Source organism: Roseibium sp. AWQ4_254, from assembly GCF_056161025.1.
The window spans coordinates 171,230-228,900 of sequence record NZ_JBSWYH010000002.1; the positions used below are offsets into that span (position 1 = coordinate 171,230).

Annotated in this window: 43 protein-coding genes (2 of these 43 running past the window's edge); 17 read left to right on the forward strand and 26 right to left on the reverse strand. The window is 59.7% G+C overall.

The features are described 5' to 3' along the window. The 11 genes from ACXAIC_RS02595 to ACXAIC_RS02645 all read right to left on the reverse strand — a co-directional run. A protein-coding gene (locus ACXAIC_RS02595; protein WP_475173288.1) for a hypothetical protein crosses the window boundary here: on the reverse strand, positions 1 to 273 show its beginning. Its footprint begins 624 nt before the window's first position; 273 of the gene's 897 nt are visible here — the first part of the coding sequence; it begins with the start codon at positions 271 to 273; the stop codon falls past the left edge of the window. A gap of 974 nt (positions 274 to 1,247) precedes the next feature. After that, the gene (locus ACXAIC_RS02600; RefSeq protein WP_475173290.1) at positions 1,248 to 1,670 is read right to left on the reverse strand and encodes a biopolymer transporter ExbD; all 423 of its coding nucleotides are present in this window, start codon (positions 1,668 to 1,670) and stop codon (positions 1,248 to 1,250) included. 36 nt (positions 1,671 to 1,706) lie between these two features. Continuing rightward, positions 1,707 to 3,725, reverse strand: a complete 2,019-nt coding sequence (locus tag ACXAIC_RS02605; RefSeq protein WP_475173293.1) for a serine/threonine protein kinase — start codon at positions 3,723 to 3,725, stop codon at positions 1,707 to 1,709. Further along, on the reverse strand, positions 3,722 to 4,489 hold the full coding sequence (locus ACXAIC_RS02610; RefSeq protein WP_475173294.1) for a PP2C family protein-serine/threonine phosphatase: 768 nt from the start codon (positions 4,487 to 4,489) through the stop codon (positions 3,722 to 3,724). Before ACXAIC_RS02610 ends, ACXAIC_RS02605 begins: the two co-directional genes overlap by 4 nt. After that, positions 4,486 to 5,184, reverse strand: coding sequence for a type VI secretion system-associated protein TagF (gene tagF, locus ACXAIC_RS02615; RefSeq protein ID WP_475173296.1), 699 nt, complete (start codon positions 5,182 to 5,184; stop codon positions 4,486 to 4,488). The genes ACXAIC_RS02610 and tagF overlap by 4 nt, the downstream gene beginning before the upstream one ends. A gap of 11 nt (positions 5,185 to 5,195) precedes the next feature. Then, complete coding sequence (tssM, locus tag ACXAIC_RS02620) at positions 5,196 to 8,849, reverse strand: type VI secretion system membrane subunit TssM (protein ID WP_475173299.1); 3,654 nt, start codon at positions 8,847 to 8,849, stop codon at positions 5,196 to 5,198. Between the two features lie 39 nt (positions 8,850 to 8,888). After that, positions 8,889 to 10,466, reverse strand: a complete 1,578-nt coding sequence (gene icmH / locus ACXAIC_RS02625; protein WP_475173300.1) for a type IVB secretion system protein IcmH/DotU — start codon at positions 10,464 to 10,466, stop codon at positions 8,889 to 8,891. After that, positions 10,466 to 11,800 (reverse strand): type VI secretion system baseplate subunit TssK, encoded by a 1,335-nt coding sequence (tssK, locus tag ACXAIC_RS02630; RefSeq protein ID WP_475173302.1) that lies wholly within the window; start codon positions 11,798 to 11,800, stop codon positions 10,466 to 10,468. The genes icmH and tssK overlap by 1 nt, the downstream gene beginning before the upstream one ends. 75 nt (positions 11,801 to 11,875) lie before the next feature. Then, positions 11,876 to 13,723: a type VI secretion system-associated FHA domain protein TagH gene (gene tagH / locus ACXAIC_RS02635; protein ID WP_475173305.1), complete on the reverse strand. Its 1,848-nt coding sequence runs from the start codon at positions 13,721 to 13,723 to the stop codon at positions 11,876 to 11,878. 22 nt (positions 13,724 to 13,745) lie between these two features. After that, positions 13,746 to 14,336 (reverse strand): DUF6931 family protein, encoded by a 591-nt coding sequence (locus ACXAIC_RS02640; RefSeq protein WP_475173307.1) that lies wholly within the window; start codon positions 14,334 to 14,336, stop codon positions 13,746 to 13,748. A gap of 45 nt (positions 14,337 to 14,381) precedes the next feature. Next, the gene (locus ACXAIC_RS02645) at positions 14,382 to 16,208 is read right to left on the reverse strand and encodes a type VI secretion system Vgr family protein (protein ID WP_475173309.1); all 1,827 of its coding nucleotides are present in this window, start codon (positions 16,206 to 16,208) and stop codon (positions 14,382 to 14,384) included. Between the two features lie 385 nt (positions 16,209 to 16,593). Between ACXAIC_RS02645 and ACXAIC_RS02650 the strand changes: the two genes are divergently transcribed. From ACXAIC_RS02650 to tssH, 9 genes are all read left to right on the forward strand, one after another. Further along, on the forward strand, positions 16,594 to 17,316 hold the full coding sequence (locus ACXAIC_RS02650) for an OmpA family protein (protein ID WP_475173310.1): 723 nt from the start codon (positions 16,594 to 16,596) through the stop codon (positions 17,314 to 17,316). Positions 17,317 to 17,390: 74 nt separating this feature from the next. After that, positions 17,391 to 18,674, forward strand: a complete 1,284-nt coding sequence (locus tag ACXAIC_RS02655) for a type VI secretion system protein TssA (RefSeq protein ID WP_475173312.1) — start codon at positions 17,391 to 17,393, stop codon at positions 18,672 to 18,674. Positions 18,675 to 18,943: 269 nt separating this feature from the next. Then, entirely contained in the window at positions 18,944 to 19,486 is a 543-nt protein-coding gene (gene tssB, locus ACXAIC_RS02660; protein ID WP_475173314.1) for a type VI secretion system contractile sheath small subunit, read from the forward strand. Further along, on the forward strand, positions 19,487 to 21,010 hold the full coding sequence (gene tssC / locus ACXAIC_RS02665) for a type VI secretion system contractile sheath large subunit (RefSeq protein ID WP_475173315.1): 1,524 nt from the start codon (positions 19,487 to 19,489) through the stop codon (positions 21,008 to 21,010). A 201-nt stretch (positions 21,011 to 21,211) separates the two neighbouring features. Next, positions 21,212 to 21,697, forward strand: a complete 486-nt coding sequence (locus ACXAIC_RS02670) for an Hcp family type VI secretion system effector (protein WP_475173316.1) — start codon at positions 21,212 to 21,214, stop codon at positions 21,695 to 21,697. 131 nt (positions 21,698 to 21,828) lie between these two features. Then, positions 21,829 to 22,380 carry a type VI secretion system baseplate subunit TssE gene (gene tssE / locus ACXAIC_RS02675; RefSeq protein WP_475173318.1) on the forward strand — a complete coding sequence of 184 codons (552 nt, stop codon included), beginning with the start codon at positions 21,829 to 21,831 and terminating at the stop codon, positions 22,378 to 22,380. Further along, complete coding sequence (gene tssF / locus ACXAIC_RS02680) at positions 22,377 to 24,374, forward strand: type VI secretion system baseplate subunit TssF (protein WP_475173319.1); 1,998 nt, start codon at positions 22,377 to 22,379, stop codon at positions 24,372 to 24,374. The genes tssE and tssF overlap by 4 nt, the downstream gene beginning before the upstream one ends. Continuing rightward, positions 24,371 to 25,948: a type VI secretion system baseplate subunit TssG gene (gene tssG / locus ACXAIC_RS02685; protein WP_475173322.1), complete on the forward strand. Its 1,578-nt coding sequence runs from the start codon at positions 24,371 to 24,373 to the stop codon at positions 25,946 to 25,948. The genes tssF and tssG overlap by 4 nt, the downstream gene beginning before the upstream one ends. Before the next feature lie 25 nt (positions 25,949 to 25,973). After that, positions 25,974 to 28,790: a type VI secretion system ATPase TssH gene (gene tssH, locus ACXAIC_RS02690; RefSeq protein ID WP_475173324.1), complete on the forward strand. Its 2,817-nt coding sequence runs from the start codon at positions 25,974 to 25,976 to the stop codon at positions 28,788 to 28,790. A 56-nt stretch (positions 28,791 to 28,846) separates the two neighbouring features. Here tssH and ACXAIC_RS02695 read toward each other — a convergent pair whose 3' ends face one another. The 6 genes from ACXAIC_RS02695 to ACXAIC_RS02720 form a co-directional block, all read right to left on the reverse strand. Next, the gene (locus tag ACXAIC_RS02695; protein WP_475173327.1) at positions 28,847 to 30,871 is read right to left on the reverse strand and encodes a peptidoglycan DD-metalloendopeptidase family protein; all 2,025 of its coding nucleotides are present in this window, start codon (positions 30,869 to 30,871) and stop codon (positions 28,847 to 28,849) included. 126 nt (positions 30,872 to 30,997) lie between these two features. Next, entirely contained in the window at positions 30,998 to 32,899 is a 1,902-nt protein-coding gene (locus ACXAIC_RS02700) for an adenylate/guanylate cyclase domain-containing protein (RefSeq protein ID WP_475173330.1), read from the reverse strand. Positions 32,900 to 32,928: 29 nt separating this feature from the next. Next, the gene (locus ACXAIC_RS02705; protein WP_475173332.1) at positions 32,929 to 33,609 is read right to left on the reverse strand and encodes a hypothetical protein; all 681 of its coding nucleotides are present in this window, start codon (positions 33,607 to 33,609) and stop codon (positions 32,929 to 32,931) included. A gap of 413 nt (positions 33,610 to 34,022) precedes the next feature. Beyond that, on the reverse strand, positions 34,023 to 35,657 hold the full coding sequence (locus ACXAIC_RS02710) for a caspase family protein (RefSeq protein ID WP_475173334.1): 1,635 nt from the start codon (positions 35,655 to 35,657) through the stop codon (positions 34,023 to 34,025). Positions 35,658 to 35,681: 24 nt separating this feature from the next. Next, the gene (locus tag ACXAIC_RS02715) at positions 35,682 to 35,903 is read right to left on the reverse strand and encodes a hypothetical protein (RefSeq protein ID WP_475173336.1); all 222 of its coding nucleotides are present in this window, start codon (positions 35,901 to 35,903) and stop codon (positions 35,682 to 35,684) included. Positions 35,904 to 35,924: 21 nt separating this feature from the next. Then, positions 35,925 to 38,534, reverse strand: a complete 2,610-nt coding sequence (locus ACXAIC_RS02720; RefSeq protein ID WP_475173338.1) for a caspase family protein — start codon at positions 38,532 to 38,534, stop codon at positions 35,925 to 35,927. 377 nt (positions 38,535 to 38,911) lie between these two features. Between ACXAIC_RS02720 and ACXAIC_RS02725 the strand changes: the two genes are divergently transcribed. After that, positions 38,912 to 39,763, forward strand: a complete 852-nt coding sequence (locus ACXAIC_RS02725) for a GNAT family N-acetyltransferase (RefSeq protein WP_475173340.1) — start codon at positions 38,912 to 38,914, stop codon at positions 39,761 to 39,763. A gap of 16 nt (positions 39,764 to 39,779) precedes the next feature. On the opposite strand, the gene lhpI is transcribed toward ACXAIC_RS02725, so the two are convergent. The 7 genes from lhpI to ACXAIC_RS02760 form a co-directional block, all read right to left on the reverse strand. After that, complete coding sequence (gene lhpI / locus ACXAIC_RS02730; protein ID WP_475173343.1) at positions 39,780 to 40,724, reverse strand: bifunctional Delta(1)-pyrroline-2-carboxylate/Delta(1)-piperideine-2-carboxylate reductase; 945 nt, start codon at positions 40,722 to 40,724, stop codon at positions 39,780 to 39,782. Positions 40,725 to 40,921: 197 nt separating this feature from the next. Beyond that, positions 40,922 to 42,022 carry a calcium:cation antiporter gene (locus ACXAIC_RS02735; protein ID WP_475173344.1) on the reverse strand — a complete coding sequence of 367 codons (1,101 nt, stop codon included), beginning with the start codon at positions 42,020 to 42,022 and terminating at the stop codon, positions 40,922 to 40,924. A gap of 194 nt (positions 42,023 to 42,216) precedes the next feature. After that, complete coding sequence (locus ACXAIC_RS02740) at positions 42,217 to 42,996, reverse strand: ABC transporter ATP-binding protein (RefSeq protein WP_475173346.1); 780 nt, start codon at positions 42,994 to 42,996, stop codon at positions 42,217 to 42,219. Further along, positions 42,993 to 43,748, reverse strand: coding sequence for an ABC transporter ATP-binding protein (locus ACXAIC_RS02745; protein ID WP_475173348.1), 756 nt, complete (start codon positions 43,746 to 43,748; stop codon positions 42,993 to 42,995). The genes ACXAIC_RS02740 and ACXAIC_RS02745 overlap by 4 nt, the downstream gene beginning before the upstream one ends. Positions 43,749 to 43,759: 11 nt before the next feature. After that, positions 43,760 to 44,965 (reverse strand): branched-chain amino acid ABC transporter permease, encoded by a 1,206-nt coding sequence (locus ACXAIC_RS02750; protein WP_475173350.1) that lies wholly within the window; start codon positions 44,963 to 44,965, stop codon positions 43,760 to 43,762. A gap of 3 nt (positions 44,966 to 44,968) precedes the next feature. After that, positions 44,969 to 46,000: a branched-chain amino acid ABC transporter permease gene (locus ACXAIC_RS02755; protein ID WP_475173352.1), complete on the reverse strand. Its 1,032-nt coding sequence runs from the start codon at positions 45,998 to 46,000 to the stop codon at positions 44,969 to 44,971. A 106-nt stretch (positions 46,001 to 46,106) separates the two neighbouring features. After that, positions 46,107 to 47,504, reverse strand: coding sequence for a substrate-binding protein (locus ACXAIC_RS02760; RefSeq protein WP_475173355.1), 1,398 nt, complete (start codon positions 47,502 to 47,504; stop codon positions 46,107 to 46,109). 485 nt (positions 47,505 to 47,989) lie between these two features. Between ACXAIC_RS02760 and ACXAIC_RS02765 the strand changes: the two genes are divergently transcribed. From ACXAIC_RS02765 to ACXAIC_RS02780, 4 genes are all read left to right on the forward strand, one after another. Further along, the gene (locus tag ACXAIC_RS02765; RefSeq protein ID WP_475173356.1) at positions 47,990 to 48,598 is read left to right on the forward strand and encodes a pyridoxamine 5'-phosphate oxidase family protein; all 609 of its coding nucleotides are present in this window, start codon (positions 47,990 to 47,992) and stop codon (positions 48,596 to 48,598) included. Continuing rightward, entirely contained in the window at positions 48,555 to 48,854 is a 300-nt protein-coding gene (locus ACXAIC_RS02770; RefSeq protein WP_475173358.1) for an AAA family ATPase, read from the forward strand. The genes ACXAIC_RS02765 and ACXAIC_RS02770 overlap by 44 nt, the downstream gene beginning before the upstream one ends. A gap of 443 nt (positions 48,855 to 49,297) precedes the next feature. Further along, positions 49,298 to 51,340 carry a M3 family metallopeptidase gene (locus tag ACXAIC_RS02775; protein WP_475173425.1) on the forward strand — a complete coding sequence of 681 codons (2,043 nt, stop codon included), beginning with the start codon at positions 49,298 to 49,300 and terminating at the stop codon, positions 51,338 to 51,340. 54 nt (positions 51,341 to 51,394) lie between these two features. Then, a complete protein-coding gene (locus ACXAIC_RS02780) occupies positions 51,395 to 51,805 on the forward strand; it encodes a DUF423 domain-containing protein (protein WP_475173360.1) in 411 nt (136 codons plus the stop codon). 98 nt (positions 51,806 to 51,903) lie between these two features. On the opposite strand, the gene fghA is transcribed toward ACXAIC_RS02780, so the two are convergent. Both fghA and ACXAIC_RS02790 read right to left on the reverse strand, forming a co-directional pair. Beyond that, entirely contained in the window at positions 51,904 to 52,731 is an 828-nt protein-coding gene (fghA, locus tag ACXAIC_RS02785) for an S-formylglutathione hydrolase (RefSeq protein WP_475173362.1), read from the reverse strand. Between the two features lie 151 nt (positions 52,732 to 52,882). Beyond that, complete coding sequence (locus ACXAIC_RS02790) at positions 52,883 to 53,995, reverse strand: S-(hydroxymethyl)glutathione dehydrogenase/class III alcohol dehydrogenase (RefSeq protein WP_475173364.1); 1,113 nt, start codon at positions 53,993 to 53,995, stop codon at positions 52,883 to 52,885. Between the two features lie 395 nt (positions 53,996 to 54,390). Here ACXAIC_RS02790 and ACXAIC_RS02795 point away from each other — a divergent pair, with 395 nt between their 5' ends. The 3 genes from ACXAIC_RS02795 to ACXAIC_RS02805 all read left to right on the forward strand — a co-directional run. Further along, positions 54,391 to 55,644 (forward strand): sarcosine oxidase subunit beta family protein, encoded by a 1,254-nt coding sequence (locus ACXAIC_RS02795; protein WP_475173365.1) that lies wholly within the window; start codon positions 54,391 to 54,393, stop codon positions 55,642 to 55,644. Between the two features lie 134 nt (positions 55,645 to 55,778). Then, on the forward strand, positions 55,779 to 56,084 hold the full coding sequence (locus ACXAIC_RS02800; RefSeq protein ID WP_475173368.1) for a sarcosine oxidase subunit delta: 306 nt from the start codon (positions 55,779 to 55,781) through the stop codon (positions 56,082 to 56,084). After that, positions 56,081 to 57,671, forward strand: the 5' portion of a protein-coding gene (locus tag ACXAIC_RS02805) for a sarcosine oxidase subunit alpha family protein (RefSeq protein ID WP_475173369.1). It continues 1,412 nt past the right edge of the window; the window shows 1,591 of its 3,003 coding nt (coding positions 1–1,591); it begins with the start codon at positions 56,081 to 56,083; its stop codon lies beyond the right edge, outside the window. Before ACXAIC_RS02800 ends, ACXAIC_RS02805 begins: the two co-directional genes overlap by 4 nt.

Sequence of the window (57,671 nt, forward strand, 5' to 3'; positions counted from 1 at the left end):
ATCGTGGCTTGCAACATAGCCAGTCACCTTTGCAAGCGGGTCAATGCCCTCCAGATGATCCGGCGCAACCGTTTCAGCCGGCTCCGGTGTGACCGCACTGTCTGGAACCGCCACCAGTTCCGGCGCACTTGGACTGATCACCGTTCCCCCATGTTCAGATGGCTGAAGGGCCGCCAGACGCTCCTCAACGGGCACAACAGGTTTGATGGTGAGACCATTTTCCACCGGTGCAATTGCGGCCGGTGCGGTCCTGCTCACACGTTCAGGGCGCACGGGTTGTGCATCTGCGCCTGCATTCGGACTGCCTGCTCCGCCTGAACTGCCCGTCGAGGCCGTCTCTCTGGCTGACTGGACAGATACAGCCGCAACACTGGTGCTGCTGGTGACCCGTTGCACAGTGTGCACCGGTATCAGAGCGTTCCCGGTTGGTTTAACCTCCGCCTTTGGCGCTGAAGGCGGGCGCGACACACTGCTTACCGGTGTCTGCTGCAGGGGGCTTGTTTTGACCACCGGCATGGATGACAGCCGGCCAGCCTGTAAGGTCCCCGGTGCAACCTTGGCCCTGTCCGCGCGCACCGGCTTGTTTGCAAGGGGTTTGGAGCCGGACACACGGACGGCGGACTTGTTGGGAACCACATTGGAGGGTTTTATTATTTTTTCTGTTTTTGGCTGCTTTTGGGGCCGGACCTTTTCGATCGCCTCCTGAACTCTTTCTATTCCCCCTCCCCCTGTTGGGGCAGTTGCTAGGGCTGGGATAATTGGGCTTGGGGAAGGTCTCTTCGGAGTGATCGGTCCGGCTTCGTTCTGAGAAGGCCGGATGGTTTGAACGATGGTCTTTGGAGGCACAACGGCTGAGGCCACAGCAGCCGGTCGGATCGCCTCCCTTTGCGGGGGTATTTGCGTTTGCGCGGGTGGTCTGTCTGCAGCGGGCCGCGCAACATGGTCGGCCCCGGTCACCGCCGCTTTCGAGGCAGCGCTCTTTGCCACACCAGCGGTGGGCACCTTGTCTGGTTGCACGTATGCTGCTGTCCCTGTCCCCACCAGCTGGGCTTTTTCAAAAACCAGCGTTTCACGCTCCATAATGATCTCTGTCTGAGCGCCCTTTGATGGCTGTGTTTGTGTATGGTGCAAATCTGCAAGGCCAAAAACCACCAAAGCCAGGTGGACCGCGAGGGAGAGCGCCAGCACGAGGGGCCAGACAAAAACCGGGATAGCCGCCTCACGCGGCTCATCATAATAAGCAGAGGTCACGGCCGCTCCGCTTCAACGGTTACGAAGGTTATCTGGGTGACGCCCTCCTGCTTCAAACGGGCGGCAAAGGCCGCAATCGCGCCAACCCTGGCGCCTTTGTCGACCTGAAGCGACAAACGGTCTGTGCGCGCGGCAAGGGCCTGGAGAACACCGTCCAGCTCGCCCTCTTCAACAGGTGCTCCCTGGCTCCAGATCGCGCCAGACCGGGCCAGAACCAGACTGTTGGCAATATCGCCCCGGCCCTCCTTTGACCGTGTGCTGGCCCACTCAAAACGCTCTGGCAAGGGCGGGCGCAAAGTGCCGGAGATTATCAGGAACAGGAGCAGCAGAAACACCACGTTGATCAAAGCCAGAGAGCTGTCGGCGCGCCGGTTGGCGAGCGGCTTCGGCAGATGGATCGGTTTTGTGTAGCGCTTCATGGCCGCTCCGCCCCCTGACCCCAACCGCAGAAAAGATCACGGCACCACTTTGACCGTCGTTGCCGTGGCCCGCAAGACCGGAAGATCCTGCATCAAGGCGTCAAAATAGGCACCTGCTTTCGCTTCTCGGCGTTTTGCGAGGCTGGCAACAAGATCCGGACCCACCAGCGAAATAATCAAACCGGTTTCCTCAGCCGGCGAATTCAGGGTCAAGGGCACAACAAACCCTGCCCCGCCGTCGTCCTGTTTCAGATACGGCGACAGGTTGACCACCTCGCCGCTGCTCGACACAAACAACAGCCCGAGATCGCCGGTTGACGGGTCAAAACCGGAAATGCGCCCGGCCATGTTTTCCCCGTTGGGAATGAGAGTGCGCTGCATGTCCAGCCGCAATTCGGTCTTTTCATTGCCCTGCGGGGTCGCCCGCAAAAAGGCGATCGCTGGACATTGCGCATCGCTGATGAGATTGACCTGGATCTTGGCCTCAAAGCCCTGAGAGCGGGTGAACTCGCTGTCAAACGCAATGAAAGGCGGTGTTCTGGAAGCAAACCCCTCAATCTCGGCGGCGTTGGCCGCAATTTGAACCGGTTGCAGATACATGCAGTCACCGGATTTATACGTCTGGACGAAATTGCGCACGCTCTGTTCCGGCGTCGCTGGCACCACGGGCACGCCTGTCTCTTGCGGACCCGTCTGCGCGTTTGTGTCTGGTCCAGTATTCAAGCCGGTATCGATGTCTTTTGGGTCCGTAAGGTCCGGTGTCAGAACCGCCAGATCGGCTGGATCGCCCGCCCCGCCTCCGTCCCTGCCTCCATCTTGAGACAAGGTTGCCTTTTCCTCCGGCAGAGACGGCAATTCGATCTGATCGGGCAGCGCTGGAAGTCCACTATCACTTGCACTGCTGCCTGCCAAACCGCCACCGCCGGAAGTCCCGCCGTCCTGCGCATCCGGATTCTGATCCTGCATGGGGGACTGGATTGGTGCATCAGGCGCATTTTCGCGCGGCTGGGCCACCAGAACCGGTTTTTGATCCTGATCGGGAACGGTCTGCCCGACCAGAAAAAATACCCCCGCAGCGCCTACGCCCGCAAATCCGAGCAAGGACAGGCCTACCAGTATGCGCCGTCCCCAGCGGACGGGGGCTGCGGGGTGATCTGGCGTTGCTGTCTGGGGCGGCGGGCTGGCAGGCCGGATGATGGTTTGGTCCTGGACCGGCGGCAGCATCGGTGCCCCCAGGGTCCAGCCAGCGATCTCGGCCATGGAGCCGGGCCGGTTTACCGGATCGGGCTGGAGCATTGCCTCAAGCAACGGGCGGAACCGGTTGTCTATCCCCTCCAGAGGCGGCACGACCCGGCGTTTTTCGATCATCTCCACCTGGGTGCCGCCCATGTCGGGCTGTTTGCCGGTCAAGCATTCAGCGATCACGAGCCCAAGGGAATAGATATCACTTCTGGGTGTTACCTTGCCTTCATGCAGACCGACCTGTTCCGGCGACACATAGTTCACCTTGCCTGCAAAGCCGTCGCCTATGATGGTGGGCCCACCGGTATTGGCCCGCGAAATTCCGAAATCGATGATCTTGGCCTGTCCGACATCCCCGTTTTGCAGAATAATATTGTCCGGGGAAAGGTCCCGATGGATGATGTCCCGGTCATGGACTGCTTGCAGGGCAGCCGCCACCCGCACAACAAGGCGGTAGACTGCTTCAGGTTCCAACGGGCCGGATTCGAGCCGCGATTTCAGCGACGGTCCACCGACAAATTCCATTGCCAGGTAATAGACACCCAGCTCCGGTTCCCGGGCGAAGACGAAATACTGCGTCATCGCATCATGTTTCAATTTGCGCAGGATCTTGGCTTCGCGCTTGAACAGGTCCAGGATCAGCGAGTCTTTCGCAAATCTGGCGAGAAGCACCTTAATGGCCACCGGATCGCCGCTCTCCACGTCGCGCGCCCGGTAAACAGTCCCAATCCCACCATCGGCAATATGCTCTTCAATCTCGTAAAGATTGTTGAGCCGCGTTCCGGCGGGCAGCAAATGGTCTTCCGGTTTCATTGACCGGTCTCTCCTTTCCCAAAGGCAGCCTGATCAATATCCACCAGGACAACGGTTACATTGTCGGAACCACCCCGCTCCAGCGCCCCATTCAGAAGGTCCCGGGCCACCGATTGCTGCGCACCGTCCAAAAGCGTATTCGCAATCACAGCGTCTTCGAGATGACCTGTCAGCCCGTCCGAACATAACAGGAAACGGTCCCCGCGCCTCAGGTTTCCGGCCACCATCTCCAGCTCCAGATCCAGTCCAGAACCGATTGCCCGGGTGATCACGTGCCGTCTGGAAAAAGTCCGGGCCTCTTCTAACGTTAGGACATTCTGATCGACCAGTTCCTGGGCCTCCGTGTGATCGGTGGTCAGCTGTTCCAGTTCGCCGTTCCGGAACCGGTACACCCGGCTGTCCCCGGCCCAAAGACAGGCGAAGTCTGCTCCAAAGGTCAAAAGGGCTGCAATGGTGGTGCCCATGGCACCCGAATGCGCATCTGCCGCCGCCTTCTCGATTGCCTTTTTGGCGTCTATGACCCGGCTTTCGAACTGGTCCAGAAGATCTTCCGCACTTTGCGGCCCGGAAATATCCGACAGCGCGTCCTTCACCAGACCGGAGGCCAAAGCGCCAGCACTCAAGCCGCCGGCCCCATCCATGACTGCAAAAATACCCTTGTCCTCGTCACAGAAATACGTGTCCTGATTTTCCTCCCGTACCCGGCCGACATGCGTCAGTCCCGCAGAAAATGCGCGCAATGCCATCGTGTCTGGCTGCGTCATGTTCGATCATCCTCCCGCTGATATCGCCCATGGTCCTGCCCTGCCCTGTCCTCGCCGGTATCCTGCTCCTGGAACGTCTCAGGCAGGATCAGCCAGCGAAAAGATACTGCTGCCGGAAGGCCGGAGCAGCTGAAGTCAAACCCGGAAGCGCCCGCCCGGCACCAGAACCGGGATTTGACAACATGTCTGGTGCGGTCCCCGGCACCATGCAGCGTTTTCGCAGCAACGCCCGGGTGCGCATGAAAGCCCTGGTCCGCCCCTTTCAGCTCTGTGACCGCCTTCTGAAACCCCTCCAGGGTGGAGTCATCCTCCAGCGTGCCCAGAAGAACGGCTTCAACCCCCTCATACCAGTCTTCTTCCGGGACAGAGCCCACCGGCCCTCCCGCAGGAGGGCCCGACATCGACCCGGCCAAGGTCAGCGGAAACAGACGTCCCACCCTGTCAACACTCGGCATAAAGGCACCAGCCACAGGCTTGGAAACCGGGGCATTCCCGCAGACGGGCCAAAGAGCAAATCGCCAGACTGGCATTGTCAGATAGGCCTCGTCCCAGCTGGTGCCCAAATCGTCCCGCGATTGCGCCAGACCCGCCATCAAAAACGGCTCCCAAAGCCGCAGGAACCCGCTTGGGCATTGTCCGGTGATAAAATCTGCCCGGTCGGGCAGTTTTCCGAAATATCCGACCCCTTCCGGCATACCGAGCCCATTCAAAAGCTGGTGGGACAGCTGAAATCGCTGACCGCAGACAGGAAAAACGGGTTCGGTTTGGTGCGCAACGTTACGGTGAAAGCCACCTGACGGCCGCCCAAGGTCTTGCGGATCACGAATTTGTTCTGGCCGGAACTGACCCTGTTGGCCCGGATGAACCGGTAAAAGGCCCAGTCGCCATGCACTTCCTGGCGGGACCTGTATCCGGGCACTTCCGGCTGTATGACCAGCACGACCCGAGGGGTCGCCGTGTTGCTGGGCCAGTCGAAGCTGGCCGGAAGCGGCTCGATATCCGCATTGAACCCGGGGCCGCGCGTGACCAGCACCAGATTGCCATTGACCTCCAGGCTTGCTGCATCCGCCTGCTGGGACAAGGCACGCGGCACCACTTGCAGACCGACGGAAGGAAAGGCATTCCCGGTCGGGAAAAAGGCCTGTTTGATCAGGTCCGCCCGTTCAAACTGGCGCAAGGTTGCGTTGGACAGCCGGTCGGCCTGAGCCACCTCCGGCTTCCAGTTCCAGGGCCTCGAGGACGTATCCACCAGGGCTTTCAGGTTCTGATCGAAAAACTGCTGCATGATCCCGTTAGGGGAAAACAGCTTGGCAAATTCCGTCATCGCCACTTCCGAGCGCCCGTTTGTAAACGGGTAATTTCGGGCGACAATGCGGCGGCACTGGTCCACCACCTGGGATTTGAGCTTCTCGTTCAGCTGTGTGATCGAGGTTTCCTTGAACTCCTCATCAAACTCCTTTGCCGCCTGCTGGATCAACTTGTCGAAGGGTTGCGGAAACCGGGTTGCGTTGCTGCGCAGGAGCGATGCCTGGATCTGCACATTCGAATTGGCGGTTTCGCTCTGCAACGGGTTGTTGGCCACAACAAGAAGGTTGTCGAGGATGTTCTTGAAATTGACCAGCAAGGCATCGATCTTGCGGCTGGTCCCGCCTTCGACCAGGACATGATACGGCCGGAAGTGATCTTCAATCGCCTTTCCGGGTATGCTCACCGGCCCTCCGCTGCCCGTTGCGGCGCCGAGAGCATTGGAAACTCCGCCCGGCGCCAGGGCTTTCAGACCCGCCTCGATGCCGATGCGTTTCAAACCACCTGCCCGGTCCAGCACATATTGCTGAAAGACCTTCTGGACCGCATCCTTGCCCGCTTCCTTCGCATTGCCCCCTTGCAGCGCCCCCGCCAGACTGTCCTCAGCAAGGTCCTGGGTCAGGAGCGTTTCCCGGCGGATGCTTTCCAGCAGCAGGACCACCGGAGAGGTGGGCGCTGAAACCGCCTGCAAGGTCGTGTAAAGCGGCTTGTCATTGCGCATGGACTTGAATTTCAGGTTGCCAAGCGCCTCTTCCCACGCCGCGATGAAATCGCGCGTATAAAGCCCGAGGATCTCTCCAGGCAACGACTGGTATTGATCGGCAAAGGCGTCCGCCTCTCCGATATCGCCAAACACCCATTTGTCCCGCTCCAGCTCTTCCCGGATTCCGGCAAGGTTCGGCAGCACCGACAGATGGAACCCGGGATAGGTGTAGAACCGGTCCACCAGAACCGTGTCGAGCGTGTCACCATTCTCGGTTTCAAAAACGGTTTCCATATCCGGACCGCCGCGCTGTGCCGCAACCCAGTCTTCGGCTGCAATGCCCTTTGACCGGGATTTCAAAAGCGCATAGCCGCGCTCGGCAAGACTGACACGGGCGAGTTCGCGCTGCACTTCAGCCACCAGCACCCCGTCCAGCTGGTCGGTCAGCACGTTGCCGCCAAAGTCGAGATCAAGCATGGCCGCGATATGAGTGTTGAGCTCATTGCGCAGCACCTGCCCCTGAGGGCCCGGGAAACTTTGCAGAAAGTCCGCCCGGAAGGAGTTCTTGATCTGGTCCTTGTCGATTTCCGGCGCATCGCCTGCGACCATCCGGTAGAGCTTGATCAGGTTGTAGAGCTTTTCAATATCCTGCCCGCCCGGACCCGTGCGGTTGTCGAGCACGTCGGTCATCTGCTCTTCAATGCGCAAAAGCAGTCGCGGGCGCAACAGCCGCTCAAGCCCGCTGCGGTATGAGGTGATCCCGGCCGCTTCCAGGCGCTCCCGCTGGCTGAGCCCGAATTTTTCCAGGAAGGGCGTCGGGTCATTGCGGCTGTCATACCCGGCGGGCAAGCTGCGCAGCAGAGACAGGATATAGGCAGAATCGCGCAAGCTGTCATCGCGCACGACCCTTTGCTCAAGAACCCCTTCCCCTTCGGCGCGCACGGCCGCGACTGCCTTGGCTGTGTCCTCGATCAAGGCCCGGTTGTTGAGATAGCTAAGTGTCCAGAGGCTGCCAAGCCCGGCGGTCACCAGCACGATGGCCGCATAGGCGGCGATACGGGCCGCAGTCGCCATGCGTACGGCCTGCCGGTTGTGGGTCACCCAGCCCGCTTCACCGATGATGACCTTGGTCAGCAGATCCCGCAGGAAATAGCTCTTGCCCTGCCCGGACAGGGCCGCCGCCTGATAAGAGGTTCCAAACGCCTGGCTCATGGACCCGATCACCCGGTCAATGGCCGTACCTGTCTGAGTTCCGGAGGTAAAATAAAAGCCGCGCAGAACCGCATTCGGATAGTAACGGCTCGGCTCGAAAATAGCGTTCAGAAAGCCGGTCACCCGGTCGCGCAGGGCCGCCACCTGGGTCGGGAACCCATAAAGCATCAGACGCGCGCGCGGATCCGGTTCTTCCTGCAGCCGGTCCGCCAGTTCCTCATTTAGCCGTTCGATCAGGAGATCGAATTCCGCAGGGGTTTCGGCCACCATGTTCTTGGTTTTCTCACGGGTCTGAAACGTGGCGCCCCACACAAGGTTGCGGCGGCTCTCCGGATAGGAGCCGAAAAACTCCATGAAACCGGCAATTGTGTCGGCCTTGGTGAAGACCACATAGACCGGGAAATCAATTTTCAAGGTCTTGTAGAGCTCGATCAGACGCGCACGGATAGCGTCCGTATGCTGTTTCAGATCCGCATCGGACAGGGTCATCAGATCTTCCAGACTTATGGAGATCATGACGCCATTGACCGGCTGGCGCGGGCGCGCCTTGCGCAGGATGTTCAAAAAGCCGAGCCAGGCCTCGCGGTCATGGTCTTCGTCGGAATCCTGGGTCGTATAGCGCCCGGCCGTATCGATCAGAACGGCATTTTCCGCAAACCACCAGTCGCAATAACGGGTGCCACCGAGGCCTTCGAGTTTCTGCGCCTCGCCCTTGCCCCGCGCGTTTGCGAACTTCAGCCCGGAATGCATGAGCGCCGTGGTCTTGCCCGATCCGGGTGGGCCAATCATCAGATACCAGGGCAGATCATAGAGATAGGTGCGCGCGTTGCCGCTGGAGGATTTCAGCGTCTTCAGTGCATCTTTCATGCGCTCCGACAGGATCTGCAGATCTTCTTCACTTGCCTTGGGCTGCAGGATTTCCTGCTCCAGAGCCCGGTTGGCCTGAATGCGCCTGTAAATCCGGTAAACCGTCCAGCCGCCGATCGACAGGAGCACGAGGCTCGACAGCAGCAGACGCACCCAAAGCGGCTCAAAAGGTCGCACTCCGGCGATGGCCAGAAACGGGCCTCCGAACCAGATAAGCGCAATCAGGGCAAGAATGCCGATCAGAATTGCCGTTGTTCCGAGCCAGAATTTCATAAAATTCGCCTTGTTCTCTCTATGCCCCGGAGGTCACGCTCAATTGTTGATCACCAGCCCTTTTGCGGGCGGTTTCAAAAACACTTCAACCCGGCGGTTCAGCGCCTTCCCTTCCCGGTTGGTGTTTGGGGCAATCGGCTCATCGGCGCCCCGCCCTTCCACCGAAACCCGGTCCGGTTCCTTCAAAAGCCCTTGCATCACGGCGGCAACGGATTTCGCCCGTTCGACAGACAGGTGCCAATTGGTCGGGAACCGGGGATTGTTGCGAATGGGGTCGCTGTCCGTGTGACCGACCACCAGAATGTCCCCGTCCACCTGATCAAGCGTTCGGCTGACCTGTTCGACCAGAAGCTGGAATTCGGGCCGGAGCGTTGCGGCGGCCACATCAAATTGCGCCCGCATGCGCAGCATGATCGCCGGGCCTTCCTGGGAAATCTCCAGCCCGTCGAGACCGGCCAGCTGGTCCGACACCGCTTCAATCGGCGCATTGGCGGGCGGCTCCGGTGCCGGGGGAGGTTTGGGCTGATAGCCTTCCCGTGCCAACTCGATCGGGCCGGTGGGATACAGTGCGGAGGCACGGCTGGCGACAACTTCGCTGCCGCTGGCCAGCAACAGCATCAAGGTGACATAGCCCCCCAGAAGCAAGGCCCCGGCGACTGCGGCCACGGACCAGACCGGAACAGAAAAACGGGTGCGTTTCTGGATCAGGTCCAGCCCGCGCCAATGGGGGGAGAGGTCATCCCCCGGACGCGGCCGGATCCGCCTCAGGATCTCATGAAGATCCCGGCGCTCCCGCTCCAGCCCCTGCTGCCCGCCCTGGATGGCCCGGTATTTTCCATAGAACCCAAGCGACAGGCAGGCATGCATCACTTCAAGCACACCGTAATTGCGGCCCGGGTCCTGCTTGGCTTTTTCCAGAACCTGAAAGAATTCCACACCGCCGGTGGCCTGACCGAAAAATTGGGTCAGCATGGAATATTGGGTCCATTGATGGCGGCCGGACGAGGGCAGGTTCTGAACGATGTCATCGGACGTTGCGCAGAGCGCATAGGCGGCGGATTGGATCTGATCGTCGGTGATCCCGGCGCTCCGCAAGTCCTTTTCGAAGGTCTTGATGGCGTTGTAGACATCGCGCATCAGTGCATCGAACTGCGCATCCGTCATGGCCAGATGCAAACGCCCCAGAAGCAGGAGCAAGGGAGCGGCGGCCCGGGACACCGGATTGCGGTTCGCCACCTTGATCTGGTTGATATCCGGGGTCTGCGCGAGTTGACCGGCGGCTTGGGGCGCAGCCGCGGCCGCTGGAACAGGCGGCGGGGCGCCAGGAGGAGGCGATGCCGGCGGTGGTGTTCTGATATCGGGAGCCTGTTGCTGACCATATTCATAGCCGGCCGGTGTCGGCGCATAGGGGTCCGGTCCGGAGCCTGGCCCGCCCTGCCAAGGATCCGGGGCGCCTGGAGGCTGGGCATGCGGCGGCGGCACCGGATTCCCGGGCGGTTGCTGCGGATGTGGCGGCTGCGGCTGGGCCGTTTCGCTCCATCGTCCGCCCGGATTTGGCCGGACGATGGTTTTACCCTTGCGCTTGGAGACGCCGAAAGGATCGTCGCTGTCGGGCATCAACGGCCCTCCCGAATGGCGTAGAACTCAAGCTGCAGATCCGGCCAGTTGCCGGAGAACTGCAGGCCGACGGCCGAATCCTGACTGAATTCGCGCCAAAGCGGTGTCGTCTTGTCGAGACGGAAATAAACCCTGTCGGTCAGCGCGCGGATCTGTGCCGGTGGCACCGGCATGTGGATCAGTGGAATGCCCGGCAGGTTGGAATAAACGATCTGGCGCATTTGGCCGAAAGGACCAACTTTAAAGAGGCGCGGAAATTCGTTCTGGATTTCGGTAAGCGGACGCCGTGCGGCCACTTCGAGGACGAAGCTCGCCTGGGAAAACAGGTTGCGGTCGACAATCGTTGACTTAAACGCATTCGGTGCCAGTTGTTCCAGGGGCAGACGGATGGCCCGGCGGTCATACCCGGCCGAAAGGAAGGCCTGAATGTCGGCCAGAACCGGTTTGAAGATGTCATGCAGCCGGTCGTGGTCATAGACAGGATAATTTCGCGCCCGGCGCTCCTCGGTCGCAAAGGTGGCCAGTTCTCCGGCAAGCTGCAGAAATTCTGAATAAAGCCGTTCGGGATGCACATAGGCGGATTTGCGCAAATGCATCAGTTGCGGATGCAGACGGTTCAGCATTTGCAAAGTCAGGTAGTCAAAATTCTGCAGCCCGCCCCCGGCCGACGTGTCGGCGGCATAGCGTGCCAGTTCGCTCAGCTTCCGTTCCACCCAGCCGACCACGGAATCGATCCACCCCGTCACCACCGGATGCACATGGCAGGCCAGCACCGGCGGCGCAAATGTGCCATCTGTGATCACGATCCGGTCCTTGATCTCCGTGATCCGCGCCACCGGCAGGCAGACATGGCCCGGATGGGGCGTGGACCGGATGGAGTAGGTCAGCCTCGGATGGGCGACATCGATTTCCTCCTCCTGACGAATGGCGGAGGTGGAATCAATAATCGTTTCACGGCCCTGAATATACCGGGTTGCGGCATCCTCCCGGCCATCGGCCACCTCAACAGCATTGACCGTGGTCTCCGGAAGGCCGAGCCAGACAATTTGCCCAGCGGCATCTTCCGGCACATCTATGGCAGGCGGCGGGGTGCCGTCCGCCGGAAAGTTGAACACTGTTCCGTCAGGGAAAATGCCGCGCCCCGTGCGCAGGGCAAACCGGCACTGCTGGCCGACATCCTGGTCGATTTCAATGTCTGAAAACCCCCAGGGATAGGGAGATGCGAGCCGGACCCGTTCATCCAGCAGATGTTCCGCATAGCGGTCGCTCTGCTGCAAATGGTGCGGCCTCAAAAACAGGCCCTCGGTCCATGCTACCTTGCTATACCACGACATAAAGGCATTGCTCCCTTGCCTGATGCGGCGCCTGCGCGCGTCTGAACCTTCAAAAAATCACTTCAAATACCGAGATCACGCTTCCGGATCTTCGCTCGACAATTCTTCATAACTTTCGGTGAAATACTGGGTGAAAACGCCGACAAGCCCGTCGTCATAGGCTCCGGACAACGCGCTCCAGCGTTCCTGCATCCGCTCCCACAACTTGGCTTTCTGATTGCCAAACGTGCTTTTGGGTGCCTGCGCCTCCGCCTCGATAGCCTTTGGTGACAAGGTGTCGTCAAACCGCCCTGCCGCCTTCTGCATGGCCGCATAGGTCCACACATGGTGCTTTTGAATGTCCTTGAAGGCCGCCGACATGGCCTTGGACATGGTCAGATAACCGTTTTCTTCCACATTGGCGGACAGCATGGTCTGCAGGGCCATTTGCGGGGTCGGAGAAAACTTAAGGGCATTGTTGCCCGACCGCCCGATCAAGGTTCGGTTAGTGTTACGGGTCATAGCCTTGACCTGGCTGCGCGCCTGCAGAAGGCCCATCATGTCCCCAGTCACGCCTTGCAGCAGGGCGCCCAGCTCCCGCGCAAAGTCTTGCGCATCTCGTCCCGCCAGAACGGTATCGGGAATTCCGGCACCTTCGGCAAATGCTTTGAGGAAATCGACTTCCCCGGCCGGCGCTGGTCCCTGGTTCACAGAAGCCTCAGGAACCGGGTCCGCGGCCGTTTGCGCCTGGAGCAAAGATGCGTTTTCGGCTTTGACGTCCGACGGGCTTGCAGGCTCCGCAGCCGCGGTGGTTTCAATGGCTAGAACCGGTGCAGTTGCGTCCTGTTGCGAAGTCGGCTGCGCGTCAGAAGCGGCGTCTTTTTCCTGCTGACCAGTGGACCCCGGCCCGTACGGAAAAGGTGTGTCCTCCGCTTCGAAGGGGGCAGAGGGTGCGGCTACGCTCTCAGGAAACGGACTGGCCTGAGCTCCCAAGGGCACATCGGACGAAGCTGCAGGCAGAGGCGGTTCCGGCTCTTGTGAGGGTTGTGCATCTGCGGCGCGCGCTCCTGCGGAGGCCTCACCTGGTGTGTCCGCAAAATCCGGCATCTGGAACAAAGGCGCTGGCGGTGCCTCCGCGAGGGGTGCCGCTTGCGGCTGGGGTTGAACAGGGTCCTGCGGCGGCGGCGGAAAATCAGACTGCGGGTGCAAATTCGGCTGCGGCGCCAGATGGTCCATCGGATCTGCCTGGGCGGGCCGCACCGGCTCCCGCTCCTGGGGCTGTGCCTGAGGATCATAAAGCGCGGGGTCCGCGCTGCCCCAGCCATGGCTCTTCTGGTTCCAGACATCATCGGCCGGGGTGCCAATACCAGGTGTCTGGGACGGCGGTGCATGGCGGCCTTCCATGCCTGCAGACGGTGTGTCCCAGGGGCTCGGCGCCCCCTGCCCAGGATACGGCGCAGGTGCGGCTGGCTGGCTCGCCGGCCATTGGGAGGGAGGTGCTGGCGGAACAGCTGCAGATGGGTGTGCCACCGGCGCGGGCGCGCTGGACACCGGAGACTGCCATGGTGCAGACGGTGCCGGAGCCGCCGCGCTGGCCGAAGGGACCACCCCGGCGCTTGGCGCTTCCACCGTATCAAGCGTGACCGCGATGATGTAATCGCCAATCATGAGCCGGTCGCCGCTGCGCAAGGCATGCGCCTTATCCATCCGGTTGGGGCTGCCATTCACGAAAGTGCCGTTGGTCGACACGTCATAGAGGACAAACTGGCCTCCTTCATACCGGACTTCGCAGTGTTTTCCTGAGACCACACGCTGAGGGTCCGGCAAGCTCCAGTCCAGATGATCGTGCCTGCCGATGTCAAACCCCCGGTCGGAACAGGAGTAAGACACCTGCCCCCCGCTCTCGAGCCGGTCCACATTCTCAATCTGGAGCGTGATCCGCATTCCAGCTTCTCTCCCGTGTTGGTCAGATCTGGGCCTGAGGCTGAAGGGTGACAACAGGCATGACACCGCCCTCGGCAAAGGAGAGCCCTGCGGTCAGGCAGGCCTCCAAGGCAGCTTGCCGCTCCGGGGGATCATAGGCTGCCACGGTGATCTGAACCGCTGCATTGACTGCCTTTGCGGTCAGGTCCGGCGGCGCATCGACACGGTATTCCGGATTGGGAGACAACGACCCACCGGACCAGCTCGCCGCCCGCCCGATCCACAGTGAAGCACTGTCGCCCATGCTGTCCTCCGCCGCGTGATAGACCGCAAGCCGGGCGTCTTCGTCGCCCTCGCGCACCCAGGCCTCGCTCAGTTTCAGCAGGTCGAGATCCGCCGCGCTTTTGGTCCGGTCGAGCCCTTCGACACATTTCATCCCCCACCAGACGGCTTCCGGTTTGGGCAAAGCGTGGGCGAAGAACGGGATGGCCGTAACCGGATTCTCGCCACGGGCCAGTTCCCGCGTATATTCCTGCGCTGTGACATGACCTGTGGCCGGGCGGACGGTTTCGGCCAACTCCGGAAACGTTTCAAAGACCTGAATTGCCTTGGTAAAGCGGATACGGGATCCCATTCCTCTTGCTCCCTGGTCAGACCGTGTTACGCGACTACCCTTGCGTCAATTAATCAGAACAATTCCGCCTTTCACAATATGCGTGGCTGATCCTTCTACCGTCGTCATAGTACCCTTCGCATTCAAGGTTGCTGAGGCCTTAACGCTAATCATCAGCGATTCTATATCAATTGACGTTGGTGTCATAACGATCTTGCTCTGCCCGCATTTGAATTCGATCTTGGTGCCGGCCTCAACAGTCCACTTAATCCCGATATCTTCTGTCACATTACGGCCAACCTTCTCGGTCCGGTTGACGTCGATCTTGGTGTCCCGGTTGTTTTTGACATGGAGGGACTCATCGTTTTCGATCACGGTCTCCATATCCTTTTGGGCATGCACACCGATTTTCTCCTGGCCCTTGGTATCGTCCAGCACAAATTCGTTGTAGCCGCCGCCGCCTGTTGTCGAATCCGACTTGATACCGGCCTTGTTTTTCTCACCCGGCAAGTCGTAAGGCGGCATATTATCGGCGTTGTAAACTGTGCCGATCACGATCGGCTGGTCCGGGTCGCCCTCAAGAAATTGAATGATGACCTCATGGCCGACCCGGGGAATGTAGATGCCACCCCATTTCTTGCCGGACCACACCTGCGCAACGCGCACACGGCGGGACTGGGTCTTGTCCCGGTCCCAGTGGAACTCGACCATGATCTGCCCGTATTCATCGACATCGATCTCCCCCTGGCCGACGACCTTGGCGGTCTGTGGGCCGGGAATGCGCGGTTTCGGCGTTCTGGCAGGGGTGCGGAAGGGAATATCGGACGACAGCACATCATAGGTGCCGGTATAGGCTTCCCCCTGGCTGCCACTTTCGCCAGACCTGTAGCTTTCGGCGATGATCTGGTGGCTCGCGCGCACAACCAGATATTCCTTGTTCTGCGGTCCGTGCGGATGATCCTTCAGAGTGAACAAGCCGCCCGCAAAAAGCCGCGGCACTTCGCCAGCCGCATCCACGCGGTTGTCGGCCGCCTGCTCCGCCTCCAGGCGGATATTGCTGTATTTTGTGCCCTTGTCCTTTTCCGTGTAGCGGCCCGGATAGTCGTAATGTTCCAGAGAGCCGGCCCGGTAAGAAGATCCAGCATCCTTGTCCGCTTCCAGAGAAGCGCCCGGTTTTTTAAAATCATAGTCGTTGACGGCAAATTTACCGATCCGGAACTTGCGGCCCGGAACCCAGTGATAAAGATGCTCTTCATCCCTCTGGCTATCGCCGCCAAGGGCAATGAAGGGAATATTCGCATCGCCTTCAATCGGGCTGTAGGAGGATTTGGCATCAGCCAGCACCATCTTGTGCTTGCCGTCGGAATGTTCAAAGCAATAGGAGATCCCGAATTCCTCCATCAGCCGGCAGCAAAAGTCATAGTCCGACTCCCGGTACTGCACGCAATAATGGATCGGATCGTAGCTCTCCGTCAGCTTCTGCTGGAAATCGGAAAAATCATGGGCACCCAGCACTTCTGAAATAATGTCCGGTGCCGACTTATCCTTGAAAATCCGGCAATTCGCCGTTTTGGTCAACAGCCAGAACCAGGGGCGCAAGGTGAGACGGTAGCGGTAGTAGCCCCCCGTGTGGCCGATCCATTTGCTGTCTGTTAGCAGCCCGTCAAAATAGCGGTTGTCCCCATTGTTGGTGACCACCTTGACCGTCATGTGGGTTGCAAGCGCCCGGTCGAAATCGAGATCCTCCTGCTGGCTGATAACTTCCAGCCGGATTTCGAACTCGTCACTGACCGCCTCGTCACATTCCAGAGTGACAAGGGAAAGCTCATCTTGCCCGAAGACCGTCTTAAGCTCGGCCATCCGGTCTTTTTGCTTGAGTTGTCCTGTGGCCACGGAAATCTCCTCGGAAAAAATCTGTTCGGCGATGACTGCCAAATGCGGCCGCCTGACAATTACCTATGACGCTTCAGCCAGAAAGGATGTGCTCAGGAACACAAATCATGCAGATAATCTAAACGGCGATTTCAAAAATTACCAAGCGTTATAATTTCGATTGCCCTAGGGTTTTTTCTCTCCAAGCTTTTCACGGCACGCTCTTAACCAACTCACTAAAATCTCACACTCTTCTCCTCTTGCTTATTCGAAGCAATTAGACATACTAACGCTGAAAGCTATTTTAGTGACTTGCACCACATAAAAAATTTTCGGTTCTGGCACGATCCATTTCAACGCTTATTGCGAACACCCCGAAACACCCGCATCCGGGAGGATTGACATCGTGACCCATCATCCCCTTACCCCCAGCCCCGCCCGCGCAGGCTTCAAGGCACCACACCTGAAGTACAGAACCGCTTTGGCTGCGGCTGTTCTGGCTGCGACGCTCGCACTTCCGGCCGCTGGTACCTCCCTTGCCCTGGCACAGGATGCAACCTATTCAGCCGAAGAGGTGAGCCGCCACTTCAAGCAGCTCAAGACCCGTTCGCTGAAACCCACCGGCAAGACCCGGGCCCTGTGTATCGGCACCCGGGATGAGTGCAATCCGGCAGGCGCCAAGGCAGAAGGTGGCCAGGTGGCTGTCACTCCGGAGACCCCGGACGCTGCAGCCGACGGCCAGCAGGCGGCGGAAACGCTTGTTGTCGACCCGGATACAAAGGCGATCAGCGAAGGGTTCAATCTTCTCGTCTCGTTTGAATATGCGTCTGCGCGCCTGAGCCCGACCGCAAGGTCGAATTTGCGGGAGTTTGCCAAGGGCATTGCCGACCCGGATCTGGCGAGCGCCGTCTTCGTGATTGAAGGCCATACCGACGGCATCGGCTCACTGAACTACAATCAGCGCCTCTCCGAGGACCGGGCCCTGGCTGTTTCCGAATATCTGGTGTCGCTGGGCGTCGACAGAAACCGGCTCAAAACCATTGGATATGGCAAGACGCGGCCGAAGGTTGCCGACATCAATGACCCGGTCAACCGCCGCGTCGAAAGCAAGCTGGTCTTTGAACAATAAGACATTTCTGGATGACCCCGTGCCGGGCCCAATGGGTTCGGCACGGGACAATGATGTGGGCAGGAAACAGGCATATGAACCTCGATCCGGACACCTATGGTGTGGAACTTTCGCCTGGAATTGGATGCGGTCCGGATCTTTACGATACGGAGCCGGCCTTTGCCGCCATGATGGATTCATGTGAGGAGCTGCTGCCGGAACGGTTTGGCGACTTTGACCGGTCCGAAATTGATTTCACCGATATTTTCAAGCAAATGGAAGGCTTTCTGAAGCAGTCCCGCGATCTTCGCCTTCTGGTGATGCTCGCGCAATTTGCGCTTTTGAGCGGCCAGGTGGGCCTGTTTGCCAATGTGGTCAGAACCATCCGCAAGCTGGCTGAAAACCATTGGGACGAGGTCCATCCCCAGGACGCGGATTTTGGCTTCATGGAACGGATCGGCGCACTGGAAGCGCTCAACAATCGGCCAACAGTTACCTTGCCTTTGGAAGCTGCCCCGCTCCTGAAAACCCGCAGAAGCGGGCCGATCAGCTACCGGGCCATCCGGATCGCAACCGGCGAGGTTAGCCCGCGCGAGGACGAGCATACGATTTCCCTCGGCGCGATTGAAGCCGCCCTCACTTCCGGCGAACTGGAACAGGACGTCATTGACGAGGTCATGAAGGATCTCTCAGATTTGCCCGGGGAGCTGTCAGCCATCTGCACGATCTGCGCGGAAAAACTGTCCGCAGCCAGTGCCAAAGCGTCGCCACCCAATTATGAGGCGCTGGCCCAGCTTTTGACGGAAATGGGCGCCGAGTTGAAGATCAGGCTTGGCCGCCAGACAACGGACGCGCCGGAAGAGACAGGCGATGAGCCCGGCGAGACAACCACGGCTTCGGCAAACACAGCGCCGTCCAGCCCGCTGGAGATTCAGAATGCCGCGCAGGCCAAGCTGATTCTGGACGCGGTGGAAGAATATTTTGCGTCGCGGGAACCTTCCCACCCGGCCCTCTTTCTGGTGCGCGAAGCACGCGGTCTTGTCGGCAAATCCTATCTCGACGCCCTTAAGATCCTGATGCCGCGCCGATTTGATGAGGTCGCCCTGCTGCTCGGCGCGAGCGGCCTGCAGCTGTCCAATGACAGACTGCTGGAACTCAACGAGGGCGAAGACCGTGATCTGGGCAGCATTGACGATTTTTCCGTCATGGTGATCGAAGAGCGCAACGATGCCATCAAGGGCATTTCCGCCGTCAAAGGCTATTTTTCCGCCAATGAACCGACTAGCCCTATTCCAATGCTTCTGGACGAAGCTCAGAACATGAGTTCAGGATCGTTCACCGGCCTTCTCAATCTCTTCCTGAGACCCGAGGATGAGTAGGACCGTCATTTTCGTCAAAACAAATTACTTTCCCTAGAGTTCTGATTCTCCACCTTGACACGCAGGCCCATAAGGTCCTCAATACTTTGGAGAAAAATTGTAAAGCGCGCATCATGTGACTGCGATCACTTTATGGACAGTGTAACTGGAGTACATAAATCTCAACAAACCGAAGCGCAGATTAAATAAAAACAGTTTTCAAAATGCCTGCGCAAATATTTGACTGAATTTGATACTTTTTTAGATCAAGAATACGAAAGGAAAGTACCATGGCATCAAGTAGCGGGCAGAGCTTTATCAAGCGAAACAGACCGCCTCGGGTCCATATCTTTTATGAAGACCCCTTTGACGCGGAACAGAAGGTCGAGCTGCCCTTTGTGATGGGCATCATGGCCGACCTGTCCGGGGACTCCCCCGGGGTCGAAAAGGCCGATGTGGACGAGCGCAAGTTCCTTGATATCGACATGGACAACTTCTCCAAGCGCATGGAGGCTATCGAGCCTGGCACGTCTTTCACCGTGGAAGACAAATTGTCAGGTGACGAAAACTCCAAGATGAGTGTTCAGCTGCGCTTCAAGAACATGGACGACTTCACCCCTGGCAAGGTCGCCGAGCAAGTACCGGCGCTGAAAAAGCTGCTGGATGCGCGCAACAGCCTTGCCGCCCTCAGAACCATGATGGACGGGCGCGTTCAGGCGATCAGTCAGCTGGAGGAGCTGACCCGTGACCCGGCGCTTATGCAGGCCCTGGCCCAGAAGATGGAAGCAGACGGCGCGGCGTCTTCGGAAGACGGCGATAAAGAGGAGGCGTAAATGAGCAACACCGATACCAGTGCTCAAACGGCCGGTGCAACCGCCGGCGAAGCGGCAGGTGAAAAGAGCCCGGAAGAATTTGCTTCCATTTTGAAGCAGAATTTCCGCATCAAGAGTGAAAACGACACGGCCAATGAACTGGTCGACAACGCCATGACGACGTTCCTGGCCGAGGCCCTGTCCGATCAGGCGCTGATCAAGGATGATGTCTACGACACGATCGACGAAATGATCGCTAAGCTGGACGAAAAACTGTCTGCGCAGGTCAACGAGATCATCCACGCGCCGCAATTCCAGACCCTGGAAAGCGCGTGGCGCGGCATTGACTATCTGGTGCACAACTCGGAAACCGATGCCAGCTTGAAGCTGCAGTTCCTGAATATTTCCAAGAAGGAACTGGCAGGCGTCTTCAAGAGCTACCGGGGTGCCAAGTGGGACCAGAGCCCGCTGTTCAAACAGATCTATGAGGCAGAGTTCGGCCAGTTGGGCGGCCAGCCCTATGGCTGCCTCGTCGGCGACTATGAATTCTCCTACGATCCGCAGGACATCACCGTTTTGCGTGGCATGGCGAAGATCGCATCCGCCGCCCATGCTCCGTTCCTGGCTGCGGCCAACCCGCAGCTCATGCAGATGGAAAGCTGGACAGAACTGCCGTCCAAACGTGATCTGTCCAAGGTGTTCGATACGGAGATCCATGCCCAGTGGCGGACCTTGCGGGAATCTGAAGATGCCCGCTATCTCGGCCTGTCCCTGCCCCGGGTCCTGGCCCGCCAGCCGTATGGTGCCAAGTCCGACCCGGTGGAAGAATTCGCCTTTGAAGAAGAATTCGGCGACGACAGCCACGACAATTATGCCTGGATGAATTCCGCCTATACGATGGCCTCGAATATCAACAAGGCCTACAAGGAATATGGCTGGACCGTTCGCATCCGCGGCGTGGAAAGCGGCGGCCTGGTGGAAGACCTGCCGACCCATGTGTTTGAAACCGATGACGGCGGCGTCGATCAGAAATGCCCGGCGGAAATCGCGATTTCCGACCGCCGCGAACACGAGATCTCGCGCCTCGGCCTGATCCCGCTGATCCACCGCAAGAACACCGATCAGGCCGCCTTCCTTGGGGCCCAGTCGGTTTTCAAACCGCGCCAGTTCTCCGGCCCGGACGGCAAGGACGCAACCGCCTCGGACAATCTGTCCGCCCGGCTGCCCTACATGTTCGCCACCACCCGGTTCGCCCATTACCTGAAAGTGATGGTGCGCAACAAGATTGGCTCCACCAAGGAATCGGCTCAGCTGCAGCGCTGGCTGAACGACTGGATCATGGATTATGTCGACGGCGATCCGGACAATTCGAGCGAAGAGACCAAGGCCCGAAAGCCGCTGCGCGAGGCGAAAGTCACCATCATCGATGACGAGGAAAACCCGGGCTACTACCGGGCCCAGTTCTTCCTGCGCCCGCATTACCAGCTGGAAGGCATGGATATTGGCATGAGCCTCGCCTCTCGCATTCCGCAGGACGGCAACTGATGGTTTTAAAAATTGCCGGGCGGAGGTTTCCCCGCGCGGCAGGCATCCCTCTCAGGATGCAAACCCGGGCTAACCGGGTGGAGGTGCACGTGACGCAGAAGCGTCAAGGGGTTTGGGCTTGCGAGTCCAAGAGATGTCGAAAATTGAAAGCACCATGCCGGACATTTCGGCCGGCCGTGTCTAGCAAGAGGAATTTTTAAAATGGCTGTTGATTTTTTTCTGAAACTTGAAGGTATCAAAGGCGAAAGCCAAGACAAAACCCACAAGGACGAAATTGACGTTCTGTCCTGGTCCTGGGGAGCCTCGCAATCCGGCACCACTCATATGGGTTCCGGATCCGGCTCCGGCAAAGCCCACTTTCAGGACCTCAGCTTCACGATGTATGTGGACAAGTCGACGCCTCCGCTGTTGAACAACCTGGCCACCGGCAAGCACATCAAAAGCGGCTGGTTCTATTGCCGCAAGGCCGCCGGAGACAACCCGCTTGAATATGTAAAGCTCGAGATGAAAGACATCATCGTGACCAGCTATTCCACCGGTGGCAGCGGCTCGGAAGACCGCATCACTGCGAATATCACGCTGAACTTCGGTGAGTACAAGATCATCTACACCGAACAAAAGCCGGACGGTTCCAAGGGCGCTGCACCGGAAAGCGCATTCGATATCGCCGCGAACACGGTGGTCTGATCCAGCCCTTCACCGGCTGCCTCCCCGAAAAGGTGGCAGCCGGTTCATTTTTGAGGAACGGCAGTTGCTCGTGACCCCGCACGCTGCCGTTCTTTTTCACCAACATGCACCGGGTCCGCGTGGGCATTGGGATGGCAAAGTCTGACGCAAAGATGCACTCGCCGCTCATGTGGGCGTTCCGGGCCATGGATGATCCGGACTACAGAGCCGCGCAGGAGCGCCAGAAGCAGGAAGCAGAAGGGAGCGCGCTCAAGTCGGGCCGCCGGCTGTCCCGCTCTTATGGTATTTCCGAGCAGACACTCCTGTCCGAAGTGCGGCGGGACCTGCAGGCGCTCCTGAACACGGTGAATTTGCACTCCACCCAGGACCTTTCCGACTTTCCGGAAGTCCAGACATCAATCCTGAATTTCGGGCTGCCGGACCTCTCCGTTCACGTGGTCGACACGATCCGCATCGAACGGCTCGCCGATGACATCCGGCAGGCTCTGATCCGCTTTGAACCGCGCATGGACCCGCGCACGCTCCAGGTGACCCGGGACGACAGTGTGGAAAGCGACACATTCAAAGTCCGCTTTGTGATCAAGGCGGACATCCGCTGTGATCCGGTACGGATCGGAAGCGAGTTCATTGCCGATGTGGACCCGGCCTTTGGCAGGATCAAGATAATCGGGGCAACCGTATGAACCGGGAATTTCTCGATCTCTACAATCAGGAACTGACCTACCTGCGGGAACAGGGCGCAGCATTTGCGGAAACCTATCCGGCTGTAGCCGAACGGCTCGGCGGACTGCTGGAAGACCGCTCAGACCCGATGCTATCCGGCCTGCTTGAAGGCACCGCATTTCTGGCGGCCCGCGTGCAGCTCAAGATGAAACATGAGTTCTCCGAATTCACCTCCAACCTCTTCGAACAGCTCTACCCTTCTGCCCTTGCGCCGATCCCCTCGATGGTGCTGGCCCAAGTCACCCCGAAATATGGCGACGCCAATCTCAGATCCGGCATCCGTATTGAGCGCCACGCGCCCATGGAAGCTGTGTTCCGGGAACGCCAGGGCGAAGTCCGCTGCCGGTTCACCCTGACGGCGCCGGTCGTGCTGACCCCCTTGCAGATCACCGCAGCGCGGTATTTGAGTTCAGCGGCCCAGGTCTCAGGGCTTGGGGCCGACATGGCCGAAGACCGCCGGGTACGTGCCGGGCTGGCGTTCACCCTCACCCACCGTATGGCCGAGGACCCGGACAATGAAGTCTCTGCGGAGGACGCGCTCAAGAAACCGGAATATCAGGTTGCCGGCTGCAGGATTGACGACCTGCCCGTCCGCCTGACCGGCCCTCTGGATCTGGCGGCAAAGGTCTATGAACAGATCTTTGGCCATACGATCTCTGTCTATTTGAGAACCGAAGACGCGTTCGGCCAGTCCTCCCTTCAGAGGCTTCCCGGCACATGCGTCGAGCAGCTCGGCTTTGATGAAGAAGATGCGCTGCTGCGCAATGACCGGCGGCTCTTTATCGGCTTTGATTATCTGCGCGACTATTTCAATTTCCCGCGCAGTTTTCTCGGCTTCCGCCTGACCGGCCTCAGGCGCTATATCGACCGGGTCAAGGCCAAATCGTTCGAAGTGGTCTTTGTCTTCGATGAAGCGGACCCGCGCCTGCCCTCCCATGTGGACGCCAGCATCTTCTCCTTGCACACGGCCCCGGCCGTCAATCTGTTCGAGCGGGCGACCGACCGGGTGCCGATCAAGAAGGGCCAGCACGAATTCGCCGTCATCACGGACCGCACTCGTCCGCTGGACTATGAGGTCCATTCTGTCACGGAGGTGAACGCGCATTTTTCCGGCGGCGAAAAAAGAGCGGTTGAACCGCTCTACAGCGTTGCACCGGATACGGAAAAGGCTGGTCACGAATGGTTCTACACCATCCGCCGCCTGCCCCGGCGCCAGTCTTCCAGCGAGATGCGGCGGATGCAGCCGAGCTCTTATGTGGGGACAGAAACCTTCATCACCATTTCCAGCGGGGCTCAGGCCGCCGCATTGCTTCAGAGCGGTGACAAGAGGTTGGCGGAACTCTCACTCAAAGTCATGGCGTCCAATCGCGCCCTTGCGGCCGACCTTCCCGTCGGCAGCCATCAGGACAAGGCAGAAATCGGCGACTTCCGCCTTCTGGATGATGTCGGCCTCAAGGTAGACTGCGCAGCAGGACCGACCGCTCCGCGCCCGCCGCTCCTGTCCTACAATGAAAGACTGGGCGAAGAGGGCCATGCCGGCGCCATTGCCTGGCGGCTGATCAACATTCTCGCCCTCAATCACACCGGCTTGGTGCATGATGCCGCCGGGCAGGACGGCCGCTCTTTCCGGGACATTTTGAGCCTGTTTGCGCCCCTATCAGACAATGCCTCCGACCGCCAGGCCCAGTCCGTTCGGGCGGTCTCCACCCGTCCCGTTGTGCGGCGGCTGCAGCAAAAATCGGGAACCGGCGTGGCCCGTGGCCTGGAAGTGACCGTGACCCTCGACGACAAGGCCTTTGAAGGGGCAAGCGCCTTTCTGCTCGGAGCCGTCCTTGACCGGTTCATCGCCGAATACGCGTCAATGAACCATTTCACCCAATGCGTGATTGCCACCACGGAACGCGGAACAATCATGAAATGGCCGCCCAGGATCGGCGCAAAAGGCATCCTATGAGCGAGCACGGCGACAAGGACGGCACGACCGAAGTCATCCTGGACAGACAAGCTGCCCGGGACGACAAGACTGTCATTCAATTTGGCGGCAGGGCTGCCCCCTGGCCTGAAGATCAGGACATGGAATCTGCTGGATCGCCCGATAAGACCGTTGACGATTTCAACGGAAGCGATACGTCTTCAACGCCGCTCCTTGAAGAGCCGGGTACGACTTCATCGCCTGGGCAAAGATCGGATCACACGAAAACCCCGGACACAACGCCACACGATTTTATCGCAAACGATGAGATCGTTGAAGCTTCGCCCGCCAGCGAAGGCACTGCACCGCCCACTGGAGAGAGGAGTGAGAAAAAACAAGACCAGAAGGCGGCTGTCCCAGAAAAAGAGCCCTCTGAAGACCAGGAGCCGCCGCATGCGGCCCGGATCGAGGTTCCGGTCCAGCAGCAATACGCCTCTCTTCTGGCCGCCCTCAGCGAGCAGGTACAAAAACATCCTGGCGGCCACGACCTTCTGGCCGTCCTGCGCATGCTGGAAGGCCAGACGGCTCCGGGCTTTTCCACCCCCGGACTTCATCCGGAGATAGCTGACGAACCGGCGCCGCCCAGGATCGGCAAGAGCCGCCGCCCCATGGAGGACATTGTCCGCTTCGGCCAGGATCCTTCCGGTGAATTTCCCACTTCGACCATTGAACGTGCAACACGCGATGCCGATGACGGGCTTGTGCTGCTGGAGCGCTTTCTCGGGCTCCTGGGCCCCCAAGGGGCGCTGCCCTCTGCCCTCACAGATGAAGCCCTGATGCGCGGATTGCGCGGTGACGACAGCTTTCCCAGATTTCTGGATCTGTTCAACAACCGGTTTGTGCAACTGTTTTTCCGGGCGTGGGCGGATGCCCGGCCGATTGTTCAGCACGACCGGCCGGATGACGACCGCTTCCTGTCCTATCTGGGCTCCTCCATCGGCCTGGGCGGCCCGGCCTACCAGAACCTTGACAGGATCGACGACCGGCTGAAGCTGCTCTACGCCGGTCTGACCTCCCCTAAAACCAAGAGCGCCGCACGCCTGTCTGCGCTGATCACGGGCATTTTCGGCGTCCGGGTAGAGATTGATCAATGCGTTGGCACCTGGCTACACCTGGACCCGGATGATCAGCTCAGCCTCGGCGGCCTGGGCACCGGTGGTGCCGGCCAGCTTGGCCAGGACACAATCGTTGGCTCCAAGGTCTATAGCGTCAGCGACAAGATCCGCATCCGGATCTTTACCAGATCGCTGGAACAGTACCGGACCTTCCTGCCCCCGACCCGGGCCAGACCCAATATTTGGACCGAAAAGCTCTTTGATCTGATCGATTTCTATCTCGGACTTGAGATCGAATACGAAATCGAACTCGCCTTGCCGAAACGCTGCGCGTCTGCGGTTCGGATGGATGCCAAGCAATCCGCAACGCTCGGCCATATCGGCTGGCTCAAGCCCGCCGGTGAACCTGCGGAAACAGATCCGTTGGCCGATGACGACGACGAGATGCTGACAGATACCCGCTTCCGGCCCGTGCGCCGACACACCGCCGTTTTTCAATAGGTCTCAAATTTGAAAGGCCGATGCCATGAGCGACATTCTGGTTGAAACAGTTGCCAACAAGCTTACGACAGTCAGCTATGACTGCCTGGAAAAAGCCATGCGGCTCACAAAGAGCTCTGGCCACCGCCATCTGGAGACCCTCCACTGGCTCTATTATCTCGCCCGCGATGAAAACACTGATTTTGTCCATATTCTGCGCCATTTCGGCATTGATGTCGGTGCTGTTCACGGGGACTTGCAAAAAGCAATCGCGGACCTGAAAATCAATCAGACCGAATTACCCTCCATGGCTGCCCCCTTTCAGGAGGCACTCGAACGGGCCTGGTTCGAGGGCACGCTGCGCTATGGCGACTACAAGATCCGCTCGGCCTATGTGCTGATTGCCGCCATGGGCGACAAAACCGCCTGGCGCCAGTTCCGCAGTTATTCCCCGGCCCTTGAAGGACTAAGCCGCGATATCATCGTGCGCGATCTGGACAAGATCGCCGGGGCGTCCGCAGAAACCGGCGCACGGCCGATTGACGGGTCCGGACCGAAAGCCGCGGCTGGCGCCCCCGGTGCGGAGGCTGCAGAGGCAGGACCTGGAAGCGGGGCCGGCGAAGATGCCCTCAGCCAGTTCACCGTGGATTTCACCGCCCGCGCCCGCGCTGCGGAATTCGACCCCATTGTTGGCCGCGACGAGGAAATCCGGCAGGTGATCGACGTGCTCATGCGCCGCCGCCAGAACAATCCGATCCTGACCGGGGAAGCCGGTGTCGGCAAAACTGCCATTGTGGAGGGCTTTGCCCAGAAGATCGTCGCCGGAGACGTTCCACCCGCCCTTCTCGGCACGCGGCTCTGCGCGCTGGATCTTGGCCTGTTGCAGGCCGGGGCCTCCATGAAGGGGGAATTTGAAAAACGGTTGCGCGCAGTCATCGACGCGGTCCACGCCTCTATCGTGCCGACCATTTTGTTTATTGACGAAGCCCACACATTGGTGGGCGCTGGCGGCGCCGCCGGGACCGGGGATGCGGCCAACCTGCTCAAACCGGCCCTCGCCCGCGGCACCTTGCGCACGGTCGCCGCGACGACCTGGTCGGAATACCGGCAGCATTTTGAAAAAGACCCGGCCCTGACCCGGCGTTTCCAGCCGGTTCAGGTTGACGAGCCGGATGAAGAAAAGTGCTTTGCCATGGTTCGTGGCCTGCTGGGCCCCATGGAAGAGCACCACGAGGTGCGTATTCTCGACAGCGCCGTGAAAGCCGCTGTCTCACTCTCCCACCGCTATATCCCGGCCCGTCAGTTGCCTGACAAGGCGGTTAGCGTGCTCGATACGGCCTCTGCCAGGGTCAATATTTCCCAGGCAGCCCAACCGGCCCGGCTGTCGGATCTGGCCGCCAGAAAAGGCTTTCTGGAAACGGAAAAGCAAGCGCTGACCAATGACAGCGAACTGGGCATGGAACATCAAGAGCAACTCGACGCGTTGAACGCAGCCATCGCCGAGACAGAGGCCAGCATCGGCACCCTGCGCACCGAGTGGGAAAACGAACGCCAGCTCGTTGCCGCTATACGCCGGTTGAACGCCGCGCTTACAAGCCTGAAGGGCGGCGAGCCCGCACCGCATCCCGAAGGTGGTGAGATCGCCGATCCGGACAGTGACGCGCCCGCACTCGTGCCCATTGATGACATCGAGCTGGATCTGGATGTTGATCTGGAAGATGAAGATGCGATCCGCGCCGCGCTGCACGAGAAACGGGCGGAACTGGCCAAGATCCCCGAGGATGACCGTATGGTCTATGCCTATGTGGATGACGAGGCCGTGGCCAGCATCATCTCCGACTGGACCGGCATTCCGGTCGGCCGCATGGTTCAGGATGAAATGGCCACCATTCTCAATCTGACGGAAAGCCTCAACAAGCGGGTGATCGGCCAGGCCCATGGCTTGGCCATGATCGCCAAGCGCATTGAGACCAGCCGTGCGCAGCTCGGCAATCCGGACAAGCCCATCGGCGTCTTCATGTTGTGCGGCCCGTCCGGCGTCGGCAAGACCGAAACGGCACTCGCCCTGGCCGAATCCCTTTATGGGGGCGAGGACAGCCTGATCACCATCAACATGTCCGAATTCCAGGAAGCCCATTCGGTCTCAGGCCTCAAAGGCGCCCCTCCAGGCTATGTTGGCTATGGCGAAGGTGGACGGTTGACGGAAGCAGTGCGGCGCAAACCCTATTCAGTGGTCCTGCTGGATGAAGTGGAAAAGGCCCACCCTGATGTGCATGAAATCTTCTTCCAGGTGTTTGACAAGGGCTGGATGGAAGACGGCATGGGCCGAAAGATCGACTTCCGCAACACGCTGATCCTGCTGACTTCGAATGTGGGCACCGACATCATCATGAAGGCCGCCAGCCATATGCTGGAATCCCCTGTTTCCAGCAATCCGGACCTTGCAGCCACCGACCCGAACGCCCCGGATGCCGAAGCCCTTGCCGAGGCCCTGCGGCCCGCGCTGCTGGATGTGTTCCCACCTGCCCTGCTTGGGCGGATCGTGACGATTCCCTATTATCCGCTGTCACCATCCATGCTCGGATTCATCATCCGCCTTCAGCTTAACCGGATCGTAAAACGGGTGAAGGAAAACCGGAATGCGGAGCTGAGCTTCGGCGACGATGTGATTGCCCATATCGTCTCCCTGTGCCGGGACCCGGACAGCGGCGGCCGGATGATCGATAACATTCTGACCAACGATCTCCTGCCGAAACTGTCGCGGGCCTTCCTGACCGCCCAGATGAACGGGGACGAGATTGCCAAGGTGGCGATCACCGCCGGGGATGACGGTTTGACCATCGCCCCGGAAACGGCAGGCTGACAAATCACCGCACGTCTCTGACCGCCACCGGACACCCGTTGGCGGCCAAAAGCCTGTCAGTGCGTGGTCAGGATTTCGCCAATGGTTGTGCGGTAGGTTTTCAGGTCTTTGCTGGCAACCGATTGCGGGGCAGCCGTGCCGGTTTCCATCTCAAAGGCCAGCGGGTCCGTCGGCTCGCCCCTTTGCCGGATTTCAAAGTGAAGATGCGGCCCGGTGGACAGGCCTGTCGTGCCCACATAACCGATCAGATCCCCCGCCTGGACCACTGACCCCAATTCGATACCGTCCGCATATTCGTGCATATGCGCATAGCGGCTGGTGATGCCGTCCTTGTGGGTGAGCTCAATGAAATTGCCATAGCCGCCGCGCACATCCTTGTAGGTCACCTTGCCGGAAAAGGCCGCCCGGATCGGGGTTCCGGTCGGTGCTGCCCAATCGACACCCGCATGGAGACGCTCGGTTTTCTTGATCGGGTGAAAGCGCATGCCGAATTTGGAGGTGAGAACCCCTTTGACTGGCACCAGCATCGCCCCGGACAGGCTGATCTTGCCGCCTTCACTGACACAGGCAAAGCCCCGGTTGCCGGGTGCTTTGAGCACATAGCAGCGTACCGACCAGTCATCCCCCCGCCGTACACCGGCAAACAACACCCGGCCGCCGCCGCGCTTTTCGTCCCGGGGCTGGTCGGTAAAGACCAGCGTGAAGCGCTCGTCCGGCTTGATAGGCCGTTTCAGATCCGTAGACGGGGCCAGATAGGCAATCGCCTCTCCAACAATTGACGCGGGCACCGCGTTGCGTACGGCGGTCGCATAGAGCCCGTCAATCAGACGATGGCTCCTGCCACCGGATGCGTTATTATCGTCCGCGTCTTTTTCGCCTGCGATGGTCTTTCCGAACCACGGATCAGCCCCATTCACATAAGCCTCCCCGTCACGGCTCACCGAGTAGGCCGCCGTGCCAAGATAGCCGTCAACGCTATAAACCGACATTTGCACCGGTCGGTAATAGTCACCGATTCGCCCGACCCTATTCGCCATTCTGGCACCCCTCAGAGCGATCCTGTCGCCTGCGACAAGATCAGTCTTCTTGAACTCTTCTTTTGCAAAGGCGACGAGTCCCCTGGAGGCCTCCTCATCAAATCCGTTGTCCTTCAAAAAGGCGCTCAGCGTGACCGGGGCTGCAATTTCCTGTGTGAGCTCAATCCGGCTGGGGCCCTGTCCGATGGGCCGTTCAGTCAGAAACAGGTTGAGCGTGTCGGTCGGCGGCTTCAAGAACACGGGCAGATCCGGCTTGCCCGCATCCACCGTACCGGCCCCGTCTTCCACCTCCAGACTGTCCGTCTCTTCGCCGCCGCCAAAATTGCCGAACTGGAAATCCGCCTCGCTCCCAGGCGCCCGGATGACCAGATCGCCATCCGCGTTCAGCATGCGGCTGTCCAGCACATAGGCCGTGAGGGTTGGCAGGGCGGAGACGCCGCTGCTGCTGGCCTTCTCGGGCACAGGCCGTTCGGACAGATCGAGCCTCTGGGCCGCACTGCCGCTCTTCAGCAGAACCGGATCTCCGGCAAGCGGGATCACCGCCGAGAGCGCCATGTCGAAAAAGGGGTCGGCCGGCTCATCCAACTCGTCGAGGGACGCCTGCTGAGCCAGCGGATCCGGCGGATCTGACGGGGCCGTCTGCGCCAAGTCTGCCGCCTCGATATCAGGCTGCTTCTGCGCTCCGTCCTGGCTGGCGGCGGGCTGACCGGCAACAAGCTGGGCGGCTGACGGCTGCTCGCTTCCGTCCGTGTCAGGAGCGGAGAAAGAAATAGCACCGGACGCCACAAGATGGGCAAGGCCGCCAACGCCCGCGCCCACCGCCAGAAACAGCGCGGCGAACCCTGCATAGACAAGAACCGGAGACGACCTCAGCCCGGCGGGATCTTTCCCCGCCGGTGCAGGTTCGGGAGACCCATTGGAAGGACCAGGACCGGTCCCGGCACCGCCACCGGCCCTGGCAGGCTGTGCCGCAGGACGGATCACCGTCCGGTCGAATTCCGGGCGCTGCGCACCGGAGGAGGGATTGTCAGGCCTTTGAACCATCAAGACCCCCGGACGCCATATGAGGGGCGTTGCAGATCATTGTCATAGCTTGGAAATCATGCCGGAGGACGGCCAAAGAAGCAAAACCGGACACGGAAAAAATTCCAGCTTTGTTCATGAGATCTTCTATCCAGGAAATTTTAGCAAACTAGCGCCTTGCTGCTGTCCTTCGCCAGCGGGTCCCAAGGCCTGTGGCTGCATATACATGTCCGGTACATCCAGCGTGAAGACGGCCATTTCCGTGCTCAGCCCCCTGAGATGACCGGCCCAGATTTCTTTCAGCGGATAGGTCTCCGGCAGTTCTTCAGCGACAGAGCGGCTTATGGCCAGACGAACCTTCTTGTCCTTGGCAACGGATTCGATCCGGCTGGCAGTGTTCACGGTGGTGCCCATGACCGTGAAGGAGCGCCGGTGTTCTCCGCCGATGTCCCCGACCAGAACCGGCCCCGCGTTCAGCGCAATGCGCAGGTCCAGTTCACTCTGACCGGTGATGTTGCGGATATGATCGAGCAGGCCGACAATCTCCCTCGACGCATCCACTGCCGCCTGTTCCGGAGCCGCCACCGTGTTCGGCGCGTTCCAGACTGCCATGATGGCATCGCCGATATACTTGTCGATATAGCCCTGATGACGGGTGATGGTCTGGCCGATGGCATCGAAAGAGGCATTGACCACGCGCACCACATCCCGGTCCGCGAGTTTCTCGGACATTTTGGTGAAGCCGACAATGTCGATGAAGGCGACCACTACCTTGCGGGTGTCACCGCCCAGTTCCGGCAATTGCTCTGAAGACGCCATCTGCTTGATGACATCGGGCGCAAGATAATGTCCAAAGAGCCGGACCAGAGACCGCTGGCGCCGCTGCAGCAGGATCACTTTCCCGACCGCTGACGCGACCATGGCGCTGACAAGCCCCACCGGGGCCACGCCCGGAGAGACCAGAAGTCCGGCCTCCAGTCCCAGCAGGCTGAGACCAAAGCCGAGACATGTTCCAAGTACTGCCAGAAACGGAAGAACCATCAATGGAAGCCACAATCCGGCCAGCGCACCGGCAACCGCAAACAGGAGGGACAAGGCTGCAAGGGCTGCCAGCCCGACATCGACCGCATAGCGCCCGGACAGGGCCGCGCCGATAAGATCCGCCAGAATGAACACACCTGCCGTCTGCGGTTGAACCCGTGGCCGTCCGCTGGGTCCGGTCTCGGCCGCCACCGCAGGCACATGGGGCAGAAACCGGTCGGAATAAAGATGCTCGTCTTCAAACGGCAGCAACCCGCCGAGAAGCACAATCCGGCCCTGGGCGAACTCCTTGAGGCGCAGGCGCCCCTCTTCAGTTCCGCTCAAGGCCAGAACGTCAATCAGGGAAAAGTAGGGCAAGGAGGTTGCAAGTCTTGCCGGTGGAATAGCCGTATAGGTTTCTTCCACACCGGACCTTGCCTTGCCGAGCAGGGCATCGACCAGATGCGGCGACGCTTTCAAGGGCAGGTCCGGCACATGCTGGCGCACCACCCCGTCCGTATCGGTCGACACAATGACGGAACGTACACCACCTTCGCCGATGGCGGCGGAAAAGCGGCTGTGCGGAACGCCGATTTCCGTATGGGCGATAAAGACCCTGCCCCGGTTCCTGTAAACAAAACTCTGAAACGGCCGGTCAAAGCCCTTCAGCCGGGCCTCGCCCGTGCTCGGGTCCAAGAAGGAATCGGCGCTGTAGGCAAAAACAAAGTCATATCCAAGGGCAACGGCGCCCGCATCCAGCAAGGCCTGCCCGGCTTCCGCCAGCACCGGCGTCATCAGAACGCGGGGAATACGCGACAGGCGCTCGGAGTCCAACGACACCTGATCCAGACCAACCACCGCCACCGGCTCGGAAGCCGTCTGGCGGCCGGGCTCCAGAAGCGCCCGGACCTGAAACATCCGGTCGATCACCCAGCCTTCCCAAATGGCCTTTTGCGCCGAAAGACCGAGCACAAAACCTGTGCTGACGGCCAGAAGCGCAATCAGCAGGACGAGTTGCTTCCGTCCCAAGCCAGTCTCCTGTAACCGGCCCGCAGAGGTCATTTCACAAGGACGACCGCAGTCTTGCGTCCGACCTGAGCCGGATCAATGGTGATCTTGCGCATTTCAACGCCGAAATCGGGGGCTTTTCCCTGAAGAAACAGCTCAACTTCAATCGCTTCGTCATCGCTGTCGCGCGCAGGCATGTCAGTCACGATATGGTCGAGCACATCAAAGCGCTTGGGTTCACCGCCTGCAAAGGAGACAAAGACCGACCCGTACTCCTCTTTAGCCTTGTCATCGAACCGCAACATAAGCGATGCGGCTTTCTTGTTCTCCAGCGTCAGACCGCGCAAGGTGACCGTCAGCCCCTTGTCGGCGGTTTGCGTGCTCGAACCGCTATCGGCCTGGAGGCAATTGCCAGCACGAAGCACCTTTTCCTTGCCCCCCACCAGCTCAAAGCCTTCGGAGGAGACATTCAGCGTTCCAGAAGTGATGCGAACTTCCTGACAGGCCGAATAATCCAGGAGATCGACATGCCCGGCGCCGCCCAGGTCAACCACGTCCCCCGGCATCAATTCGGAAAAGGCCGCTACATCCACATCTTCGGATTTGTCGAGCACAAGAGCCACCGGATCGGCATAAGCAGATCCCGCAGAGGCAGCGCCCAATAGAAAGGCGGCGAGAAGTCCGGTTTTCCTGAAACTCTGCGGCGCAAAACGTCGAAACAATTCGGTCATGGCGGTCTCCTGCATCACGTGTCTTTGCGCACTTCGCACTCTTCTTTTGAGTCGGGCGCCAAACTTTTGTCTTTCATAGCAGAAAATGGCGATTTGAATGTGGCCATGGTCACATCTGTTAGCTTTTCAGGTCCTTGCAAGACCAACCTCACCCAATGAATGTCGGTTCGACCGTGACATGAGTGCGTTCAGCGCGAAGCATATCATGGGGCAATCTGGGAGATTGTCCGGGACATGCAACGCGGCGGAACGCTCTTATGCCGGGGCCTCTGGTGGCTTTCTCAGGCCCGCCGGACTGTATCACGCCGCCTGCCCGGCCGGGTATCGCGCCAGACATGCAACAGTGTGCGAAGTCCCTCCGCGTGCGGTCAAACAGGTCGCGATCCATCACGCTTTGTATACCCCGTCCGCCGTCATCCGGCAGGCACCGTATAGACGCCGGTGATGCCAACCCCGTCTCCAGCCCGGCCGAGAAGCTCAAGAAGCCTGGGCGCAAGAGCGCCATCAAGCGGCCGGCCATCCATGGCCGACAGGATCCCAATCAGTTGCGGCATGGGCTCCTGCGCGCGCACCAGAACAATATGATCCGCACCGAAGGGCAGCGCGGCGCGCAGATTGAGAACATAAGGGGTATCGGCAGCCATCCGGGTGTCTGTCCCAAGCGGATCTGCCTTCCGGTCCGGCGCCAGCAGGCGCAGCGTCCCGTCCGCTTCCAGCGCGAACGCCGCCATATACCCGCTCCGGTCAGACGTCAGGCCGACTTTCAAGGCGGAGCCTTCTGGTATGTGGCCAACCGAGGGTTTGAGAGTCCCTTCAATAGGCTGGCGGTTGCGCGAGAGCGCATAGAGATCGCTCAAGAAGAGCCATTTGGTCACAACGTCTTCAAACCGGTCGGCGTTTAGAGCCTTTTGCCGCAATACGACATCACCAAATTTGGTGAGCACATCGCCTTCTTCGACATCCCAGTAGAGATCCGCGCTGCCATCCTCCACGGCCTTGAGTTGCCCCGGACGCTTTTGCGTGAGCGCGTCCAGAACAGGCCCCGCAGTCTTTGTGCTGGCCGAGATTGTCAAAGCCGCGCCACTGCGCTCCAGAATATTGTCCTGGACCCTGGGCAGAACGGCGGCCCGGGAGGCGCCGCCGACGGTCAGGCTCGGGGTCTGGCGCCCTTCCGTGGCCACGCGGACCGTCTCCTTCAAGAACCGGGTCAGCTCAAGCATTGAAATCCCGCCATCCCGGTTGAGATCCGCCCGCCCCTCGACGCCGCGTGCAAATGACCAGCTCAGGGCGCCGCGTGGCTCTCCGGCGATCATCAATTCCGGAATGACCTGGCCGTCGACCGTTGCCCCGACATAGATCACATTGGCAAGGTCCTGAAGATCTTCCGCCGCAGCGTCTTTGCCCTTGAGCAGAGGATGCGGCGGCTGGCTGCGCAAAAGATCATTTTCAAAAGGCGGCAAACCAACAAGACGGGTCCCAAGGCGCCGGATACGCGGGTCGATCGACCGGGTCATGGTGCCAGAATGGCAACTGTCGGCCAGCACCAGCACGCTGCGGCCGCCCGCCGCCCGAAGCATGGCGGCCAGATCATCGTCGCGCAACCGTTCCCCATTGCCAGGGGCGGTTGTCGCAAATCCGGCAAGCAGAAAGACTTCGTCCAGCCCGTCAGCTTCAGAGCCTTTCACCCATTCTTGTTCCTGCGCACCGTGCCCGGCATAGGACAGGACCAGAATGTCTTCTTCCGACGAGCGTTCGATCAAGTCCTGCCACGCGCTCAGAATGCGCTCCCGCGAGGCCTCGGCATCAAACAGTGTCTGAAGGTCCGAGACGCCTGCCGCACGCAAGGTCCTGGCAATGTCCCGGGCGTCATTGACCGCCCCTTTGAGGGGCGACACATGCTGATACGCATCAATCCCGATGACAAGCGCCCGCCACTCTGCGGCGGCGGCCGGTCCGCCGGAAAACAGCAACATCGCCAGAAACGGGATCAGGATCAGACCCGGCACACCAGTGCACCGGGCCAGCACGTTTCGGAACAAAGCAATCATCGGATCACCCGCAGTGTTTCAGGCTCAGCCCCAACTGCCACCGCCGCCCCCGCCGGGACCGCCGCCATTGTCATTGTCGCGGAGAGCAGGATCGTTGATCGGATCGATAACTTTCGCCTTGGCGGGCGCAGCCGGTGCCGCTGCGGCGGGCGCCGGCTGAGGAGCCGGTTTGGGCTGCATTGCACAGCCAGCCATCAAAAGCGCCAGAAGGCTTATTCCTGCCGTCGCAGAAGGGTATGTCCGCATAAGTCTTTTCTCCATGGAAGGTTAAAACAAATCATAGCGTGGGCGGCTTTGCTCCCACTGAAACTTGACGAGAGAGATCAACGCTTCATCGCCTTGAACCGGTGGCAGGCCCGCCTTGTCAAAAAACTGGGCCAGCGCCTCGCGCGTCTTGCGGCCGGGCTGTCCGTCCACAGGACCAGGCTCGTAGCCCAGATCGGTCAAGGTCTGCTGCAGAACCTTGGCCTTCAGGGCTTTGTTGGCTGCTTTCAGATCATTGCGCCCCTTTTCGGCCGCCGGAGACGAAGGATCGACTGCCGCCGCCATGGACAGCATTTTCACCCGGTCCCGGCCCGCAGCTTCCCCGGATTGCTGAGACAGCATCCAGGCCGTGTTGTAAGCGCCCCAGGCGTCGCCGCGCTCTGCACTGGCGCGGAACCACCTGGTGGCCTCGCCGGGGTTCTTGTCCACACCCTGGCCATTGAAATACATCAGGCCCAAGGCGGTTCCGGCAGCCGGATGGCCACCCTCATGGGCCTTGGTGAACCAGCCGAGAGCAGCCTTATAGTCCTGTGCGGTGCCCTTCCCGTCCCGGTAAAGAACACCCATGTTGAGATAGCCGTAAATGTCCTCACGCGCGGCGGAGCGGTTGAAATAATAGACCGCCCTGTCGACATTCTCTTGAACATGCTCGCCGCGCAGATAAAAGTCGCCGATGGCGTTGAAGGAAAAGGTGTGTCCCGCCTCCACTGATTGCAGCAGCTTCTTCAGCCCTGCCTCCTTGTCCTGCCTTGTGCCAATGCCTCTGATTTCGGCCATTCCGAGGGAATGCAGCGCATAGGCATCGCCGCGTTCGGCCGCCTTGCGGTAAAGTTCAACCGCCTTGTCCCTGTCCCGGTCGATGCCAGCACCCAGGTAATACATCCGCCCCAGAACCTGACCGGCCCGGACATGGCCCATCTGGTAGGCCTGCGCGAAATAGCCGCCAGCTGCCTTCAGGTCACCGGCCGCAAAGGCACCGCGGCCCCGCTGGAACACAAACCGGCCGATTTCCGGATAACTGGCCATTGCGTCTGCGCAGGCTTTGTCCGTCGCGGCCGGGTCAATTTCATTGGCCAGATGGCCTTCGGTGACCGCCTGAAGATCGAAGGGCTGGGTTGCCAGCCGGTCGCATTGAGTCACGCGCGGCTGCACGATCTGAGTGATGGTCCGGGCCGGTTCACCGGCTTTGACGGGCAGATCCAGCGAAAACCGGCGCGCCTCGCTCTCAGACCCGATTTGCGGGCGCACGGTCAGCGACGCCAGGCTGGATACGGGAAACCGGTCCCCCGGGCGCAGCAACCGGCCATCTGACGACAATTGAAGATCGCTGTCGACGGACACGACTTCCAGCCAGTCATCTGTAGCAGGCAAGCCGGACACCGGCGCTTGCGGATAAACCGGAACCGGACCAACCCCGATATCCGCTTCCGCAGCTTGCCCCTTGGCGGTTTGCGCGACCCAGGCCAGCAGCTCTTCCAGACGTTTGTTGCGCTCTTCTAAGGGCAAAGCGGCCGGTTCGTCCGGTCCGGACTGGGCCACGGTGATCGACGCAATCGCAGAAGCAGACCCGCCCCACTCATCGGCCACGTCATATCCGATCAGCTCTACGTCCCCGGCCGAGGCTCCTGCCGGGACGAATTCGAGACTGGCCAGTTCAACAGCGCTCAGGACATCCCCTTCCTCGACCGCCCGCCCATCGGGCAACCGCAAGGCGCCTTTTTCCGGGGCCAGGGTCAAGGTGGCCGTGATCGAACCGCCTTCCGGCTGCACCGGCTCTGGAATGGCCAGGGCCATCGGCGCATCGCCCATAGGCACGCTCACCCTGTGATGGGCTGTGACGATTGGTTCAGGCTTGGGAGGCACAAAATAGAAGCTGGTGACCAGGGTGGAATCTTCATACGGGATCTGCTGTCCGCCGGTCTTGCGCACGACCTCGTCACGCACCTTGGTCATCAGGTCCTTGATTTCAAGCGACGGATCCAGGGCATTGCCCACCACGGAGGATGTGAACGGGCTCAACGGGCCTGTGCCGTCATAAGCCACCTGCCCCGGGCGGGTCGCGTAAGAGATGAAGCTGCCCAGCTTGTTGGGAATCCGGCGCAGGCCGCGTGTCTTGCCAAGGGCATATTCCTCTTCGCCCCAGAACAGGCTGCCGATTTCAAACGGATTGTCCCGGCAGGCATCCAGCATCACGATCTGAAGGCTGGAAGCCGCCTTCATGTAATCCAGAAGATGGGAGACCTTGAGGCTTTCAAACTCCAGGTCATATTGCGAGGCCAGTTTGGCATCCACGGGCAGAATGAAATTGGCATCGCCAACCTGAAGGGCGTGGCCAGAATAATAAAACAGTGCCACATCGCCATCGTTCAGTTCCCGCAAGAACCTCCGGACGACCTGTTCCAGCTCCTTTTTGGCCAAATTGGTGCCAACGGTGACGTCAAAATCCGCATCCCGCAGCATCTTGGACACTTCGCGTGTGTCATTAAGCGGGTTTTCCAGCGGATCGACATATTGATAGTCCTGATTGCCGATCACCAGCGCCACCCGGCGGCCCACCTCCTCCGGCGCGGCAGCAAAAGCAGGCGCACTCAAAAGGGCCAGGCACACGGGCATGGCGGCGCAACCGCTTCGAAGCGCCCGCCGCAGTCTGGAAACCGGTTGACGGGCCTTCAAAGAGGGAAAGTTTGGTCGTGAAAGCCTGTTTTTTCCTGTTGGCATGTCATCCTCAGCGCGTTTCGGCACCTAAAATACTGCGGCGGAACTCAAATCCAGTGTGTGATGTTATTCACAAAGAGGGCGTTTTTCCGGCTCCCTCCGTCTGTCAATCCATAAAGTAACGTTTCGTAAAGTGTGCATACTTGCGCCTGGTTCGCAAGCGCTCAGACGCATTGCCGGCTCCCTCCACAGGGGAAACAGTGCCGCGGTTTGAATTCGCGGCCAATCTATCTACCATAGGGTGTTCCCGCCTCTAGATGAAGCTGAGCCGCCCAATGTCTTCCGCCCTCTCCTTCCGGACCTTGCAAGAAAATGACCTTTCCATTCTGCTCGAGATGGCTCGGCTCGAAGGCTGGAATCCGGGAGTGGAAGATGGTCCGGCTTTCTTTGCCGCCGATCCGACAGGATTTCTGGCCGGAGAGCTCGACGGAGAGCTTGTGACGGTCATTTCCGCCGTGCGCTATGGTGAGACCTTCGGCTTTATCGGCTTTTACATCTGCAAACCCGAGTTCCGCTCCAAGGGCTTCGGCCACCAGATCTGGCAGCACGCCCTGGCGTATCTCGGACAGCGCACACTGGGTCTGGACGCGGTCAAAGATCAGGTCTCAAGCTATGCCGAACATGGCTTCAAGCCGGTCTACCGCAACATCCGCCAGACCGGCCTGGCCTTGTGCGGCACACCGATGGACCCAAGAATTACGCCCCTCGGCCAGGGTCTGTTCCCGTCCTTGCGGGACTATGACCGGCGGTTTTTCCCGGTGCCCCGCGAGACGTTTCTGAGCGTGTGGGCAGCCCCCATGCTGGAGACCCGGCGCGGCTTTGCCTTCGTCGAAAATGGCGACATGAAGGGATATGGCGTGCTGCGCCAATGCGATGACGGCTACAAGATCGGTCCGCTGTTTGCTGACACGCCGGAAATTGCCGACACACTGTTCCGGGCTCTGGCGGGTCAGGTCAAGGGGCAATTCATCGTGCTGGACACACCGGAACCGAATGCGGCGGCCCTGCTTCTGGCCGAGACCTATGAGCTTTCGCCGGAGTTCGAGACCTTCCGCATGTATCGCGGCCCGGCTCCGGACCTTCCGCTCGATCAGATCTACGGCATTACCACGTTCGAACTGGGCTGACGCCGCTCATCAAATCTCAATGCTCCACATTCTTGTAGGCGAGCATGGCGCCGGCAAGATCTTCCAACGCCGCCCCAACGGACTTGAACAGGGTCACAGCGTCTTCCGACTGGCGCCCCGGATGACTGCCCCGGCACAGGTCATATAAGTCGGCGCGGATATCGTCCGGCGAAATCAGACCCGACTGCAGCGGCTGCACAATGTCTCCCCCTTCCGACAGGCAGCCGTCCCGCGTGTCGACAAAGATCTCGGCGCGTTCAATCAACGCATCGTCGCTCTCCCGCATGGCCGGTTTGAAGGCTCCGACCAGATCCACATGGGTGCCCGGTTTCAGCACATCGCCCTTGATCAGCGGTTCGGAGGAAAGGGTTGCCGCGCTGACAATATCCGCATCGCCCAGAGCCTGACGCAAACTTCCCGCCGGGCGGACCTCAACAGGAAGCTGCGCGGTCAGCTCCCCGGCAAGTTCTGCGGCCTTTTCTGCCGAACGGCCCCAGATGGTCACGGTGTCGATGGACCGGATCGCCATATGGGCGGCAACCAGATTGGGCGCAAGGCGGCCTGTACCAAGGACCAGAAGGTGACGGGCATCTGAACGGGCCAGATAGCGCGCGGCCAGAGCGGAGGCTGCTGCCGTGCGCCGGGCGGTCAATTCGCCGCCATCGACCATGGCCAGCATCTCACCGGTTCTGGCATCGGAGAGCAGATACTGCCCGTGGACGGCGGGGAGATTGCGCTCCGAGTTTCCCGGCACCACATTGACGACCTTCACCCCCGCATAGCCGCCAGGCACCCAGGCGGGCATCAGCAGGACGGTCCCGGCAGGTTCTCCGGGAATGTCAAAATCATGATGATGGCGGGTCGGCATCACACAGCCGGAGCGGAACATCTCCGCCAGTGCGTCAATCAGATCCGGAAACGGCAGGGCTTGGCGGGTTTGGTCTTCGGACAAGAGAAGCATGTCAACTCATTCAGATTTTTGTACTGGACACATGGCCCTATCACTGTGGAATGCCGAGCGGATCATTCAGGCGGGATTCAGTCACACGGAGCTCGCGCCGCTTTGGCACAAGTGCGTTCCTCAAGGCGCGACAAAACCACAGAAGCGCCAGTGAACCAACCCGCGCGCCTGAAAATATTTACTCGCAGCGGTAGTTTTTACGACAGATCGAAGATCATCATTACATAAGCGGCAAACAGTGCCAGATGCACGGCCCCTTGGAGATAATTGGTAACCCTGGTGCTGAAGGTCAGCAGGCTGACAAACAGCGTCAGGGCAAGCAGGATCATTTCCGAATAGTCCAGGGCCAATTCAATTCGGTGCCCGGTGACCCAACTGACGATCAGGACGGCCGGGACGGTCAATCCGATGGTGGAAACGGCGGCTCCCAGACAGATATTGACGGCCCGTTGAAGCTTGTTTTCCAGTGCCGCCTGAAGGCCGCTCATGCCTTCGGGCATCAGCACCAACGCCGCGACAATGAAGCCGCTGAGAGCAATGGGTGCGCCAATACCGTCAATGCCGAACTCCACATAAAGCGCGAGTTTCTTTGACAGAAGAATGATCGGCACCAGGGCACATAGCAGCCCGGTCACATGAAACGGAATAGACCGCACCGGTCCGCCGTGATGGGCGTCCTCGTCGTCTCCCGCATCCGGCTGACGGAAGAAGTCGCTGTGGGTCAGAGTCTGCATGGCCAGGAACACGCCATAGAGCATCAGCGACATGACAATCTCAAACCCCGCCTGCAACTGGGACAGCTCCCCACCCGGGGCCGAATGGGTGACCCTCGGCATCACAAGCGCGAATATGGCAAGCGGCACCAGGATGGACAGAAAAGCGTTTGCACCCTGCAGATTATAGGTCTGGTTCTTGTGTTTCAGTCCCCCGGCCAGAAGGCACAGGCCAATAAGGCCGTTAAGAACAATCATGATCACTGAAAACATCGTGTCCCGGGCCATGGTAGGCGCCGCATCCCCCGAAATCATGATCGCAACAATAAGCGCCACCTCGATGCCCACAACGGCGATGGTCAGAACCAGCGTTCCAAAAGGTTCGCCCAGGATCGACGCCAAACATTCCGCATGGCGCACAACTGAAAACGCGCACCACATGACGGTGAGAAAAATCACGGCCAGCAGGCCAAGCGACGGGGCCACCCCGATTACCGCTGGTTTCAACATATCCCCGGCGGCCAGAAACGCTGCGAAGACTGCAAAACCGAAGAGGCTCGGAAATTCACTTCTCAAAATGGACACAGGAGGTCACCGCCGGGCTTGGAACAACTGTAAACGCGCCGAAGAGTAATCGACGGTCCGTCAAAGCGCCACGGTTAGCGACCGCAAGTTTACCAAGGTCCTGCGGCCATCAACATCTATCTTTGCTCAAACGCACCATTAAAGGCTGTCTTTGAGACAGATGGGCGGCCGCCCCTTCCCCCGGATCTCGAACCTCAGATCGCCAGATATTCCTGGCGCAACTCCGCATTGTCGAGGACATCCTGAGCGGAGCCGTCAAAGACGACCTCTCCCATATCCAGGATGACCGCGCGGTCCGCCAGATGCAAAGCCGCAATCGCGTTCTGTTCAACGATAATGGTCGTGATTCCCAGATCCTTGACCCCTTCCAGAATGCGCTCGATTTCTTGAACGATCACCGGGGCCAACCCTTCATAGGGCTCATCCAGCAGCAGCAGCTTGATATCCCGCGCCAGAATGCGGGCCACCGCCAGCATCTGCTGTTCACCGCCGGACATGGTCACGGCCTCTTGGGCCCGGCGTTCCGCAAGGCGGGGGAAATGGTCGTAAATGCGCTCGATGGACCAGCCTTTGGGTTCGGCGATCTGGGACAGTTCCAGGTTTTCTTGAACGGTCAACCCCGGAATGATCCGCCGGTCTTCCGGCACCAGCCCTACCCCGACCCGGGCGGCCTGATGGCTTCGCATTTCATGCAGTGCCTTGTGATCAAGCCAGATCTCCCCGCGGGTGAGATGGGGATCGTCCATTCGGGCAATGGTTCTCAAAGTCGAGGTCTTGCCCGCACCGTTGCGGCCCAAAAGCGCCAGGATCTCCCCTTCCCGAACATCAAAGCTGATGCCCTGAACGATATAGCTTTCCCCGTAATAGGAATGCAGGTCCCAGGCGGAGAAGAAGGCCGGTGCCGTGCCTCTGGCCTTTTGCGGTTTCACGCCTGGCGCGGTTTTGCCGGAGAACTGATCTTCCAGAATAGTCATAGATGCGCTCCTCCGAGATAGGCTTCCTGAACGCGTGGATCGCCCTTGATCTCTTCGGGCTTGCCTTCGGCAATGATGGCGCCCTGCGCCAGAACGGTCACCTTTTCGGCCAGGGAAAAGACGACGTGCATGTCATGTTCAATGACCACTTTGGTGATCCCACGGTCGCCAATGCGCTTCAGAAGATCGATCGTATTGTTGGTATCGGCCCGGGACATACCGGCCGTCGGCTCGTCAAGCAAAAGCAGCTTGGGGTCCTGGGAGAGGCACATGGCCAGTTCCAGGCGCCGCTTGTCGCCCCGAGACAGGGAGCCCGCAATGCTGTCGCGCTTTTCCGCCAGCCCCACATCCTCCAGCATGTGCAGGGCCTTGTCCCGGATCTCCGCATCCTTGTCGACACGGGCAAAGGCCTGCAGGGTGAATTCCCCGTCCCGCTTTGCCAGGGCCGGGATCATGATGTTTTCCAGCAAGGTCAGATCGCCGAAAATCTCCGGGGTCTGAAACACCCGGGACACGCCGATCTGATTGATCTCATAGGGTTTCATCCCAGTCAGCGAGGTCTCGCCGAACATCACGGTGCCCGTATCGGGAACAAGACGCCCGATCAGGCAGTTGAGAAAGGTCGATTTTCCAGCGCCGTTCGGGCCGATAATGGCGTGAACCGTGCCTTCCTCAACCTTGAAATTGACCTCGTTGAGCGCCCGCAGGCCACCGAAGGACTTGTTCACGCCCTCAACTCTCAGGATATCCATTCTGTCTTCCCTTATTCAGCCGGGGCGGTTTTGGTGCGGGCCGACGCATCCTTGCCAGCCGCAGGCTTGCGCTTGAAGAGACGCCCGATCCGATCAACCCCTTCCATGATGCCCCCCGGCAGGAAGATAACGATCAGCATGAACATGATGCCGAGCGTCAGGTGCCACCCTTTGCCGATGAAGGGATGAATGACAAAAACCAGGGAATCGGCGACGCCCTCCGGCAGACCGGAGAACCAGCCATAAAGGATGTTGTCGTTGATCTTGGAGAAGATGTTCTCGCAGTATTTGATGAAGCCTGCGCCCAGCACCGGCCCGATCAGGGTTCCAGCGCCGCCCAGAATGGTCATCAGAACCACCTCGCCCGATGCCGTCCACTGCATGCGTTCAGCCCCCGCAAGCGGGTCCATGGCCACCATCAGACCGCCTGCGAGACCGGCATACATGCCGGAAATCACAAAGGCGGCCAGCGTATAGGGCTTGCTGTTGAGCCCGGTAAAATTCATGCGCTCCTGGTTGGACTTGACCGCGCGCAGCATCATGCCGAACGGCGAGCGGAAGATGCGGATAGCCACATAAAAGGCAATCATCATCACGACGGCACACAGGTAATAGCCGGCATTGAAGGTGAACAGCCAGCCGCCCAGGCTGAGTTCATAACTCTCCCGCATGGTGAGCCCGAACAGGTTGGCGGCCGGGATCGCGCCGTCCACCTGGCTTACTCCAAGAATGCGCGGATCATCCAGCGCGAGCTGCAAACCTGTTTCCCCGTTTGTGATCGGGGTCAGGACAGAATAGGCCAGCGAGAACGACATCTGGGCAAACGCCAGGGTCAGAATAGAGAAATAGATGCCGGAGCGCCGCAGTGAGATGTAGCCAACCAGCAGCGAGAACAATCCTGCAAAGACAACCGACATCATGATCGCCGGGATCACATTCATGGTCAAAAGCTTCATCATCCACACTCCGGCATAGGAGCCGACACCGAGGAAGGCCGCATGGCCGAAGCTGAGATACCCGGTCAGTCCGAAGAGGATGTTGAAGCCGATGGCAAAGATGCCGAAGATCAGAAACCTCTGCATCAGATCGGGATAGCCTGCATTGAACTGGGCCAGTTCGGAGTTTTCCGGAAACGGATTCAGGAGAAACGGCGCGAAGACCACGAGTATCAGCACCAGGACAAACAGGGACGTGTCTTTTTTGCTAAGTCCAAGCATGAATTAATTCTCCATAACACCCTTGCGGCCCATCAGACCCCGCGGGCGGGTCAGGAGGATCACGATCGCGACGAGATAGATGATGATCTGATTGATGCCGGGCAGAAGGGCAACGACCTGGGCCATGGAGGCAAAGCTTTCCAGGATGCCAAGCAGGAAGCCTGCAAGAACAGCGCCCGGAAGCGACCCCATGCCGCCGACAACCACCACAACGAAACTGAGCACGAGGAAATCCATGCCCATGTGATAGTTGGGAGAATTGATCGGCGCATACATCACCCCGGCCAGACCGGCGACCACAGCAGCCAGCGCGAACATGATCGTGAAGCGCTTGTCAATATTGATGCCAAGAAGCCCGACCGTCTGCCGGTCAGCCATACCGGCCCGAACCACCATGCCGAAGGTGGTGAATTGCAGGAAAGCGAACACCGCGCCGACAATTGCGGCTGCGAAGAGGAAATAGACGATCCGCCAATAGGGGTAGATGATCACATTCGGGTCCATGCCGATCATCGCGCCGAAATCGAAACTTCCGGAAAAGACTTCCGGCGCTGGTGTCGGGATCGGGTTCGCGCCGAAGAAGTATTTGATGATCTCCTGCAGCACGATGGCCAGTCCGAAGGTCACGAGGATCTGGTCCGCATGGGGGCGCTTGTAGAAATACTTGATCAGCCCCCGTTCCATGAACAGTCCGACCAGAGCCATGATGGGTATGGAAAACAGGATGGCGAGCGGCACCGACCAGTCGATGATCGCTGCACCGGCCTCCGGCCCGAACCAGGCTTCCACATAGGGCGTTTCCACCTTCAGCGGATTGCCGAGAAAGTCGGTCCTGCTTTCATCGATCGTGACAAAAGACAAGGACAGAAAGCGGCTTAAGGTCACCGCACAAAAGGCGCCGATCATGAACAGCGCGCCATGGGCAAAATTCACCACCCCCAGCGTTCCGAAGATGAGTGTCAGCCCCAGAGCAATCAGCGCATAGGCGGAGCCCTTGTCCAAACCGTTCAGAATTTGCAGAAGTATCGCGTCCATCGCTCTCAGCTCGGAAGATCATCCGGGGCTCTTGACCGGTCCCCGCATCAATTCATGGAAAAGGGACAGGACGGTAGGACCGCCCTGCCCCTTGCTTGCATGCGTATCAGGCGCCGGGGTTGCAGGTGCCCAGAGCGCCGCCGGCGAATTGCGGATTGTCCGGCTCGTACCAGACCTGCGAGGCCGGCGTGACTTCGACGATCTCCAGAAGGTCGAACTGGGAGCTCGGGTTTTCCTTCCCCTTCACCACAAGGACATCCTTGAAGCACTGATGATCGGCTGCCCGGTAGAGGGTCGGACCATTGCCAAGACCGTCGAACAGGTACCCCTTGTTGGACGGTGAGCTGACACCCGGCAGGGCGCTATCACCTTCCAGGGCCTCGACAACCGAACACGGGTTGAAGGATCCGGCCCGCTCCACGGCATCAGCGTAAAGCAGCGTCTGCACATAGCAGGTATGGGCTGCCTGGCTGGGCGGGAAGCCGTATTCCTGGCCGAAGGATTTCACGAATGCCTTGGAGCCTTCATCCTGCAGCGACCAATGCCAGTTGGTGGACCCGAAAATGCCCTTGACGTTCGCACCGGCACCCTTGGCCATCAGGCGGGAATAAAGCGGAACGATGATCTCGAAATTCTTGCCGTTCACGACCTTGTCGCGCAGGCCGAACTGGACCGCATTGGTGAGCGAGTTCACCATGTTTCCGCCATAGTGGTTCAACACCAGAACATCCGCATCGGATTGCAGGACCGGAGTGATATAGGCCGAGAAATCCGTTGCCGCGAGTGGGGTCTTGACGGTTTCCACCGTCTCCCAGCCCAGAGCCTCGGTGGATTCACGTACGGCCTGTTCGGTCGTATAGCCCCAGTTGTAGTCTGCGGTCAGATGATAGGCCTTGCGGTCACTGCCATAGGCGTTTTTGAGCACCGGAGCGAGCGCCGCGCCGGACATATAGGAGTTGAAGAAGTGGCGGAAGCCATTGGCCTTCTTGTCCTTGCCCGTGGTGTCGTTGGAATGGGTCAGGCCCGCCATGAAGATCACGCCCGCTTCCTGACAAAGTGCCTGCACGGCCACGGCCACACCGGAGGACGAGCCGCCGGTGATCATGATCGCACCATCTTTTTCGATCATGGATTTCGCCGAGGCGCGGGCCGCATCCGACTTGGTCTGCGTGTCCCCGGTCACAAACTCGACCTTCTTGCCCAGAATGCCAGCCCCTTTGAGGGCCTTGGACGAGAAGGTGTTCAGCATGCCACCGTCGCCTTCCCCGTTCAGATGCTTGACGGCGAGCTGATAGGCCCGCAACTCATCGGCCCCTTCGTCCGCATAGGGGCCGGTTTGCGGTACGTTAAACCCGAGGGTAACGGTGCCGCCGGTCGGCTCGTTCAAATATCCCTGCGACCAGGCCCGGCCGGTAAAAATAGTCGGCGTAGCCAAGGCGGCCCCGCCCATCGCACCGGCACGCAAAAGAGACCGGCGATTGAGGGGTTTACGAATTAAGCTCATACTTTCCTCCCAGAAAGGACAACGCGCCCCCGTCGGACGCATCGGCGATAGCTGTACAGCCGCTAGCAATTCTGGACTGTTCCCCGGCCGGTCTCCCAGCTCCTCACCCCCAAAACCGCAAGCTACCGAAACTGTAAAAACACTTACTTTGGATCAGCAATACGACTATCGGACCGCTAATATTTTCCCCTCATTAGACTTTTGAAGTAAATACGCGCTATTTTCGCAGCTAATCTGATTATTATATTGCGATGCAACATGATTTTTCCCCATATACGGTCAAATAGTTACTCTACGGCCATCTGGCAGCGCAAAACGAGGTTGACGCTCAGCCGGTTTCACGCAATATCTGAGCCTGCCTATACGAAAGTCGCAGCCGATCTCCCTCAGTGGCTGCACTTTTGCCACCTCTTGTACCAATCACCGGCGAAAAAACTGCTCGGGCCTGCGCGAGCGCGCGCGCTTTGCTTGAAGGAAACGGACCCTTGACGATTCTGACATCCATAGACCAGCTGCATGACATATACGGCGCCTCCGGCGAAAGCTCCTCTACGAAGGAAATCGGCAAGCTAAGCCCTGCCTATCGCAGCATTGTGGAGGCGTCTTCCTTCTGCGCCCTGTCGACCTGTGGCCCTGAAGGCCTGGACTGTTCACCGCGTGGGGATGACGGTGAAGTTGTCCGGGTCGAAAATGACGAAACGCTTCTGCTGCCGGACCGCCGTGGCAACAACCGGATCGACTCCTTGCGCAACATTGTGCGCGATCCACGGGTCTCGCTCATGTTCATGATCCCGGGCTGGGACAATGTACTCCGGGTGAACGGCAAAGCGGTCGTCTCGGTCGACCCTGAGATGCTTGCCTCTTTCGAAAAGGAAGGGCATTTGCCGCGCAGCGTGATCGTGATCACCATTGACGCCGTCTACTTCCAGTGCGCCCGCGCCATCATGCGGGCAGGCCTTTGGCAGGATGCCAAGAAGATCTCCAAAGGCGATCTTCCGACGCCGGGCCAGATTCTTCAGGAGATCAAGGCCAGCTTCGACGGCGCAACCTATGATCGGGAATGGCCGGGCCGGGCTGCCAAAAGCATGTGGTAACCGCTTCACGCCGGACAGAGACAGGAACAACGACACTCAGCGCTTTGAGCCCGCCACCACCACGCCTTTGATTGTCCTGTCTGGATGTTCGGGCTGGGGCAAGACCACACTCCTTTCGGAACTTCAATCGCGCGGGCACATGCTGGTTCCGGATGCCGGCGGGCGCGTTGTTCCCCAGGCTCAAGCCGAAGGAACAAGCGCAGCGCCCTGGTCGTCCCCATGGCCCTTGCCCGCGCCTGTGTCTGTCTTCATCTGAGTGATCTTGACGGCCTCGCCGGTCAGGAAGGCCCGGTCTCTATCGACAGGAGCCTCGTTAAGGTCATCACATATCTTTCGGTGCGTGAACTGCCCTTGCCTGAGGACCTTACAGCGCTTTTGCAAGAGCCAAGATTCGCCCCGCTTGTGTTCATGGTGCTGCCCTGGAGGGACATTTTCTCCACGTGTGCCGAGCGGAAAACGTGTGCAGAGCGGAAAACACGCTTCAGCATAGCGGTTCTGGAATACACACATTTGCACCGGAGCTATGTGAGCCGCGAATTCACCCTCTATGACCTGCCCAAGGGCTCTGTTACACAGCGGGCAGACTTGTTGAAAGCTGCTGGCAATCCTGACCAGCCCTCCACCTGCGGCTGGACCTCAGGAAAACAAATGCCATATCAGACCAAGACCAACCCGATATATGATCTTCGAGACCCTTTCATGACCAGCAATCCTCTTCTCGCCGACTGGACCACACCGTTTGAGCTGCCCCCGTTTGACCTGATCAAGCCGGACCATTTTGAAGAGGCCTTTGAGACGGCCATGGCCGAGGCACGTGCAGACAGCGATGCCATTGCCGGGCAGACCGACGCACCCACATTTGAAAACACCATTCTGGCGCTTGAGACCTCGGGCAAGTCGCTGACCAAGGTCGCGCGCACCTTCTTCAACCTCACCGGGGCCGATACGAACGAGGTTCTTCAGAAGATCGAACGGGACATGGCGCCCAAACTTGCCAAACATTCCTCCGACATGCTGCTGAACGCGCATCTTGCGGCCCGGGTCACCACCTTGTGGGAAAACCGTGGCAGTTTGGGTCTGGCGGCAGAAGAAGAAAAGGTTCTGGAACGGTACTTCAAGATGTTTCAGCGCGCCGGTGCGGGCCTTGATGAAGGCGGCAAGTCCCGGATTGCAGAGATTTCCCAGCGGCTGGCGAGCCTGGGCACACATTTTTCCCAAAATGTCCTGAAGGACGAGTCCGACTATCAGCTGGTTCTGGAAACGGAAGAGGATCTGGCCGGTCTGCCGGAATTTCTGGTGACGGCTGCGGCCGAAGCCGCCCGCAGCCGCGGGCTGGAGGGCAGATATGTCATCACCCTGTCGCGCTCCAGCATTGAGCCGTTCCTTCAGTTTTCCACCAACCGGCCCTTGCGCGAAGAAGCCTTCAAAGCCTGGAGTGCGCGGGGAGACGGCGACGGGAACACCAACAACAAAGCCATCATCACCGAGACCTTGAAACTTCGTGCGGAACGCGCCCAGTTGCTCGGTTTCGACACCTTTGCCGACTTCAAGCTTGATGACACGATGGCAAAGACCCCGGAAAATGTCCGCTCCCTCTTGACGCGGGTCTGGGAACCGGCCGTTGCCCAGGCACGGGACGAACAGCAAAAGCTTGCAGATCTTGCCGCCCACTCCGGTGAAAACCACAAGATCGAAGCTTGGGACTGGCGGTTTTATGCCGAAAAGCTGCGCAAGGCAGAGCATGACCTCGATGAGGCTGAGCTCAAACCCTATTTCCAGCTCGACAAGATGATCGCGGCTGCCTTCGATACGGCCACCCGTCTTTTTGGGGTCACTTTCCGGTCATGCCAGGGCCTGACGCTCTATCATCCGGATGTGAAGGCCTATGAGGTGCTGGACCGCAAGGGCGAGCACATTGGCCTTTTTCTCGGGGACTATTTTGCCCGCCCCTCAAAACGGTCCGGTGCCTGGATGAGCGCCTTCCGTCTGCAGCACCGGCTGGACGGGGCCGTGTCTCCGGTCATCGTCAATGTGATGAATTTCGCAAAAGGTGCACCGGGGGAAGCCACCCTGCTCACCTTCGATGATGCGCGCACCCTCTTTCATGAATTCGGCCACGGCCTGCATGGCCTGCTTTCGGATGTGACCTATCCTATGATTTCCGGCACAAGTGTCGCTCGCGACTTTGTCGAGCTGCCCTCACAGCTCTATGAGCACTGGCTGTCGGAACCTGAGGTCCTCTCACGCTTCGCGGTTCACTACAAGACCGGCGAGCCCATGCCCGAAGCCCTCCTTGACCGGCTCCTTGCGGCAGCCAACTTCAATCAGGGCTTTGCCACGGTCGAATACACCTCATCGGCCCTGGTCGATCTGAACCTGCATCTGCTCAAGGATCCCGGTGATCTCGATATTGAAGCCTTTGAAAGGGATACGCTCGAGCGGATCGGCATGCCAAGCGCCATCACCATGCGCCACCGCATTCCCCATTTCCAGCATGTGTTTTCCGGGGACGGCTATTCGGCGGGCTATTACAGCTACATGTGGTCGGAAGTCATGGATGCGGATGCCTTCGGAGCCTTTGAAGAGGCGGGCGACATCTTCGATCCGCAGACGGCGGACCGGCTTTTGCGGCATATTTATGCGGCCGGAGGCCGCCCTGATCCGGAAGAAACCTACAAAGCCTTCCGGGGACGTGCCCCAAAAATAGATGCCCTCTTGCAAAAACGCGGATTTGCAGCCTGAATATGGGCCGCTGGTGAAGGAGCCAGCGACTCACACATATTTGGGACCTTGCGAATGATCAAACCGATGATGCCTCCGCCCGAACCAACCACGGCGTTTTTACGCTTGTCCATCATGCTGAGCGGCCTAGCGGGCGCGGCGGGTGTCGCGGGTCTGGCGTTGGCGTCACACGCGTTTGCAGGAAATGGCGGCCAATTGATCACGGCCGCCCAGATGCTGATGCTGCATGCCCCGATCCTGCTGGCGATCGGTCTTCTGGCCCAGCTGCGCAGAGTGATGCTGTTGCCGCTGACCTGTATTTTGTTGACGGCTGGCCTGGGGCTGTTCTCAGGCGATCTGTACCTGAAGACCTTTCTTGGGGACGGTCTCTTTCCCATGGCAGCCCCCACGGGTGGCATGCTGCTGATTGCCGGCTGGTTCTTTCTGGTGCTGGGCGCTTTCGGCGTGACACCACGACACGAATAAGTTCAGTCGTTCAGCCATATCGCGTTCAAACGGGCTTACCTGCATGAACGCGATGTTGCAAAAAAGCTCCTCTCGTGAACGCCTTGCGGCCTCACGACTCAGCCTTTCAACCGCTCCGCATGCCAGGCAATATGATCGCGCGCGAAGGTCGCAACGAAAAAATAGGAATGGTCATAACCTTCCTGCAAACGGTAGCAATGAGCTGTTTTTGTTTCGACCAGGGCCCCGGCGAGAGCCGACGGTTTCAGGAGATCAAAAAACTGGTCATCGGCGCCCTGGTCCACCAGAACATCCCCGGACCAGCCCTTTTCCCGTAAAAGCAAAGACGCATCATGGGCGGGCCAAAGGCTTTCATTTGCCCCCAGATAGGCGCCAAGCTGTTTACGGCCCCAGTCCGAGTCGGACGGGTTGGAAATCGGCGCAAAGGCTGACAGGGACTGGTAGTGGCCGGGATATTTCATGGCAAGGGTCAGCGCCCCGTGCCCTCCCATGGAATGGCCGGTGATGCCGTGATGCACGGACACCGCAAATTTCTCGGTGACCAGATCACGCAATTCGCTGGCGATATAGGTCTCCATCTGGAAGTGCGGATGCCAGGGCGCTTCCGTCGCATTGACGTAAAACCCCGCGCCCTGGCCGAGATCATAAGCCTCATCATCCGCAATGCCTTCTCCCCTCGGGCTCGTGTCCGGAAAGACCAGGGCCAGCCCGAACTCAGCCGCGTGGGTCTGAAGACCAGCCTTGGTCATGGCGTTTTCGTGTGTGCAGGTCAGTCCGGACAGATACCAGAGCACCGGCACAGGACCGACCTGAGCCTGAGGCGGCATATAGACCGCAAAGGTCATGTCACAACCGCACGCCTGCGAGGCGTGGCTATAAACACCCTGGACACCACCAAAAGCCTTGTTTTCGGAAAGAGTTTTCATCTGAAGACGCCTGTTGGAGACTGGAAGAATGAGCGGCTCACCGGAGGCGGCTGCCGCATTCAAAAGGAAAAGGCCGGGGCGCAGCGTTCACACAAGAGGCTTGCGTCCCGGAGCAGACTGCCCCCGCCGCGCAAGCGGCGGTGCTTCAGGATCAGTAGAGCACGACGGAGCGGATCGACTCGCCTTTGTGCATGAGATCGAAGCCCTTGTTGATGTCGTCCAGCGGCATGGTGTGGGTGATCATCGGATCGATCTCGATTTTGCCATCCATGTACCAGTCGACAATCTGCGGCACATCGGTGCGGCCCCGCGCCCCGCCAAAGGCGGTGCCTTTCCAGGTCCGGCCGGTGACCAGCTGGAACGGCCGGGTGGAAATTTCAGCGCCCGCGGCTGCCACTCCGATGATGATGCTTTCACCCCAGCCCTTGTGAGCGCTCTCTAGCGCCGCCCGCATGACATTGACATTGCCGGTCGCATCGAAAGTGTAGTCCGCCCCGCCCTTGGTCAGATTGACCAGATAGGGCACCAGATCCTCTTCCACCTCGTTCGGATTGACAAAATCCGTCATCCCGAATCGCTTGGCCATCTCGATCTTGTCCGGATTAAGATCGACACCGACAATCTGATCTGCTCCAGCAAGACGCAGGCCCTGGATCACATTGAGGCCAATCCCGCCAAGACCGAACACAATGGCCCGGGAGCCGATTTCCACCTTGGCCGTGTTGATCACCGCGCCGATGCCGGTCGTGACGCCGCAGCCAATGTAGCAAACCTTGTCAAAAGGCGCGTCCGGACGGATCTTGGCCAAGGCAATCTCCGGCACGACCGTATAGTTGGCGAAGGTCGAGGTGCCCATATAGTGCAGGATCGGTTGCCCATCGAGGGTCGAGAAACGGGACGAACCGTCCGGCATCAACCCCTGCCCCTGGGTGGAGCGGATCGCCTGACACAGATTGGTTTTTGGGTTGAGGCAATATTCACAATTGCGGCATTCGGGCGTATAGAGGGGAATGACATGATCGCCCGGCTTCAGCGTGGTCACGCCGGGCCCGACCTCTACCACGACCCCTGCCCCTTCATGGCCTAGAATCGCCGGAAACAGGCCTTCCGGATCAGCACCGGACAGAGTGAATTCATCGGTGTGGCAGATCCCTGTTGCCTTTACCTCAACCAGAACTTCAAAGGCCCGTGGCCCTTCAAGATTGACGGTTGTCACTTCCAGGGGCTTGCCAGCGCCCACCGCCACAGCTGCACGAACTTCCATTGATCTGTCTCCCTCATCGGCTGTTTCGCGCAGAGTTACTGCCTGCATCCTGAAAAGCAAGGACCGAAACGACGCGCTTTATTTGGAAAACGCATCTTGAAGGCGTTGCCAGTTTTGTTTCAAACCCGCCTCTGGACAAGAAACGAAGCCCATAGTCAAAAACCGAAACTCGACTGCCGGCTGAACCGCAATTGGCCCACACACGGCAATGTCGCTTTCTGACAAACAGGCGACTGAAACCTGATATGCAAACTCGTGCCCAATCGGGAAGATGCCCGGCAATGGACGGAACCTGACCACCTCGCTATGGTCCCGTGCCTGATCACCTTTTAAACGGGCTCCCCTACCGGCCAGACCGGCAGAACGCAGCCTGAAACGTGCGGAGCCGCTGCTGAATGAAGCGATTTTCCTTTCTGGAACTGGCCAAGAATGCCTTTACCGCGCACCAGAATTGGGGGCGGCAATGGCGTGCGCCGGAACCCAAGGCCGAATATGATGTTGTCATCATCGGCGCTGGCGGCCATGGCCTGGCAACCGCCTACTATCTTGCCAAGGAACATGGTATCCGCAATGTGGCGGTCGTTGAAAAAGGCTGGCTTGGCGGTGGCAATACTGGCCGCAACACGACCATTGTGCGCTCCAACTATCTCTGGGAAGAGAGTGCTGCGCTTTACAATCATGCCATCGGCCTGTGGCAGGGCCTGTCCCAGGAGCTGAACTACAATGTGATGTATTCTGCACGCGGTGTTCTGATGCTCGCCCACACCGTGCATGACGTTCAGGTGGCGCAGCGGCACATTCACGCGAACCGTCTGGCCGGGGTACAGAACGAGTGGCTGACACCGGAACAGGCCAAGGACTATTGCCCCCCGCTCAACATCTCAAAGAACATCCGCTATCCGGTCATGGGCGGGGCGTTGCAGCGGGTTGGCGGCACGGCCCGCCATGATGCTGTTGCCTGGGGCTATGCCCGCGGCGCCGATGCGCTTGGCGTCGACATTCTACAGAACTGTGCCGTCACCGGCATCCGGCGGAGCCCGGACGGGACCGTTGAAGGGGTGGAGACGGCCAAAGGTTTCATCAAGGCCAAGAAGATCGGCGTCGTGGCAGCCGGGCACACCTCGACCGTTATGGAGATGGCCGGTGTGCGCATGCCGCTGGAATCCTATCCGCTTCAGGCTCTGGTGTCCGAGCCGGTCAAACCGGCCTTCCCCTGTGTGGTCATGTCCAACACGATCCATGCCTATATATCCCAATCCGACAAGGGCGAATTGGTGATCGGGGCGGGCACCGACCAGTTCATTTCCTATTCGCAGACCGGCGGCATTCACATCAGCACCCATACGATTGACGCGATCTGCGAGCTCTTTCCCCACTTCCGGCGCATGCGGATGCTGCGCAACTGGGGCGGCATCGTGGATGTGACCCCGGACCGCTCGCCGATCCTGTCGAAGACGCCGGTTCAGGGGCTTTACGTCAATTGCGGCTGGGGCACGGGAGGTTTCAAGGCGACTCCGGGCTCAGGCCATGTCTTCGCCCACACCATCGCTAAGGACGAGCCCCACCCGATCAACGCGCCGTTCACGATTGAGCGGTTCCGCACCGGACGCCTGATCGACGAAGCAGCCGCTGCTGCTGTGGCCCACTAGGGGCAAGGACCTGAGAGCGTTCAGCCCGGCCTCCGGCCCGGATCAGAGGCTCTCTTCACTTTTTGAACCGATCAACATCCCGGCTTTCGCCCCAGAGCAGCCAGGACCTCGTTGATCCAGGGAGACTTTATCGGATGTTGCTGGTCTATTGCCCCTATTGCGGCGTTGAACGGGCGGAAACTGAATTTGCCTGCCGGGGCGAAGCCCATATAGCCCGCCCTGCCGATCCGGCCCAGGCCACAGAAGAGGACTGGGCCAACTTCCTCTATATGCGCTCCAACACAAAAGGCATATATGCGGAGCGCTGGCGCCATATTCACGGCTGCGGGCGCTTCTTCAACGCCGTGCGCGACACGGTGAGCGACAAGTTCCTTGCCGTGTACAAGACCGGGGAACCACTGCCGGATCTTGAGGCGCTTGCCAAGGAGGCAGGCAAATGACCCAGCCCTACCGCACCGAAAAAGGTGGACGGATCGAGCGTGCCAAGGCCCTCACCTTCACCTTTGACGGGGAACAATTGCACGGCTATCAGGGCGACACGCTCGCCTCAGCGCTCCTGGCCAATGGCATGCATTTGGTCGGACGGTCCTTCAAATACCACCGGCCGCGCGGCGTTGTGACCGCTGGATCGGAAGAACCCAATGCTCTGGTCGGTGTTTACCGCCATGGCGACCAGACCCCGAATCTCCGGGCCACCCAGGTCGAACTCTATGAGGGGCTGGACGCCATTTCCCAGAACAGGTTCCCCTCGCTGGGCTTTGATGTCGGGGCCGTCAACGACCTTCTGTCGCCGCTGTTTCCTGCAGGCTTCTACTACAAGACCTTCATGTGGCCGAAATTCTTCTGGGACAAGGTCTATGAACCGGTTATCCGGGCAGCAGCCGGTCTTGGAAAACCGCCCAAAGCCGCCGATCCGGACCATTACGGCAACCTCTATGCCCATTGCGATGTCCTGGTGGCCGGGTCAGGCCCTGCCGGTCTTGCCGCAGCACTGGCGGCCGCAGAAACCGGGGCCCGGGTCATCCTGTGCGACGAACAAGCCGAATTTGGCGGCTCGCTCCTGACCGAAGCCAATGCCACGCTCGACGGCAAGAGCCCCTCAGACTGGGTTCAGGACAAGATTGCGCAGCTGTCGGCGATGGACAATGTCACCCTGCTCTCACGGACAACCGCCTTCGGCTATTTCGCCCATAACTACCTGGCCCTTGTGGAACGGGTCACGGACCATCTTGCAGCACCCGACACCCGGCTGCCACGTGAGCGCCTGTGGCAGGTCCGCACCAAGGAAGTGGTGATTGCCACCGGCTCCATCGAGCGTCCGATGGTGTTTCCGGAAAATGACCGTCCGGGCATTCTGCTGGCAGAGGCCGGACGGACCTATCTGAACCGCTATGGGGTCAAGGTGGGGCACAAGGTGGCGGTCGCAACCGCCTGCGACACCGCCTGGCAGGCGGCTTTTGATCTGGTGGATCAGGGCGTAGACATCACGGCCATTGTCGATCTGCGTGAGCAGCCGCCGGAAAACCTGATGTCAATCGCAAAGGCCCGGGGTATCCGGGTGGAAGCGGGCTGCGTCGTGACCGGCACCCTGGGGCGCAAACGCATCAAATCGGCATTGCTCGGACGGTTGATGACCTCCGGCCAAGTGGCCTCCGGCGGTCAGGTGGATTGCGATGCGCTGCTCATGTCCGGCGGCTGGACCCCGACCGTCAGCCTCTATTCCCAATCGCGCGGCAAAGTCGTCTGGGATGGGGACAAGGGCGCATATGTGCCTGGAATTTCGGTGCAGAACGAGCGGTCTGCGGGCGCGGCCAAAGGGCTTTACGGTCTGCAGGCCACTCTGGAAGACGGCTATGCTGCCGGAGAGGACGCTGCGAAGTCGGCCACCGGCAAGGTCCAAAAACTGACCTACGCATCAGCCGGCGGCGGCGACGCCGGAGGCGGCGGCATTCTTGGCGCCCTGCCCCATGACCGCAATGCGTCACGGGTCAAAGCCTTCGTGGATTACCAGAATGACGTGACCGCGA

What these genes read in the sequence shown, in the direction of transcription:
- tagH (WP_475173305.1), bottom strand. Translation starts at nt 13,723, where the DNA reads ATGCGGATCACGCTCCAGATTGAGAATGTGGACCGGCTCGAGAGCGGG.
- ACXAIC_RS02640 (WP_475173307.1), bottom strand. Translation starts at nt 14,336, where the DNA reads ATGGGATCCCGTATCCGCTTTACCAAGGCAATTCAGGTCTTTGAAACG.
- ACXAIC_RS02790 (WP_475173364.1), bottom strand. Translation starts at nt 53,995, where the DNA reads ATGGAAGTTCGTGCAGCTGTGGCGGTGGGCGCTGGCAAGCCCCTGGAA.
- tssG (WP_475173322.1), top strand. Translation starts at nt 24,371, where the DNA reads ATGAGCGAGCACGGCGACAAGGACGGCACGACCGAAGTCATCCTGGAC.
- ACXAIC_RS02755 (WP_475173352.1), bottom strand. Translation starts at nt 46,000, where the DNA reads ATGGACGCGATACTTCTGCAAATTCTGAACGGTTTGGACAAGGGCTCC.
- ACXAIC_RS02605 (WP_475173293.1), bottom strand. Translation starts at nt 3,725, where the DNA reads ATGAAACCGGAAGACCATTTGCTGCCCGCCGGAACGCGGCTCAACAAT.
- tssK (WP_475173302.1), bottom strand. Translation starts at nt 11,800, where the DNA reads ATGTCGTGGTATAGCAAGGTAGCATGGACCGAGGGCCTGTTTTTGAGG.
- icmH (WP_475173300.1), bottom strand. Translation starts at nt 10,466, where the DNA reads ATGCCCGACAGCGACGATCCTTTCGGCGTCTCCAAGCGCAAGGGTAAA.
- fghA (WP_475173362.1), bottom strand. Translation starts at nt 52,731, where the DNA reads ATGAAAACTCTTTCCGAAAACAAGGCTTTTGGTGGTGTCCAGGGTGTT.
- ACXAIC_RS02780 (WP_475173360.1), top strand. Translation starts at nt 51,395, where the DNA reads ATGATCAAACCGATGATGCCTCCGCCCGAACCAACCACGGCGTTTTTA.
- ACXAIC_RS02775 (WP_475173425.1), top strand. Translation starts at nt 49,298, where the DNA reads ATGACCAGCAATCCTCTTCTCGCCGACTGGACCACACCGTTTGAGCTG.
- ACXAIC_RS02800 (WP_475173368.1), top strand. Translation starts at nt 55,779, where the DNA reads ATGTTGCTGGTCTATTGCCCCTATTGCGGCGTTGAACGGGCGGAAACT.
- tagF (WP_475173296.1), bottom strand. Translation starts at nt 5,184, where the DNA reads ATGCCGGAAGGGGTCGGATATTTCGGAAAACTGCCCGACCGGGCAGAT.
- ACXAIC_RS02670 (WP_475173316.1), top strand. Translation starts at nt 21,212, where the DNA reads ATGGCTGTTGATTTTTTTCTGAAACTTGAAGGTATCAAAGGCGAAAGC.
- ACXAIC_RS02770 (WP_475173358.1), top strand. Translation starts at nt 48,555, where the DNA reads ATGATCGGGAATGGCCGGGCCGGGCTGCCAAAAGCATGTGGTAACCGC.
- ACXAIC_RS02715 (WP_475173336.1), bottom strand. Translation starts at nt 35,903, where the DNA reads ATGCGGACATACCCTTCTGCGACGGCAGGAATAAGCCTTCTGGCGCTT.
- ACXAIC_RS02725 (WP_475173340.1), top strand. Translation starts at nt 38,912, where the DNA reads ATGTCTTCCGCCCTCTCCTTCCGGACCTTGCAAGAAAATGACCTTTCC.
- ACXAIC_RS02610 (WP_475173294.1), bottom strand. Translation starts at nt 4,489, where the DNA reads ATGACGCAGCCAGACACGATGGCATTGCGCGCATTTTCTGCGGGACTG.
- ACXAIC_RS02655 (WP_475173312.1), top strand. Translation starts at nt 17,391, where the DNA reads ATGAACCTCGATCCGGACACCTATGGTGTGGAACTTTCGCCTGGAATT.
- tssC (WP_475173315.1), top strand. Translation starts at nt 19,487, where the DNA reads ATGAGCAACACCGATACCAGTGCTCAAACGGCCGGTGCAACCGCCGGC.
- ACXAIC_RS02710 (WP_475173334.1), bottom strand. Translation starts at nt 35,657, where the DNA reads ATGATTGCTTTGTTCCGAAACGTGCTGGCCCGGTGCACTGGTGTGCCG.
- ACXAIC_RS02760 (WP_475173355.1), bottom strand. Translation starts at nt 47,504, where the DNA reads ATGAGCTTAATTCGTAAACCCCTCAATCGCCGGTCTCTTTTGCGTGCC.
- ACXAIC_RS02795 (WP_475173365.1), top strand. Translation starts at nt 54,391, where the DNA reads ATGAAGCGATTTTCCTTTCTGGAACTGGCCAAGAATGCCTTTACCGCG.
- lhpI (WP_475173343.1), bottom strand. Translation starts at nt 40,724, where the DNA reads ATGCTTCTCTTGTCCGAAGACCAAACCCGCCAAGCCCTGCCGTTTCCG.
- ACXAIC_RS02720 (WP_475173338.1), bottom strand. Translation starts at nt 38,534, where the DNA reads ATGCCCGTGTGCCTGGCCCTTTTGAGTGCGCCTGCTTTTGCTGCCGCG.
- ACXAIC_RS02740 (WP_475173346.1), bottom strand. Translation starts at nt 42,996, where the DNA reads ATGACTATTCTGGAAGATCAGTTCTCCGGCAAAACCGCGCCAGGCGTG.
- ACXAIC_RS02745 (WP_475173348.1), bottom strand. Translation starts at nt 43,748, where the DNA reads ATGGATATCCTGAGAGTTGAGGGCGTGAACAAGTCCTTCGGTGGCCTG.
- tssB (WP_475173314.1), top strand. Translation starts at nt 18,944, where the DNA reads ATGGCATCAAGTAGCGGGCAGAGCTTTATCAAGCGAAACAGACCGCCT.
- tssE (WP_475173318.1), top strand. Translation starts at nt 21,829, where the DNA reads ATGGCAAAGTCTGACGCAAAGATGCACTCGCCGCTCATGTGGGCGTTC.
- tssF (WP_475173319.1), top strand. Translation starts at nt 22,377, where the DNA reads ATGAACCGGGAATTTCTCGATCTCTACAATCAGGAACTGACCTACCTG.
- ACXAIC_RS02750 (WP_475173350.1), bottom strand. Translation starts at nt 44,965, where the DNA reads ATGCTTGGACTTAGCAAAAAAGACACGTCCCTGTTTGTCCTGGTGCTG.
- tssM (WP_475173299.1), bottom strand. Translation starts at nt 8,849, where the DNA reads ATGAAATTCTGGCTCGGAACAACGGCAATTCTGATCGGCATTCTTGCC.
- ACXAIC_RS02705 (WP_475173332.1), bottom strand. Translation starts at nt 33,609, where the DNA reads ATGACCGAATTGTTTCGACGTTTTGCGCCGCAGAGTTTCAGGAAAACC.
- ACXAIC_RS02600 (WP_475173290.1), bottom strand. Translation starts at nt 1,670, where the DNA reads ATGAAGCGCTACACAAAACCGATCCATCTGCCGAAGCCGCTCGCCAAC.
- tssH (WP_475173324.1), top strand. Translation starts at nt 25,974, where the DNA reads ATGAGCGACATTCTGGTTGAAACAGTTGCCAACAAGCTTACGACAGTC.
- ACXAIC_RS02695 (WP_475173327.1), bottom strand. Translation starts at nt 30,871, where the DNA reads ATGGTTCAAAGGCCTGACAATCCCTCCTCCGGTGCGCAGCGCCCGGAA.